Consider the following 55,725-nt stretch of genomic DNA (forward strand, 5'->3'; position numbering starts at 1 on the left):
CCCTGGCAGATCAGCGCCAACGAGAAGTACGCGCCGAAGCTGCCGCTGAAGTTCACGTACCTGCCGGTCGCGAAGGAGGGCGACTCGACCTACACCTGGTCGGGCGGCCAGTGCCTCGTGATCCCGAAGGGCGCGAACATCACCAAGACCCTCTGGGAGTTCATGAAGTTCTACGCGGGCTACCAGGGGCAGAGCATCGTGGTGCCGCAGTTCGGCAACCTGCCCACGAACATCAAGGCCATCCAGGAGAAGAAGTACAACCCCAAGGCCGAGATCTTCCGCAAGATGCTGCCGAACTCCACCTCTCGCCCGCCGCTGCCGGTGGGCTCGGCGATGTGGGACACCCTGACCCGCACGAAGAGCTCGGTGGCGCTGGGCTCCTCGACGCCGAAGCAGGCGGTGGAGTCCAACCAGCAGCTCGTCGCTCCGAAGATGGAGCTGTTCCCGGACTACAAGATGCCTGATACGTACGGCAAGCCCAGCCCGGTCCCCGGCAGCTGACCGGTTCGCTGTCCCGGGGCGCGCACGCTCCCCGGGATAGGGGCCACCGGCACCTCTCCATCCGCCGCTGCCGCATCCCGCCCTGTGCCGCCCGTATCCCCGTCCCTGCTCCGCCCCGAAAGGAGGTCCCGTGCTCGATCGACGACAGCTCCTCACCGGTGCAGGCGTCGCCCTCGCGGCGGGCCTGGGCACAACCTCCTGCGCGGGAAGCGGACCGACCGGTCCGCGCACCGTCCGCTACTGGGGGATGGGTGCCGCTGACACGGACAAGGACGAGGCGGCGCGAGACGCCTTCCTCGCCACCGACGCAGGCAAGGGCGCGCAGGTCAGCATCGACCAGGTGCCCTCGAGCGGCTCGTCGGACATGAGCCAGATCATCACCGCCGTGCGCGGCGGGACGGCTCCCGACGTGTGGTGGATGGACCGCTTCAACGCGGTGCAGAACGCCTCCATCGGACTGCTCGAGCCGGTGGACACCCTCATCGAGAAGTACGAGGACGTCTCCCCGGAGGAGTTCAAGTCCCAGTGGATCCAGTTCGCCATCGACGAGCTCACCTACGACGGGAAGCTCTACGGGCTGCCCACCTCCACCGACGCCCGCGGCCTGCTCTTCAACGAGAACGTGCTCAAGGACGCCGGCGTCGACCTCGACATGTTCGACCCCGAGCAGCACGTCCTCACCTGGGCGGAGCTGCGCGAGGCCGCGCGGCGGATCACCCACCAGGATGCCCGCGGCAACTACGACCGCCTCGGCTTCGCGCCGTGGGCCGACCAGGGCATGCCCTACACCTGGGCGTTCGGCTTGGACGCGCAGGTCTACGACAACGACTCGGGGGAGGTGGTGCTGAACTCCCCGCAGTGGAAGTCCGTGTTCGACCTCTACGCGGACTGGGCCGAGGAGTTCCCCTACTCCCGGGTCGATGCGTTCTTCGCGACGTACCAGCCGCCCAACGCCCCGCCCACCCAGAACGCCGTGTTCGGCGAGCATCTCGCGATCACCACGGGCGGGCCCTGGCAGATCTCGGGGAACAAGAAGTACGCCCCGAAGCTGCCGTTGAAGTGGACCTGGCTGCCCGTCGAGAAGGACGGCGACCCCACCTACACGTGGTCCGGCGGCTTCTCGCTGGTCCTGCCCAAGGGGTCGAACATGTCCCGCACCACCTGGGAGTTCATGAAGCATTTCACGGGCGTCGCGGGCCAGTCGATCGTCGTGCCGAAGCTCGGGAGCCTGCCCACGCACCTGCGGGCGATCACCGAGAAGAAGTACGACCCCGACGCCGAGCTGTTCCGGCAGATGCTGCCGAATTCCACCTCGCGCCCGCCGATCCCCGTCGGCTCGGCCGCCTCCGACACCCTCGACCGGTCGAAGACGTCGGTCGCCATCGGCTCGAAGTCCGCTCAGCAGGCCATCGACGACAACCAGGCCATGGTCGTCCCGAAGATGGACCTGTTCCCCGGCTACAAGATGCCCGACACCTACGGGAAACCCCAGCAGATCCCGGGCGGGGACCAGTGATATCTACCCGTCGGCCGCACCGCGAGAACCGGACCCCGGATCCCGGTCCCGTCGGCCGCACCTCCGACCCCCGGCCCTGAGGCCGGACCACAGACCCCGGCCCCCACAGCCGGACCACAGACCCCCGGCCCCGTCGGCCGGTCAGGAAAGCACCAACCCCACGAGACGGAAGCAGGAAACTTCTCCATGACCTCCCCCTCCACCGCGGCAGCGCCCCTGCGCATCGCCGTGCTCTCCGCATGGCACGTGCACGCCGAGGAGTACGGTCGGGCGGCGATCGAGCACCCGGACACGGAGCTCGTCGCCGTCTGGGACGACGACGCCGCGCGCGGCCAGGAGCTCGCCGAGCGCCTGGGCGTGCCCTTCGAGGACGACCTCGACGCCCTGCTGGCCCGCGAGGACCTCGACGGCGTCACCAACACCACCGCCACCACCGTGCACGACGAGATCCTCGGCAAGGTCATCGCCGCGGGCAAGCACGTGTTCACCGAGAAGCTGCTCTCGCCCAGCGTCGAGGGCTGCGACACCCTCATCGACGCGGCCGGCGAGGCGGGCGTGGCCCTCACCGTGTCCCTCCCGCGCCTCTCCCACGGCTACACCGTGGCCCTGCGCAAGATCCTCGAGGACGGCACCCTGGGCCGCATCACCTACGCCCGCGTGCGCCTCGCGCACGACGGCTCGACGCGCGACTGGCTGCCTGCACGCTTCTACGACCCGGCTGAGGCGATCGGCGGCGCGTTCTCCGACCTCGCCGCCCACCCTGTCTACCTCACGCAGCTGATCCTGGGTGAGGACGCCTCGAGCGTCCGCTCGAGCTATACGGACATCACCGGGCGCGGCGTCGAGGACAACGCCTCGGTCACGATCACCACGCCCGACGGCGCCATCGGCGTCATCGAGACCGGCTTCGTGACCCCTGCCAGCGGCTTCACCATCGAGGTCCATGGCACCGAGGGCTCGCTGCTCTACGGCTTCGGCGGCGAGAAGATGCTGCTGACCACCCGTGAGGGCACCACCGAGGTCGAGGTCCCCAGCGACATCGATGCGCCGTTCTGGCAGTGGGTCCAGGCGATCCGCACCGGCGAGCCCACGCTCGAGAACCTCGCCCGTGCCCGCGCTCTCACCGCCCTGGTCGTCGCCGCGAACGCCGACGCCGGGATCTGACCGGGCACCAGGCACGGTCCGCCGAAGCTTGCACCTGCTGCCGGACCCGCCCCACCCCACCCCTGACATACCCCTGACATCCGCTCACGAAGGAGCACCCCCATGACCGTCACCCTTCCCGTCCGCATCGGCCTGATCGGCGGAGGCGGCATCGCCAACGCCCACCTCAAGGGCTACTCCACGATCCCGGACCGCGCTCGCGTGGTCGCGATCGCCGACGCGAACCCCGAGACCCTCGCCCTGCGCACCGAGGAGATCGGCGCCACGGGCTACTCGGACTTCACCGAGCTCGTGCAGGACCCCGACGTCGACGCCGTCGACATCTGCCTGCCCCACCACCTGCACAAGCCTGCGATCGTCGCGGCCGCCAACGCCGGCAAGCACATCCTGTGCGAGAAGCCCCTGTGCCTCACCGCCGAGGAGGCCGCAGAGGTCCGCGCGGCCGTCGACGCCGCCGGCGTCACCCTCATGTGCGCGCACAACCAGCTGTTCATGCCGGCCGTCGCCAAGGCCAAGGAGGTCATCGACTCCGGTGCCCTGGGCGACGTCTACGAGGTGCGCACCACCGACTCGTTCTTCAACGACTTCGACCCGGAGAACATGGGGTGGCGCGCCCACACCGCCACCAGCGGCGGCGGCGAGTACATCGACACCGGCTACCACCCGACCTACCTCCTGATGCACCTCTCGGGCGGCCGCCCGAAGGAGGTCTTCTCGATGATGTCGACCCACCGCCTGAAGTTCATGGAGGGCGAGGACTCGGCCCAGGTCCTGGTGCGCTTCGACAACGGCAGCGTGGGTCAGCTCGTCACCTCCTGGGCCTACCAGGCGGCGCCCGGCACCGACCGCTTCTCCGTGGTGGGCGAGAAGGGCTCGCTGAGCTCCGACGGCTCCACCCTGCGCGTGAAGCTGCGTGCGGAGGACGAGGAGCAGGTGTTCGCGGCCGAGCCCATCGACACCTTCGCTGCGGAGATCGCCGACTTCGTGACCTGCCTGGAGACCGGCAAGCGTCCGCTCAACACCGAGGAGGAGGGCATCGCCGTGCTCGGCATCATCCTCGCCGCCTACGAGAGCGCCCGCACCGGTGTCGCCGCGGAGGTCATGAGCGCCTGAGCCCTCGGGCTGAGAACAGGCATCCGCCGCTCCACGGCGGATCAGAGGGAGGTCGGGCGTCGCACAGCGTGCGTCACCCGGCCTCCCTCTGCACCCGTGACCGATGGGGGATCCGCTGTACCCGCGGTCGCTCACACCTGCATGACGCCCCCGGGGCTCGTCAGGCGCGCACGACACGCAGGTGCAAGGGCAGCGCGTCGGCGAGGGCGGTGATCCGCGGGTCGGTGATCTTCGCCCCGTCGACCGTGGGCAGCGCGAGATAGCCACGGCGGATGTGCACGTCCAGTGCGCCCGCGTCCGACATGTCAGAGGGCGCATCCGTCGGCAGGGTCTCCATCCGCCATCGACGCGGGTGCGCCCGCAGCTCCCTCGTCCCCTCACGCGTGACGGGGTCGGCGAGCAGCGCGGCCCACAGCTCGCCGTCGGTCATCTGGGTTAGATCTGCCGCGTCGAACGACGCTCCGGTATCGAGAGCGGTGATGACCAGGTGCTTCAGCACGGCGATCGGGACGACGTTGGAGGGCGCGCGCTGGTGGCGGGCCTCCGCGACGATGAGGTCCACGAGCTCGTCGGCCGTCTGCTCGTCGGTGTCCACGGCGCCGTCGACCAGGCGCATCCGCCCGAGCATCTCGCGCGGGGGCGTCGTGGTGCGTCCGTGCACCTGGCCGCTGCGCAGGAACGAGTCGAGGTGGTCGAGCGTGAGGGCGCCGGAGGAGTTGGTCAGGGGAGAGGGTCGCTCGCCCTCGTCGATCGCGATGATCTCCTCGGCCTCCACGCCGTGCCGCCGCAGCACCGGATCGAGCTCGGCGATCCGCTCGCGGCCGATCGTGTGATGGTCGAGCCCACCGAGTCCCTCGAGGGTGTGGCTGAAGGGCAGATGCCCGATGTCGTGCAGGATCGCCGTCGCGCGAGCCGCGCGATCATCCGGCGCGAAGTGCGCCGTGAGCGCGAGGACCCCCAGGGAGTGCTCGATGCGCGAATAGCTCTGGGTGGTGGTGAACGAGGCGATGCCGGCGTGGGCGACGAAGGCCAGGCGCCGCACCCACCAGGTGTCCAGCAGCTCGAGCTCCAGAGGGGTCAGCTCGACCTCGAGGCGCCAGACGGGATCGAACCAGCGTCCGTCCAGCCCCAGGGTGTCGGCGTCGATCCCGCGCACGTCGTGTCCTTCCGTCATCGTCGCCATCGGCCGACGGCTCCGGCTCGTCAGTCTTGCGCAGCCGACCGGCTCATCGCTGCAGATCGCCGCGGGGCACTCGATCGCGGTCGTAGGTGATCTCCGTGTAGCCGTGCGGCGCGGGCCGCCCGTCCTCGTCGACGTTGACGAACACGAGCTCGTCGATCGTGAGGATGCTCTGCTGGGTGAACAGGTTCCGGGCCTCGGCGCGCATCGTCAGGGAGGTGCGCCCGAACTTGGTCGCGACCAGGCCGATCTCGACGATGTCGCCCTCGCGGGCCGAGGAGACGAACACGATCTCCGACATATATTTCGTGACCACGCGCTGGTGGCCCAGCTGGATGATCGCGTAGACGGCCGCCTCCTCGTCGATCCAGCGCAGCAGGCTGCCTCCGAAGAGAGTGGCGTTGGCGTTGAGGTCCTCGGGGCGCACCCACTTGCGGGTGCGGAAGGACATGACCGGCTCGGACGGGGAAGTCTCCATGTCTGGACATCGTAGAGATCGCCGCACGTCCGCATGAAGCCCGTGTGGCGCAGCCTGTACTGGGCGGCGCAGCGGGACCGGGGCAGGCGGCACGGCGGGATGCAGGATGGCAGGATCGAGCGCATGGTCAGTGAGGACCGCGAAGTCGGCGAGGACGGCGAAGACAGCGAAGGTCGCGAAGCCGGTGGGGATGGGAGACACGGGGCCGGGCGCCTGTGCTGGGACGTCGACGTCGCGATCCGGCGCGCTGCGGAGCCCCCGGCCCTGGCTCCTTCGCGGGCGCGGATGCTCGTCCTCTCGCCCGACGTCTCGGCGATCGTGATGGTCCTGCGCACTCGACCCGGCCGCGATCCCTATGGCGTGCTCCCCGGCGGCGGCCTCGAACCGGACGACGCCGATCCGCTGGCCGGCGCGCTGCGCGAGCTCACCGAGGAGACAGGACTGGGAGGCGCCGACGTGGAGCTCGTGACCAGCAAGGTCGTCGTCGAGGGTGAGCAGTGGATCTTCCTCGGACGCGCCCACCGCCGGCTCCCTCTGCGCCTGGGATGGCCCGAGACGGATCGGGACGCCGAGGTCCACGGCACCTACGAGCCCGTGTGGCTGAGCCCGCGCGTTGCGCTCGAGCAGCTCCGTGGAGGGGTGCATCCGCGCTGGATCACGGGGATGATCGCAGGAGGACGCTGAACCGCGAGGAGGCGGCATGCGCATCACCGACCATCCATACCGAGAGAGCGACGACGGCGCACCGCGCCCGACCCGCAGGACTGCGGCAGCGTTCTCGCTCTTCGCGTTCGGAGGGCTCGTCGCCTGCACCGATACCGGGACGTCACCGCAGGGGAGCGAGTCCGAGGACCGTGCGACCGACAGCAGCGGATCTTCGTCGGCCGGAGGCGGATCGCCATCGGACGAGGGCGGACCCTCGTCGCGCAGCGCCGAGGACGTCGAGGTCCTCGCCGAGGGCCTCGAGGCGCCCTGGTCCATCGCGTTCCACGGGCAGACTCCGCTGATCAGCGAGCGCGACAGCGCCCGCATCCTCGAACGGGCACCGGACGGGTCCCTGCGCACCGTCGCGACGATCCCCGGCTTCGCCCCGCAGGGCGAAGCCGGACTGCTGGGCATCGCCGTGCGCGACGGAGCGCTGTTCGCGCACTCCACCTCCGCGGACGGCAACCGGATCCAGCGCTTCGAGATCACGGGCGCACCCGGTTCGCTGGGACTCGGCGAGGCGACGACCCTGCTCGACGGGATCCCGTCGGCCGCGAACCACAACGGTGGGCGCCTCGCCTTCGGGCCGGACGGGAAGCTCTACGCGACGGCCGGCGACGCCGGGGACAGGGACGCCGCGCAGGACGTGGACGCGCTCGCCGGGAAGATCCTGCGGCTCGAGCCCGACGGGTCCGTGCCCGGGGACAACCCCTTCCCGGCCTCGCCCGTGTTCAGTTTCGGGCATCGCAACCCGCAGGGCATCGCCTGGGACGAGGACGGCACGATGTACGCGAGCGAGTTCGGCCAGGACACCTGGGACGAGCTCAACGTCATCGAGGCCGGGAAGACCTTCGGGTGGCCCACGGCCGAGGGCATCGCCCACGAGGACGGCCTTGTCGACCCCCAGCAGCAGTGGCACCCCTCGGACGCCAGCCCGAGCGGCATCGCGATCTCGCACGGCACGATCCACATCGCCGCCTTGCGCGGCGAGCGCCTCATCGACGTGCCTCTGAGCGACCTCTCGACCTCGACGCCGCGACTGGTCGGTGCACATGGCCGGCTGCGCGACGCGGTCATCGCCCCGGACGGCTCCCTGTGGGTGCTCACGAACAACACCGACGGTCGCGGCTCGCCTTCTGACGGCGACGACCGTCTGCTGCGGGTGAGCACCGGATGAGGCGCCGGGCTCTCGCGGAGTGGCTGAGGGTGGAGGGGACCCGGGCCGACGCGCAAGGGCACGGTTCCGGATGAGTCGGGACGCTCCCGGCCGGCGATCTCCAGCGGGGGCGTGCACTTCGCGTAGTCATACGTCGGGTCACGACGAATAGAGCACGCGACCCGACCTATGACTACGCGTGGTGCACGGGGCCCCGGAGCATCCAGCGCAGCGCATCGGGGAGCACCACCCCGCCGTGGTTCGGGCTGTGCCCGCCGTCGCCGAGCTCGATCCGCAGGTCGTAGCCGGCCTCCGCGAGGGATGCCGCGGTGCGCAGGTTCTCGGCGAGCCAGTTCATCTGTGGCTGGTCGTGGTTCAGGTCCCGCTGGCCGATCTGCAGGAAGAACCGCAGAGGTCGCGGGGGAGTCGACGCGATCAGCGCCGGATAGGGGTTGCCCTCCGGCATCTGTGCGACGCTCGAGAGGCAGCAGATCGCGCCGCCGAACGCGTCGGGCCTGTGCCAGGCGGCCGTGAAGGAGCAGTCGCCGCCGCTGCTGCCGCCGCACAGGATCGTGCTACGAGGGTCGTCGAGAATCGTCCTGCGCGCCCTCACCAGGGGGAGCACCTCCTCGAGGAGGAAGCGGGCGTAGGTGTCGTCGGCCGCGTCGTACTCGAGGTTGCGCTGCCTGGGCGCAGGCTCCGCACTCTGCTCCGAACCGGGCTCAGCGCTGGTGCGCCGTGTGCCGGGCTCGACGAAGACGCCGATGGTCGGCGGGATGGCGCCGGAGGCGGTCAGGTTGTCCAGGACGATGCCGCCGCGCACCTCGCCCTCGGGGTCGAGGTACCAGCCGCCGTCCTGGAAGACGACCACACCGGTGGGGTCACCGGGGGCGATGCCCGGGGGCGTGTGGATCCAGATCCGTCGGTGCGTACCGGGGAACAGTGCGCTGTCCTCGAGCGCGATCTCCTCGGTCGTGCCGGGGGACACGCCCGGGGCGCGCGCGGAATCGGGCCCGTGCGCGTAGACGACATCCTCGAGATCGAGGGGCAGGGCGCGGAACGGGACGATCGTGCTCACGCGGCTGACGCTAGGGCGCAGGGCACGAGCCGGCAACGCATTTCCCGGGCGGTCGAGTCTCAAGCCGGGCGTCCTGACCATGTGCTCCCGCCGGTGTGAAGGGCGGATTCAGCGTTCGCGCGCACCGGCCGAAAAGTCGGTCTCCAGCGGGGGCGTGCACTTCGCGTAGTCATACGTCGGGTCACGACGAATAGAGCACGCGACCCGACCTATGACTACGCGTGGTGCACGGGGTCTGTCGAGACCGTGCGGTCGAAGTGGTCGGAACGGCAGACGGCCAGATCTCCGGCTCGGCTTCGCCCGCAGGCCCGGACCGATCCGTCAGATCGCGCCCTGCGCCTCGGTGCCGGAGGGCAGCGGAGTCATGCGGGTGACCAGGGTGGGCTTCTCGATGAGGTCGGCGATGTCCCCGTTGAGGATGCCGACGGCCTCGCCTGCTCCATGGGTGTCGAGGTCCTGGACGGTCGTCCACTTCTCGATCATGGTGATGGTGCCGTCCTCGGCGTCGTGGATCGAGTAGAGCTCGCAGCCGGGCTCCTCGTGGACGGCGGCGATGCCTCGCTGCATGGCCTGCACGAGCTCCTGCTTCTTCCCTGCCTGGGGGTAGAACACGGCGGTGACGATGACGGTCATCGGGACAGCTCCTTCGCGTCGGTCCGGCGGCCTCCCGCCGGTGGCTCGAACGTATCAATCCAGCTCAGCGGCATCGAGCGCACCCCAGGATGTGGACCGTGCGATGCTGGGACAACCACTGGGCGGACCACTCGCGCCAGATCGCACCGAGCAGAGCCGCCCGGTCCTGCAGGCCGCCGAGCAACCGGTCCGCGCTGCGTCGGAGGAGACCACGATGAGCACCCTGGACGACGTCCGCCGCCTCGCGACCGCCCTGCCCCAGGTCGAGGAGTCGACTTCCTACGGCTCCCCGGCCTTCCGCGTGGCCGGGAAGGTGTTCGCGACCGTCCGCGGCCCGCGCCGCGCCGAGATCGTGGACCGGCTCGTCGGCCCCGACGCCGAGATCCTCGTGGCCTGGTGCCATGACGTCGGTGAGCGCGAGGCGCTCATCGCCGCCCGCCCCGACCGCTTCTTCACCACCGACCACTACCGCGACCACCCGAGCGTGCTGGTCTGCCTGGAGACCGTCGAGGACGAGGAACTCCGCGAACTGCTTGAGGACGCGTGGGACGCCCGCGCCCCGCAGTCCCTGCACCCGGGGGAGTGAAGCGGTCCCCGCCTCTCGCGCCTCTTCCGCCTCTCGCGGTCCGAGAACGGCCCTCGCCATTCCCGGCGGACCGTCGTTGGATGGTTACGCTGGCCGATGGCCCCGCGGCCGCACATCATCCCCGACAGCGATGGAGCATCCGGACATGAGCACACGGCGGAACCAGGGATCCACGAGCGCCGGATCCGCGCAGGCCCTCGATGCCTTCGCCCAGATCATGGGGTCCTCGCACGTGCTCACCTCGAAGCGCGCGACCGCCCCCTACGCCACCGGCGACCGCTTCGGCTCCGGCGACGTCCTGGCCGTGCTGCGCCCGGGCTCCCTCGTGGACATGTGGCGCGCCCTCCAGGTGTGCGTCGACCACGACCTCATCGTTATCACCCAGGCGGCCAACACCGGCCTGACCGGCGGCTCCGGCCCCGGGGACCAGGACTACGACCGCGACATCGTCATCATCTCGACGCTGCGGATCGACCAGATCCATCTCATCAACGACGCCCGCGAGGCGATCTGCCTGGCCGGCGCCACCCTCTTCGAGCTCGAGGAGACCCTGGCCGAGCACGGACGCGAGCCGCACTCGGTGATCGGCTCGAGCTCGATCGGCGCGTCCGTCGTCGGCGGGATCGCGAACAACTCCGGAGGCAGCCAGATCCGCAAGGGCCCCGCGTTCACCGAGCACGCGCTGTTCGCCCGGGTCGACGAGGACGGCACGATCCACCTGGTCAACCACCTGGGCATCGACCTCGGCACCGACCCCACGCACATCCTCGACAAGGTCCAGCGCGGCGACTGGGATCCGGCCGACGTGACCCCTCCGCCGGAGGACTCGACCGGCACCGACTACGCCGACCACGTCCGCGAGATCGTCGACACCCCCGCCCGGTACAACGCGAACCCGAAGTTCCTGTTCGAGGCCTCGGGCTGCGCCGGCAAGCTCATGGTGTTCGCGGTGCGCACCCGCACGTTCCCGCTCGAGAGGGACAAGGCGACCTTCTACATCGGCACCGACCGGCCCTCCGATCTGGAGGCGCTACGCCGCGCGTTCCTCGCCTCCGACGGTCCGCTGCCGATCTCGGGGGAGTACATGAGCTCCCACGCCTTTGACCTCGCCGCCGAGTACGGCAAGGACACCTACGTCTCTCTCAAGCACGCCGGAAGCCGCACGCTGGTGCGCATGTTCGCCCTCAAGAGCTGGGCGAACGGAGTCTTCGAGAAGCTCCCCGGCTTCGGGCCCTCGGTCGCCGACGAGATCTCCCAGAAGCTCTTCGGCCTGATCCCCGAGAAGCTCCCGAAGCGCCTGCTCGACTTCCGCGACCGGTTCGAGCATCACCTGCTGCTCGTCGTCAGCGGCAGCGAGCGCGAGGCCACGCAGCGTCTGCTGGCCGACTTCTTCGCCGCGCCCGACCACGAGGGCGAGTTCTTCGAATGCGACGCCGACGAGGCCCAGAGCGCCACCCTCATCCGCTTCGGCGTGGCCAGCGCCGCCGGTCGGTACTTCACGATGCACCGCGAGGAGGCGTCGGCCATGGTGACCTTCGACGTCGCGCTGCGCCGGGACGACGAGGACTGGCTCGAGGTGCTCCCCGCGGACATCGCCGACCAGCTGCTGGAGAGCGTCTACTTCGGACACTTCTTCTGCCACGTGATGCACCAGGACCACGTGGCGAAGGCGGGCGTGGACCCCGTCGCCCTCAAGAAGCGCATGAGGACGCTGCTCGAGGATCGCGGCGCCGCCGTCCCCGCCGAGCACAACTACGGGCGCATCTACCCCGCGCCCGAGCCGATGGTCGCGCACTTCCGCGAGATGGACCCGCGCAACATGTTCAACGCCGGCGTCGGGGAGACCACGGCGCACAGGGACTGGGAGCCGGCCCCCGCCCAGGGGTGACGGCCCGCCCCGCTCACCCCTGCTCGATCGCGGCCAGGTGCTCGGGCCGCACCGCGTCGACGTGCGGTGCCGCCTCCTCGTGGTGCTCGACCCAGCGCGCCACGTACGGGCACACGGGCACGATCCGCCGTCCCCCGCGCACCGTCTGCTCGAGGGCCGTGCGGGTGAGGGTCGAGGCGAGCCCCCGGCCCTCGTACTCGTCGAAGACGACGGTGTGGAAGAAGATGCGCTGCGGGGAGTCGGCGCCGTCGACGTCGCGGTACTTCGAGAATCCGGCGTGGTGCTCGCCGACGAACACGTCGAACCGCCCCTTCTCGGGGTTGTCGCGGATGAAGGCGCGATCGGGCGTGTCGTCCTCCTCCGGCGCGGGCGCTGCCGCGTCACGGGCATCTGCCTGCGGCGCGTCGGCCCGCGATACTTCGGCCTGCGGCGCGGTGGGCTCCTCGGGGGTCTGGCTCTCGCTCATCGGGGGTCTCCTTCGTGCGGGTCTGCGGATGGCTCGACGGATGGCCCGCCGGGCGGAGCGGAGGGCTGGCCGGCGGGCCGCCCGGAGGGCTGGCCGATGGGCCGGTCGTCGGGCGCGCCATCGGGCTGAGCGGCCGGAGCGTCCGACCTGCGGGGCCGACGGCGCGGAGCGATGCGGGCGTTCGGAAGCGTCGGCGCGGGCAGGGGAGCGGGCGTGTCCGCGGGGAACGGACCGAAGCGGAGACCGGTCGACGCAGGCGCCGACGGCATCCCGCCCGACGGAGCCTCCGTGTCCTCCCGACCGATCTCGCGCTGCCACTGCGCGCGGAACGCGACGATCTCCTCGTGGGTGCGGCCCACGAAGTTCCACCACATGACGATCTCCTCGGCGAACGGCGGTCCGCCGACGAGGATCAGGCGCGTCGGCTGCTGACCGGCGTCGATTCTCTGCGCGCCGGCGCCCTCGGGGATGTGCGCGAGGTGGTCGCTCGGGATGTCGAGGGCGGCATCGGCGCAGTGCAGGCGCGCGGCGCCCGTGTCCACGAGCAGCCCGTGCTCGAAGGTCGGATCCAGGGCGAGGTCGAGGTGTGCGCCGGCCGGGAGCAGGATCTCGGCGGCGAGAGCGGGGGTGCGGGTCTCGATGGGGGAGGCGAGACACTCGGCGTGGGGCCCGCCCGCGCCTGTCGGCCCCGCGCCCGCGAGCGGCCCGAGATAGGTCCGCACCGCAGCGCCGCCCACCTCGACGAGCGGGGCGACGTGGTGCTGGGAGGCGGGCATGCCGCCGCGCTCGGCGTCGGGCAGCGCGTACCAGAGCTGGACGCCGTGCAGCACGCTCGTGCGCGCGGTCGAGAACTCGGAATGGGAGACGCCGCGGCCCGCGATCATCAGGTTCACCTCGCCCGGGCGCACCGTGTTCGCGAAACCCGTGGAGTCCACGTGGTCGATCTGCCCCTCGAACAGCAGCGTGACCGTCGCGAGGCCCGTGTGCGGATGACGGGGAACCGCCATGCCGCCGGTCGCGGCGACGTCGTCCGGGCCGAAGTGGTCGACGAAGCACCAGGGGCCGATGAGCGAGCGCGCCCGCTGCGGCAGAGTGCGCCGCACGGTCATCGCGCGCGGACCACCCAACGGCACCTCGCGCGGGGTGAGCACGCTCGGCCGGGCGCCCGAGCCCGGGGCCGGGTCGGCGGCGCACAGCAGCTCGCGCGGATGCTTCTCCGTCGTCGACATCGTCGCCTCCCTCTGCCCGTGGGCGCGCTGCGGGACCAGCCTATGCGCGAGCCGCCGCTTTCGGACGCCGACCGGGTCCCGGGTCCGGACGTCGACCGGTTCCCGGGTTCGGACTCCCGGCCGTCGGACCGGCCCGGAGCCGTGTTGCCGGTCGCGGGGCCCGACGGTAGATTCGACGATCAGCCGAGTGAGCCACGGCACCCTCCGCGACGAACCCTCCGAGGAGCGAGATGACTGCCCCATCCGTCGGCCGCCTGCGCGCCGGCAGCACGAACCCTCTGCGCGCCGGCATCATCGGCACCGGCGGGATCTCCCGCGCGCACGCCCCCGGCTGGATCGACGCCGGCGCCGAGCTGCACGCCTTCAGCCTCGAGGGGGCCGACGCCTTCGCCCAGGAGTTCGGCGCGATCGTCCACGAGGACCTCGAGGATCTCCTGGCCGCGGTCGACGTCGTCGACGTCTGCACCCCCACCCCGAGCCACCCGGAGATCGTGCACAGCGCCCTGGACGCCGGCCGCGACGTGGTCTGCGAGAAGCCGCTCGCACTGCGCGCCGAGGATGCCCGTTCGCTGGTCGAGCACGCCGAGCGCGCGGGACGGCTGCTGTTCCCCGCGCACGTGGTGCGCTTCTTCCCGCAGTACGCGGCCGCCGAGCGGGCCATCGAGCGCGGCGCGATCGGCACGCCCGCGGTGCTGCGCTTCGAGCGCACCGGCGCGATGCCGAAGCAGCCCTGGTTCGCCGACGAAACGCGCTCCGGCGGCATCGTCATGGACCAGATGATCCACGACATCGACCAGGCCATCTGGATGGCCGGCCCCGTGACCAGCGTGTTCGCCCAGCAGAACCGGCGCGGCGAAGGCGGCTCCCTGCGCACGGCCCACGTGGTGCTCACCCACGCGGGCGGCGTGATCAGCCACTGCCGCGGCCTCTGGGGCGCACCCGGGACCCGCTTCCACTTCACGTTCTCCCTCGCCGGCGACGCCGGACGCCTCGAGTACGACTCCGCGAGCGGCGACGGCGTCGCCTGGGACGAGGTCGCCTCCTCCCGCGGCGGCTCGGACGGCGGCTACCTGCCCGACGTCTCCGGCATCGCCAGCCCCTACGCCCTCGAGATCAGCGACGCCGTCGCGGCCCTCGAGACCGGCTCCACCCCCCGAGTGACCGGGGCCGACGGCGTCACGGCGGTCGAGATCGCCCTCGCCGCCCTCGAATCCATCGCGACCGGACGGAGGATCGCATGCTGACCGCGCCCCGGCCCCTGCGCATCGCCCTGCTCAGCTGCGCGCACACCCACGCCGCCGGCTACGCGGCGCTCCTGGATGCCCGCGGCGACGTCGACCTCGTCGTCTCCGACCCCGACGGCTTCGGCGACGTGCACGTCTCCGAACGCTCGCGACTCGTCGGCAGCCACGAGGAGGCCCTCGACGCGTGGGCCGACGGCTCGGGAGCGGCCGACGGGGCGGCAGCATCCGACGGGCGGGGCGGCGTGTCCGGCCCCGACGCCGTCGTCGTCACCAGCGCGAACGCGCATCACCGCGACCTCGTCCTCGAGGCCGCCCGACGCGGCGCCCACGTGCTGTGCGAGAAGCCGCTCGCGACCACCGTCGCCGACGCCGAGCAGATGGTCGCCGCCTGCCGCGAAGCCGGCGTGCTGCTCATGACCGCCTTCCCCGTGCACTTCGCCCCGCAGGTCGCCGCGCTGCGCGAGGCCGTCGCGCACGGCAGCCTGGGCGAGGTCGTCGGCGTGACCGGCACCAACAACGGCAAGCTGCCCACGGGGCGCGACTGGTTCACCGACGTCGGCCTCTCCGGCGGCGGCGCCCTCGTCGACCACACGGTGCACATCGCCCAGATCCTCGACTCCGTGTTCGGCGAACCGGAGTCCGTCCACGCGGTCACCAACCGGATCCTGTACGCCGACCGGGCGGGGGAGGGCGCGGAGACGGGAGGCCTCGTCACGCTCACCTACCCCGACGGTCTGGTCGCGACCATCGACTGCTCCTGGTCGCAGCCGGCCGAGGCCCCCACTTGGGGCGGCGTCACCCTCCAGGCCGTGGGCACCGAGGGGCAGCTCGTGATCGACCCGTTCTCGCAGCACGTCGGCGGATTCGGGCAGTGGCTGCCCTACGGCGCCGACCTCGACGCGCTCATGCTCGAGGCGTTCCTCGGAGGCGTGCGCGCCCGCGCGGACGGCACAGGCGCGCGCCCGGACGGAGCCGCCGGCCCGGACGCCCCCGCCCTCCTCGAGCCCAGCGGCGAAACGGGACTGCGCACCGTGCGGGTCGTCGCCGCCGCGCAGGAGTCGGTGGCCACCGGCCAGCCCGTGGCGCTCGCCGCTCTCCGCGGCGCCTGACGCACCCTCGGACCTCGGCTGACGTAGCCTCGGGACGGACCCGTCGACGGCGCCCCGGGCCACCTGCCCACGGGCGCCGTCGTCACCGCCGACCCCCGTGGAGGACACCCCCTTGGCACACGTACCCGCCGAGCTCTCGCGCTCATGGCTGCTGGTCTCCGGACGCCGCGCCGACCAGTTCGACACCGCCTCGCGATCCCGCGCCGACCAGGTCGTGCTCGACATCGAGGACGCGGTCGACCCGCAGCACAAGGCCGAGGCGCGGGCCGACGTGCTCCGCTGGCTCCAGGACGGCGCCGCCTGGGTCCGGATCAACGACCGTGCGAGCGCGTTCTGGGGCGATGACGTCGACGGGCTCGCCGGACTGCCCGGGCTCGAGGGCGTCGTGCTCGCCAAGACCGAGTCGGCCGAGCAGGTCACCGAGACCTTCGAACGGCTCGGCGGCTCCACCCCCGTGGTCGCGCTCGTCGAATCGGCGCTCGGCATCGAGGAGGCGGTCCCGATCGCGCGCGCCCGCGGCGCGTTCCGGCTCGCCTTCGGCAGCGGCGACTACCGCCGCGACACCGGCACCAGCGCCGACGACCTCGCGATGGCATACCCCCGCTCCCGCCTCGTGGTCGCGAGCCGCATCGGCGACCTCCCCGGGCCGATCGACGGGCCGACGGTCGGCTCGAGCCACCCGATCCTGCGCGAGCAGGCGACGACCGCGGTCTCCCTGGGCATGACGGGCAAGCTCTGCCTGGAGCCCGACCAGCTCAGCGTCATCAACGAGACCATCAGCCCCACCCCCTCCGACGTGGAGTGGGCGCGCAGCTTCCTCGCCGACTTCGCCGAGCGCGGGGGCGTGATCCGCGACGGCAGCGACCTGCCCCGCCTGGGCCGTGCCCGTAGGATCGAGCACCTCGCGAGCGCCTTCGGCATCGGCCCCGCCTGAGGGCCTGCGCACTGACCTCCGTGTGGGGTCGCGGTGCGTGCCGGGGCATCCCGAGCCGGTGCGCGAGAGCTCGGGCCGCACGCGTCGTCCGGAGTCACCCCGGGTCGGACACGTCCTGCTCCACCCACTCCGGCTCCACGAGCGTGACGCGCGGCGAGGCGCCCTCCTCGCGCAGCAGCCGGACGAGCTCGCGCACCGCGAGCTCGCTGATCTCCACGCGCCGTGGGTCGATCCGGGGGATCTGCGCGAGCAGGGGGCTGATCTGGGCGAGGTCCTCGTCCGTGAGGGCGAGCAGCAGCAGGTGGGGGTCGTCCAGAGCCCCGCTCGCGGCGGTCGCGAAGAGCACCTCGGTGACGCCGTTCAGGCCGAACACGGCCGTGCGCCGCCCGCCGCGGGCGAGCTCGCGGGCGCGGGCGGGGACGTCGGGCAGCTCGCCGGCGTCCAGGACGACCTCGAGGCCCGCGCCGTCCGCCCGCGCCTTCGTCTGTGCCTGCTCCTCGATGCCGAGCAGGAAGCGAGAGACGTCGTTGCGGTGGCGTCTGTGCCCCGGCTCCCCGAACAGCAGCAGACGCTCGCATCCCTCGTCGGCCGCACGATCCACGACCATCCGGCCCAGACGCTCGAAGTCGAGGTCCACCACGCTCCCGTTGGGGAAGCCCACGGGCTTCCCGATCAGTACGAAGGGCAGGCCCGCCTCGATCACGGCCGCCACGCGCTCGTCGTGGCGTCCGAGCTCCATCAGGATGAGCGCCTCGCACACCCCTGTGCGCACCACACGGTGGATCCCGCGCGCACCCTCCTGGGCGGTGACCAGCAGGATGTCGTAGCCGAAGCGCTGTGCCTCGCGGGCGATCGCGCCCACGAAGCGCATCAGAACCGCATCGTTGCCGTAGGCCTCGGGCACCATCAGCCCGAGCACCCCGCTGCGGCGCGAGCGCAGGGCGCGGGCACCGGAGTTCGGGTGGTAGCCGAGCTTCTCGATGGCCTCCTCGACCCGTCGGCGCGTGGCGGCAGAGATCGGGCGGGAACCGGTGAGCACATAGCTGACGGTGCTCTGGGAGACGCCCGCCAGGCGTGCGACGTCCTGGCTCGTCGGCGCACTCCTCCTCACCGCCGCACCCCCTCCGCTCATGCCTCACACGGCTCCACCACCTGCGCTCCCAGTGTTCCACGACTCCAGTGCGCTGCTGCGGCCGTCGGCACGATCCAGGTCTCGCGCCGCCGTGAGCGCCTCGTCCATGACCTCGGCGAGAGCAACGGTGCGGCCGTCCCCGGCGGAGCGGACAGCCGCCTCGACGATCGCCTGGGTCCAGACGTTCTCGTGCACCTCCGACTCGGGCGTCGTGCCCTCGCGCAGCGCCGCGCAGAACGCGGCGAGCGAGGAGTCGAGCTCCCACAGGGCGTCGGCCGCAGGGACCCGACCGGGGATCTCGCGGCCGTCCTCCCGCGTGGCCGACGGAGGGTTCTCGCCGTCCCAGGCGACGGTGCCGTGCGGGCAGCTGAGCGACCACTCGCCGTTCCAGCTGGTCTCTCGGCCCGGCGAGCACCACGAGCCCGCGTAGGTGTGCACGGCGCCGGAGTCGAAGCGGATCGTGACCGTTGCCGCCGCATCTCCGTCGTACCAGCTCCACGGCGGGTTGCTGGAGACAGCGGTGACGGACTCGGGGGTGCCGGCGACGAGCACGCGGGCCGCGTCGAAGGCATGGATGGCCATGTCCACGATCAGCGGCTGCGCCATCTCCTCGCGGAAGCCCCCGAAGCGCGGGGCGCGCGAGAAGCGGGTGGCGACGATGCCCGCGCCGCCCAGCTCACCCGCGAGCCGGGCGGCCTCCCGCAGGTGCGGGTTGTGGCGGCGCGACTGGGAGACCATGAACAGCCTGCCCGTGGACTCGGCGTGCCCGGCGAGCGAGAGCGCCTGCGCGAGGGTCGCCGCGCACGGCTTCTCGCCGAGCACCGGGTACCCGGCGTGCAGCGCATCCGCCGTCACGGCGTGGTGGGCGGCGGGGATCGTCACGTCGATGATCGCCCGCGCCCCGGCCGCGCGGGCGACCTCGAGGGCGTCGGTGCCGGTGCGGACGGCGTCCCGCTCGTCGGCCGGCACGAGCTCCGCGACGGCGCCGGCGGCCGCCCCGTCGATCACGTCGGCCACGCCCACCAGGCGCGCATCGCGCGAGCGCAGCACGGTGGAGATCCATGCCCTGCCCATCCCGCCGGCGCCGACGACGACCACGGGCAGCCTTCCCGTGCCCTGTGCTCGGGGCTCCGTCTGCGCCATCACGCGCCCTTCCCCGCCGCCTCGGCGTCGCCCACGCCCTGGCCGCCGTCGCCGGTGAGGAACCAGTCGGTGGGGTAGCGGTCCAGGAAGGGCACCTCGCGGTCCGCGGTCGCGGGCCGCGCCCAGTCCACGCCGTTGGCGATCACGCGGCGCACATGGGGGTGCTGGTAGACCGGGTAGTCCTGGTCGCCGGGGGAGAAGTAGAAGATCTTGCCCTTGCCGCGGCGGAAGCAGCAGCCGGAGCGGAACACCTCGCCCCCGCTGAAGGAGGAGACGAACACGAGCTCGTCGGGCACGGGGATGTCGAAGTGCTCGCCGTACATCTCCTGCTCGTCGATGACGATCGGGTGCGGGACGCCGGCGGCGATCGGGTGCGAGGGGTTCACGGTCCACACCAGCTCGCGGTCGCGCTCGTTGCGCCAGCGCAGGGTGCATGTCGTGCCCATCAGGCGCGTGAACGGCTTGGACCAGTGCCCGGAGTGCAGTACCACGAGTCCCATGCCGGCGAGCACGTGGCGCTGGACCCGCTCGGCGACCTCGTCGCTGACCTCGTCGTGCGCCATGTGGCCCCACCAGGTGAGCACGTCGGTCGCGGCGAGCACCTCCTCGCTGAGCCCGTGCTCGGGATCGTCCAGCAGGGCGATCCGGGTGGTCACGGACCCGCCGAGGTTCTCAGCGACGGCGTCGCGGATGGCGGCGTGCATGCCCTCGGGGTAGTTCTCGCGCACGCGGGCGTCGCGCTGCTCGTGGCGGTTCTCGCCCCAGACGGTCACGCGCAGCGGGCGGGCGGCGGACGTCGGGGAAGCGGGGGCGGTGGTAGTCATCGGTGTCCTCTCGGGGTGGGGTCGTGGTGATGCGGGGCGCGGGGCGCCAGGCGCTGCGGATTGGGGCGCGGGGCGCGGTGGGGTCACTTCACGGCGCCTCCTGTGGCGCCCGCGGCGATGTACTTCTGGGCCGCGATCATCAGCACCACGGCGGGGACGGAGGACATCACGGCCGTCGCCATCACGGCGCTCCAGTCGGTGTCGTTGGTGCCGATGTAGGTGTAGAGCCCCAGCGTGACCGGGCGGATGGTCTCGCCGGTGGTCAGCGTCAGCGCCATCAGGAAGTCGCTCCACGCGAAGAGGAACGAGAAGATCCCGGCCGTGATCAGAGAGTTCCGGCTCACGGGCAGCACGATCGAGACGAAGGCGCGCAGGTGCCCGCAGCCGTCCACGCGCGCCGCCTCGACGATCGAGGTCGGGAAGGTCTCGAGGTAGGCGCGCATGATGAGGATCGAGAAGGGGATGCCCTGGGTCGCGTCGGCCAGGATCAGGCCGGGGATCGAGTTGATCAGTCCAAGCGGCGTGTACGCGGTGTAGAGGGCGTTCGCGATCACGATCCCAGGGATCATCTGGCTGATGAGCACCAGGAACACGAGCACCGCGGTGCCGCGGATGCGGAACTGGGCGAGGGCGTAGGCGCACGGGGCGGCGATGACCAGCGAGAGGATCGCCGCGCCCACGGCGACCACGAGCGAGGTCAGCAGGTTCTGCCCCTGGTCCGCGAAGGCGCGGGCGTATCCGCCGACGTCGGGGTGCAGGGGCAGCAGGCCAGTATTCAGGCTGTTGCCCTGCGGGGCGAGAGAGGCGTTGACCATCCAGTAGACGGGGAACAGCATGATCGCGACGAGCACGATGCCGATGCCGGTGTGGACCAGGCCGCGCGGGGCGCGGGCGCCCCGTCGCGCCGGGGCGGGGGAGGTGCGGGGTGCGGTGGAAGCGGTCATGGCGGTCATCCGTTCTTCGCGGCGCGCGCGTTCGCCCGCAGGTAGACGACGGAGAAGAGCAGGGCGATGAGGATCAGGACGTTGCTGAGCGCGGCGCCCTGGCCGAAGTCGAACTCGAGGAAGCTGAGCTCGTAGCTGCGGGTCGCGAGGGTCTGCGTCGCGTTCGCGGGGCCGCCGCCGGTGAGGCCGATGATCAGGTCGAGGACCTTGATCGTGTAGATGACGCCCAGCAGCAGCACGACGCTGACCACGGGCCGCAGCAGCGGCAGCGTGATGTGGCGGAAGGCCTTCCAGCCGGTCGCGCCGTCGAGCTGGCCGGCTTCGTAGAGCTCCTCCGGGATCGCCTGCAGCCCGCTGTACAGCAGCGCCACGTTGAAGGGGATCCCCAGCCAGATGTTCACCATGATCACGGCGACCAGCGCCGTGTCGGAGCTGGTCAGCCAGCCGATGGGCGCGGAGATCAGGCCGATGGACTCGAGGAAGCGGTTCAGCACGCCGCTGTCCTGCTCGAGGATCCACCGCCACACCGCCGCGGAGACGATCATCGGCAGCAGCCACGGCAGCAGCAGGAGCGATCGCAGCACGCCGGAGAGCGGGAAGTGCTTGCGGAAGTAGAGCGAGAGGCCCAGTCCGATGACGAACTGGCCGATGATCGAGCCCACGGTGAACAGGCCCGTGTTCGCGAGGGCCTTGAGGAAGATCGGGTTCGACAGTGCGGTCGCGTAGTTGTCGAGGCCGACGAACGGGGCGCTGCCGTTGAAGAACGTCGAGAAGTCGTAGGCCTGGAAGCTCATGACGACGTTCTTCACGATCGGGTACCCGTAGAACAGGAGCAGGTAGAGGACCGCCGGTGCGATGAACGCGTAGCGCACGAGGAAGCCCTCGCCGCCCCGTCGTCGACGTCGCCCGGGGCGCGCGGGCGACGCGCCGTCGGCGGTGGAGGCGCGGGGCGCGGGCCGGTTCCCGCGGGGGCCGACGGAGGTGAGTCCGTCGGCGCTGGAAGCGGTGGATGTACTGGTCATGGCGTGGCTCCTCGTCTCAGCTCACGGTCCGGGCGGCCTCGTCGAAGGCTTTCGCCGGATCGGTGTCGTCGACCAGGACCTCCTGGTTCGCGGTATAGATCGCCTTGGCGGTGCGCGGCCACTCGGGCCCGAGCTCGCCGGTGCGGGCGCGGGCGGTGGAGACCTGCTCGACGAAGGTCGCGAGGTCGGGGTGCTCGCCCGCGAACTGCTCGGCGGTCGCGGCGTGGCCGGGGATGGTGCTGCGGGCGGTGCCCATGCGCAGCTGGTTCTCGGGGGCGACGAAGGCCCGGAGGAGCTTCGCCGCGTTGCGCTGCTTCTCCTCGTCGCCGGTCGCGGGGACCGTCCAGACCTCGCCGCCGAGCGGCGCGATCGACTCGGCGCCGGAGCGGGGGACCGGGAGCGTGACCACGTCCCACTCCAGATCGGGGGTGTCGGCCTGCAGCCCCGCGATGTTCCAGGGACCGTTGACGACCATCGCCGCCTTCCCCGCCTTGAACTGGTCCATCGCATCGCCCTGTCCCCAGTTGACGACCGACCGGGACGCGGAGCCGTCCTGCAGGAGCTGGGACCAGAACTCCGCGGCGCCCGCCACCTCGGGGGTCGCCAGGTCCTTCTCGTCGCCGCCGTTGGACCACATGAACGGCATGAACTGGAAGGTTCCTTCGTAGGTGGCGATCGCCGAGAAGGCGATCCCGTAGGTGCCGTCGCCGGTGAGGGCGCGCGCCGCCTCCCGGGTCTCCTCCCAGGTGGTGGGCGGGTCGATCCCGGCCTTCTCGAGCATCGGCACGTTGAAGAACAGGGCGATCGTGTTGACCGTGGGGGCGATCCCGTACAGCGTCCCGTCGAGCATCCCCAGATCGGCGATCGACGGGGTGAATCCCTCGGTCGAGAACCCGTACTGCTCGAGCGGCGCGAGGGCGCCGGAGGCGGCGAGCTGCGGCAGGTCCGGGTTGTCGAGCATGAGGATGTCCGGGAGCGTCTTCGAGGACCCCATCTGCAGGACCTTGGGGATGAGCTGGTCGCCGGGGACCTTCTCGCGGCTGAAGGTGAGCCCCAGGTCCTTCGCGCTCTTCGTGAAGGTCTCCTCGATGACGACGTCGTCGGCCGGGGTGTTGTAGTAGTCGACGATCCGCAGGGAGGTCGGATCCGAGGAGGACGAGGATCCGCAGCCCGCGAGGCCGAGAGCCGCGGGGGCGAGAAGGGCGCCGAGGGCGCGACGGGAGAGTCGAAGGGGCGCGATGCGCTCGGAGCGTGGTCCCGGTTTCGCGATCGAGGTCATGGTGGGGTCTCTCGTTCTCCAAGGCATCATCGATACGAATCGACAATGACGATCGACGGCGGCGGCGAGCAGTGTGGAGTGACGTGTCACGCGAGCGGCGACGGTGCGCACTCGGATGACTGCCGACAATCATGCAGTTCTCAGCGTGGTTTGGCAAGGGGGCATCGGAGATCTGGAGTGGTCGGGGTGCGAGGGGGAGTGCCCGCCCGTGCCGCGCGGGCCACTGTGGGCAGCGCGCATATCGATTCGAATCGGCTGATCCCGGGCCGGCCATGTCGGGCGACGCGCGTATGAACAGACGGAGGCCGGGCGCGATCGTGACGGGGCGGGCCTCGCGGGCCCCCTTAGAGTGATCCTCGCCGTGAGGTGCCCAGCGGAGGCCCGCGGCGCACGCGCTGCCCAGCAGCGCCGTGCGGGGTCGACGAGAACGAGGTGCGTGTGGGTCGAGACAGTGGGTCCCGAGCACTCGCGCTGTCCCCGGGGCGGCCGCTCGGCCTCGGGATCGACGATCGCGTCGACGAGTTCGCCCGTCTCCTGCGCGAGGCGCCCCTGGACGACATCGGGGCGGAGGGGCGCGAGTGGCTGCGCTCCCGATACGAGGAGATCGTGCCGCTGGTGCTGCCCGCGGCGCTGCGTTCGGTGGAGCACGGCGTGCCGGTGGACCCCGAGGCCCTGACGGCTCTGCGGCGCGCAGCGGCACGGAGTGCCCGGGACCCGGGGTGCGAGGTGGGGGTCGTCCTGCGCGGCGCCCTTCCCGCGCTGAGGGTGTTCTCCCTCGTGGTGCGGTCCGTCTCGAGCGCGGCGGATCAGCCCACGCTCCTGGCGATGAGCCGTGCGTCCTTCGTCGCCCACGAGCTCGGGACCTGCTGGGCGGAGGCATGGTGGGCGCGGCGATCCGCGCACGCTCCGACCCCGGAGATCGTCGATTACGGGACGGCGGACGAGGTCGAGCTCGTGAGCGGCTCCTCGGACCTCGACGAGAGCGACGAGAAGATCCTCTCGCTCGCTGCGCGCGGACTGTCCACCGAGCGGATCTCGCGGGCCACGGCCTACAGCAGGCAGGCGGTGGCCTGGCACCTGGGGCGGCTCATGAAGGCGTGCAGGACGCCGAACCGCACAGCGCTCGTCGCGTTCGCCTTCGCCAAGGGGTGGCTGAGGCATCGGCCGGCCCCGGGAGTGGCCCGGGTCCTTCCTCGCTCCGACGGAGCAGAGCGGGGCCCCGGAGAGGAGAGCTCCGGGACCCCGCCTGCGGATCCGCGCCGAGGCGCGAGGGGATCCGAGCAGCGGATCAGCCGTCGTTGATGCTCATGGTGTGCTCGTCCACGCGGTTCACGTCGCCCTGGGCGCCCCAGTTCAGCCAGCCGCCGTCACCGTTGTTGGTGATCTTCCCGGGGCCCTTGAACCAGTAGATGACGTAGTTGCCGTCCTTGATGTCGATGTTCTCGGCATTGGCGATATCGCCCTCGACGTTGATGTCCTGGTCCTTGTTGACCACGGCGACCGTCAGGCGATCGGGGTTCGCGTCGTTGTAGTAGCCGACGTCGAGAGCGGCCCGCAGGGCCCCGCTGCGGTCGTCCTCGTTGTTGACCGCGTCCTTGATGGCGTTGCCGATCGCGACGGGGTCGAGGCTGACATCGGCGCCTGCGCTCACCTCCGCGGACGCGCCCGCGTTCGGGGCGGGTGCGGCCTGCGCCGCCTGGGCGGGGAGTACGGCGCCGGTGAGGACGGCCCCGGCCATCGCCGTGCCGGCGAGCAGCTTCACGGTCTTCGAGCGGAATGCGTTCATGGTGCTCTCCTTCTCAGGGACGTGGCCTCGGCGTCGTCGACGGCGGAGGCCGGTGTGTGCTGTCACGGAACAGCCTGAGCGGAGCCGCACGTCCGGGTCCACGTGCGGGGCCCAATCTTGGGCGATCGTCTGACGGACGTCGGGCGCTGTCCGACATCGGGGGATTCCCCCGGCGGGGCGCTGGGTACGCTCCGCCGGCACACCCCGGCCCCCTCAGCCCGGAGCGACGCTCGATCTCCCCTCCGCGCCCTCGTCGACGGTCGGCTCCCCGCCCTCGGCGCCCCGTGACCGTGTGCTGCGCGCCAGCACCACCATGAGCAGTGCGGAGAGCAGCATGAAGAAGCCGACCAGGAACATGGGCGCTTCGTAGCCGCCGGTCCAGTCGTGGACCGCGCCGGTGATGTACGGGGCGCTGAAGCCGCCGAGGTTGCCGAGCGTGTTGATGAGCGCGACGCCCGCAGCCGCCGCGGCGCCGGTGAGGAACTGGGTGGGCAGCGTCCAGAAGTTCGGCAGCGCCGCGAAGATCGCGCAGGCGGTGACGGTGATGACGGCGATCGTCAGCGCCGGCGACCCCGCGTACAGCGCGAGCGGGATCGACACGCCGCCCACCAGGGCGGGCACGGCGATGTGCCAGGACTTCAGGCCGTTCCGGCTCGCGTGGCGCGACCAGAAGTACATGACGACGGCGGCGGGAAGATAGGGGATCGCCGTGATGAGGCCCTTGGCGAGCACCCCGAAGGACTGGCCCGACTGGTCCTGGAAGCCCTCGATGATCGTGGGCAGGAAGAACGCGAGGGCGTAGAGGCCGTAGATGAAGCCGAAGTAGATGATCGACAGCATCCACACGCGTCCGCTGCGGAAGGCGAAGCGCGCCGGGACGTGCCCCGTGCCCTCGCTCTTCGCGCTCGATTCGGCGCGCAGGGAGTCCGTGAGCCACTCCTGCTCGGCGCGGGTCAGCCACGTCGCGTCGGCCGGCCTGTCCTTGAGGTAGAAGAGCGCGGCGATGCCGATGATGATCGCGGGCAGGCCCACGCCCAGGAACATCACGCGCCACCCGGCGAGGCCGAACAGCCCGTGCTGCTGGATCAGCAGGCCCGCGAGCGGGGCGCCGATCACCGTGGTGAGCGGCTGCGCGAGGTAGAAGAGCATGAGGATGCGCCCGCGGTACGCCGAGGGCACCCACAGGCTCAGGAGCAGGATCGCGCCGGGGAAGAAGCCGGCCTCGGCGACGCCCAGCAGGAAACGCAGCACCGTGAGCGAGGTGAAGCCCTGCACCCAGGTGAAGGCGACCGCGACGACGCCCCAGCTGATCATGATGCGGGCCAGCCAGATGCGAGCCCCGAAGCGGTGGAGCGCCAGGTTGGAGGGGATCTCCAGCAGGATGTAGCCGATGAAGAACACCCCGGAGGCGAAGCCGAACTGCGCCGCGGAGAGCGCGAGGTCGTCGTTCATGCCGTTGGGGGAGGCGAAGCCGATGGCCGTGCGGTCCAGGTAGTTGATGAAGAACATCAGCGCGACGAACGGGACCAGGCGCACCGAGACCTTGCGGATCGCCGATCGGGCGACGGCCGAGTCGGCGACGGACGGGGAAGCGGGCGCTCCGGGCGATGCCCCGGAGGAGGATGCGGTCACGGTGACTCCTGTGTCGGTGTGAGCGTCGGCGCGGACGGGCCGCGATGCCTGACGTCGGTCCGCTATAGTGTGGCAAACCGGTTGACCAATCGCAAGGTCGGTCGACGGGTGGGGCGTCGCCTCGAACCGCCTGCCCGCTTTTCCTATAGGATTATTCGACACGGGTCCTGGTACCCGTCCCTGACCACGCCCACGCAGCCGTGAGAGCGGCCCTTCCTGGAGGATCCACGATGACGTATCTCTTCGACGAGCCGAGCGAGTTCGCGGCGGACGCGGTGGCGGGGCTGGTGGCTTCGCAGCCGGGATTGATGCAGGTCCATGGGGGAGTGGTCCGGTCCGCGCCGACGCCGGCGGGTCAGCCGGCGCTGGTGATCGGCGGCGGCTCGGGGCACTACCCGGCGTTCGCGGGCTGGGTGGGTCCGGGGATGGCGCATGGTGCGCCGTGCGGGAACGTGTTCGCCTCGCCGTCGGCCTCGCAGGTGTACTCGATCGCGCGGAACGCGGAGAATGGCGGCGGGGTGATCCTGGGCTTCGGGAACTATGCCGGGGACGTGCTGCATTTCGGGCTGGCGGCGGAGAAGCTGCGCGCGGACGGGATCGATGTGCGGATCGTGAAGGTCAGCGATGACATCGCCTCGAACACCCCGCAGAACCATCGGGACCGTCGCGGCATCGCCGGTGACCTGCCGGTCTTCAAGATCGTGGGCGCGGCGATCGAGGCGGGCGCGGATCTGGAGGCGGCCGAGCAGGTCGCGATCCGTGCGAACGATGCGACCCGCTCGTTCGGGGTCGCGTTCGCCGGCTGCACCCTGCCGGGCGCGGACGCGCCCCTGTTCCACGTCGAGGACGGCCAGATGGCCGTCGGCCTAGGGATCCATGGCGAGCCGGGGGTGCGGGACGTGCCGCTGGGCAGTGCGCGCGAGGTCGCGGCGATGCTGGTCGACGGCGTCCTCGCCGAAGAGCCGGACCGTGTCGCAGACGGCGACGGCGGGTATCGGGGCCGGGCGGCGGTCATCGTCAACGGGCTCGGGACGGTGAAGTACGAAGAGCTGTGTGTGGTCTATGGGCATGTGGCGCGGATGCTCACGCAGCGGGGGATCACGCCGGTGCGTCCGGAGGTCGGCGAGCACGTGACGAGTCTGGACATGGCCGGCCTGTCGCTGACGGTCGTGTTCCTGGATCAGGAGCTCGAGGAGTTCTGGCTGGCGCCCGTGGACACGCCCGCGTTCCACCGCGGCGCGATGCCCGCGCGGGATGCGGCCGACAGTGCCGGCGCTTCCGGTGTGGGCGCGGCCGACGGTGTCTCTGTCGGCGCGGCCGACGGTGCCGCGTCGGTGGGTGCAGTGCGGTGGGAGCCGGGGGTGGATCCGATCCCGCAGGCGAGCGAGGAGTCCCGGGCTGCGGGGCGCAGGATCAGCGGTGTGCTGGACCTGTTCGAGGCCGTGTGCGCGCGGGAGGAGGCCGAGCTGGGGCGGATCGATGCGATCGCCGGGGATGGCGACCACGGTCAGGGCATGGTCTTCGGGTCCAAGGGGGCGGCGGAGGCTGCACGTAGCGCGGTGGCTGATGGTGCGGGTGCGCGCACGGTCCTGGTGCATGCGGGCGAGGCGTGGTCCGAGGCGGCCGGCGGCACGTCGGGCGCGCTGTGGGGTGCGGCGCTGATCGCGGCCGGCGGCACCGTGTCCGACGGTGCGGGCGTGCAGGGGTCGCAGGTCGTGGATGCGCTGGTCGCGGGCGTGGACACGGTCGGGCGTCTGGGTGGGGCGGTCGAGGGCGACAAGACGATGATGGACGCTGCCCTGCCCTTCCGTCGGGTCCTGCTCGAGACGTTCGACGGGACGGATGCGGCGGCGGCGATCTCGTCGGCGGCTGCGGCGGCGCGTGAGGCGGCGGAGGCGACCGCGTCGATCACCGCGACCAAGGGCCGTGCCCGCGTGCTCGGCGAGAAGTCTGTGGGCACCCCGGACCCCGGTGCCCTGTCCTTCTCCATCCTCATGGACGAGCTCGGAGCGCACCTGCGCTGACGGAGGGGCGCGGGACGGTCGGACGTCCGCGCGCGTGGCACCGGTCGCTGTCTCGGACATGCGGTGCGACGGGTACCGGTCCGAGGCCCCCGGTCCGATCACTCCTCGGCGGCGTCGGCCATCGCTCCCGAGCGCTCGCGCACGCCCTCGAGGTGGCGCCGCAGCGCCTCGAGCGCACCGTCATGGTTGTGCTCGGCGATCCGGGCCAGGATCGCCTCGTGCTCGGTGATGGCCTCGGCGGCATCGATCTGCTCGGGGCCCTCCGACCAGGTCTGGCGCATGCGATGGCCATGAGTGTTCAGGACTTCGCGCATCGACCCGAGATAGTGGTTGCCGGCGTGCGTGAACAGGGCCTCGTGGAAGGCGGCGTCGGCGTCGAAGTACTCGTGCAGCAACGAGTAGTCGGGCTCGCCGGCGACGGCGATCCGGTCGGCGATCGCGGTGTGCGCGGCATGGGCGGCGCGCAGGTCCTCCAGCAGCGCCTCCCAGTCGTGGAAGGCGCGGGTGAAGGCGGCGGTCTCGAGGATGAGGCGCGCGTCGATGAGCTCGTCGATCTGCTCGGCGCTCAGCGGCGGTGCGACCACGAAGCCCTTGAGGGCCTTGTACTCGATGAGCCCGGAGCGCTCGAGCGCGACCAGTGCCTCGCGCACCGGCGTGGGGGAGACCTCGAGCTCGCGGGCGAGGCCGTCGATGCTCAGCCGCGACCCGGGGCGCCAATTGCCCTGTACGAGACGGTTCTGGATGCCCTCCTGCACGTCCGCCCGCAGCACCTGCCGCTTGCTCGCCATGGGGTCTCCTGCTCGGTCGGGTGCACGCGTCGCATTCCGGATCCTAGAGGATCGGTGATGCGACGCGTGCAGGAATCTGCGGGCCGCCGGTGCGAGGTGACGAGCAGGGCGCGCCGATCCGCGGGCGACGGATCAGCCGTTCCGGGGTGCGACCGTTTCGCCGCGTCGGCCGACCGTCTCGACCTGCTCGGGGTTCCGGCCCGCCCAGACGCGCATGCCGATGGCGGTGCCGATCGCGCCGAGGATCAGCACGGCGCCCAGGAAGTACATGCCGTTGGCGGCCTTGCCCGTGGCCTCGGAGACCGCGCCGACCACGTACGGGCCGACGAACCCGCCGATGTTGCCGAAGGAGTTCACGAACGCGATGCCGATCGCCGCGGTCGCGCCCACGAGGTAGCGGGTGGGCAGCGCCCAGAACACGCCGGCCACCGAGTACAGGAAGAACGCGGCCATGGACATCGCCGCCAGCTGCAGGAGTCCGGCCGGCGCGAGCGCCGACAGCAGGATGCCCACCGCGCTGCCGATGTAGATGACGATCAGCGGGATCCAGTTCTCCCGCATCCGTGAGGCGAGGCGCGAGGTCACGAAGATGCCGATCACGCCGAACACGTACGGGATCGCGGAGAGCCAGCCGGTGGCGACGTCCGATCCGCTGAACGCGCTCACCACCGTGGGCACCCAGAAGCTCAGCCCGTAGATCCCGACCGTCGAGGGGAAGAACAGCAGCGCGAACACCCACACGTACTTCGAGCCGAGCGCCTTCCAGGGGTTCGCGTGGGACTGCTGGCCCAGCTCCGCACGGTCCTTCTCCAGCTGGTCCTCGATCCAGTCGGCCTCGGACGCTGTGATCCACGGGGCGGAGCGCGGGGTGTCCCGCAGCCACTTCAGGGTGGGCACCGCGGCGATCATGGCAGCCAGGCCCGAGAGCACGAACAGCCAGTGCCAGCCGCGCAGTCCCAGCCAGTCCAGCCCCAGGATGGACCCGGCGAGCGGGCTCATGACCAGGAACGCGATCGGGGCGGCGAGCACGAACGTCCCGGTCGCCTTCGTGCGGTGGCGCTGAGGGAACCAGAAGGTGAGGTAGTAGAGCACGCCCGGGTAGAAGCCGGCCTCGGCGACGCCCAGCAGGAAGCGCAGCACGTAGAAGACCTCGGTCGACGGCGTCAGCGCTGTGAGCGCCGTGATCAGGCCCCAGGTGAACAGGATCCGCGCGAACCAGATGCGGGGTCCCACCTTGGGCAGCAGGTAGTTGGAGGGCACCTCGAACAGGAAGTAGGCCAGGAAGAACAGTCCGGCGCCGAGCCCGAAGGCGGCGTCGCTCAGGCCGATGTCCGTGGACATCTGCAGCTTCGCGTAACCGATCACGGAGCGGTCGATGTACGCGATGGTGTACAGCACCATCACGAAGGGGACGATGTGCCAGGTGATCTTCTTGATCAGGGCGCGCTCGTCGACGGCAGGGGTCGAGTCCACGATGACTCCTCGGATGCGGGCCCCGGGGCGGGGCCGTGTCGGATGGTGGGCAGGGTGAGCGAGGTGCCCGTCCCACAGGGACGGGCACCGTGCGGTGCGAAGGGGGAGGGGTTACTCAGGCCGACGTGCGCTTCGTCCCGCGCGGTGCGGGGCCCAGCTCGCGGAGCACCTCGCGCATGCGGGCATAGGCCTTGTTGCGGTAGGCGATGAGCTCGGCCGTCGTCGCCTCGTCGTAGTCCTCGACGAGGCCGTGACCGTTCTTCAGGCCCTTGCGGTCCTCGGCGACCGCGTCCTTCAGCAGCTCCGGGGTCGCCAGACGCTCACCGTAGGCCTCCTCGAAGGTGCGGAAGCAGTTCGCGTAGACGTCCAGGCCCGCCTGGTCGGCGATCGCGAAGGGACCGAAGAAGCCCAGGCGGAAGCCGAAGGTGGTGCGCACGATCGTGTCCACGTCGTCCACCGTCGCCACGCCCTCCTCGACCACGCTCGTGGCCTCCTTGAGCAGCGCGTACTGCAGGCGGTTCAGGACCATCCCGGGGGTATCGGCGACCTGCGCGCCCTCGCAGTCGGCGCGGGCCAGCAGGTCCTTGATCGCGTCGATCGCCTCCTGGGTGGTGGCTTCCCCGGCGACCAGCTCCACGCCGGGGATGAACGGCATCGGGTTGGAGAAGTGCACGGTCAGGAAGCGCTCGGGACCGGTGACGGCGGGCGCCAGCACGTGCACGGGGATCGTCGAGGTGTTCGTGCCGATGATCGCGTCGGGCCGGGCCGCGGCGGAGATGCGGCCCAGCACCTCCTTCTTCACGGCGGGATCCTCGAAGACGACCTCCTCGATGAAATCGGCGTCGGCCACGGCCTCCTCGATGGTCTTCCCGGCGCTCAGGTGCGCGGCGACCGAGTCGGCGCTGCCGGCGGGCACGAGGCCCTGGTCCTCGCTCGCGCGGGCCTCACCGAGGATCCGCTCGAGGGCGGCGTCGGCGGCCTCGACGCTCACGTCGGCGATCTGCACGGGAAGGCCGGCCATGGCCAGCACCTGGGCGATGCCTCCGCCCATGTAGCCGGCTCCGACGACGGTCACGGTGCTGATGGTCATGAGAAGACTCCTTCGTCCGGGGTTCGCGGGTTCGCGGGGTGCGAGGCGTGCGTGCGCGTGAAGCGAGTGTGCGCGGGCGCGACGGTCCGCGACTCGTCCTGCGCGCGGGGCCTCCGGAGGCATCCGGAGTCGCCTGCGACGCGATGCCTCAACCCTATAGATCCTATTGGATATGCGCCAGTGTGTTCCGGAGCTCCAGTCGACGCGGTGGGCGACGGAGCGCGAAGCGATGGATGTGCGGGGCGATCGTGTAGGAAGACGCTGCGTCGGAAGGTGAGTCGGCAGCGGCGCCGGGGGCTGAGCCGACAGCTGGACCGGAGGTGCGCAGCGCCGAGTCCCGTAGGGTTCACGCATCAGTCAGCGCGTGGCCCACGGAGGTGCCGATGCTCTCCCTTTCCGGAAGCGGTCTGCTGCGGGACGTCCATTCCGAGCCCACCGACGACCCCGAGATGGTGGGAGTCAGCATCCTGCTCGACGCGCACGACGTCGGCTTACCGGACGCGGGGACGGCGACTGTTCTCCTGCACTGGTTCTGCGGTGAGGAGGAGTCGGCCGTCTGGCTCGAGCTCGCGCGCTGGGATCCTCCGCCGCGGGTCTGGTTCTCCGGCATGGGACCGCTGATCGAGGGGGAGCACGTGAGCGTTCCCCGTGTGGACGGTGCGCTCTTCGATCTCGTGGCGCGGATGGTCGCGCTCGATGCGATGGTGGTGCGGAGGGGCGAGGCGACGGGTGGCGCGTGAGGGGAGCGCTCCGCGGACGGTCGGTGCAGTTCAGCCCCGGTCGCGGGATCCGATCAGCAGCCCGAGAACTGCGGGGATGACGAACGTGAGAAGCCACGCTCCGAATGCCGCAGCGATGATGGGGATGAGCTCGGCGCGGCTCTCATCGGGCACATCTCCACCCACGACGAAGTAGATGATCAGGATCAGCACGCCGAGCGCGAAGAGGAGAACCCTCAGCGTGTGTACCAGGGTCCGTATCGGGCGGGTCGCGAGCCTGACGAGGAACCCGAAGACTGCACCTGCAGCCAGCAGGGCGATGACGATCCACATGCCTTCACCCTAGGAGAGTGCTCGCCCGAGGCGGTGGGCCTTCCGAGCTGTGTGCCCGCTCGGATGTTCCGTCGGCCGTTCCTGGCTTCAGCCCTCCGGTTCCCGATGCAGCCCCACCCGGTGCCACGCCTCGGGGTAGTCGACGAACCCGCGGTCCAGCGCCCCGATGCTGGTCGCGCCGAGCTGGCCCATGGCGAGCGCGAGCTCCTCGTCGAGGATGTCGATGACCCGGGTGACACCGCGCTCGCCGGCGGCGGCGTTCGCGTAGCCCCAGGCGCGGCCCACGGAGACGAGGTCCGCGCCGACGGCGAGAGCCTTGGCGATGTCGTCTCCCGTGCGCACGCCGGAGTCGAAGACGACGGTCATGTCCTCGCCCACGGCGTCCACGATGCTCGGCAGCACGCTGATCGTGGAGGGGGACGAGTCGAGCTGGCGCCCGCCATGGTTGGAGACGTAGATGCCCTGCGCGCCGACCTTGCTCGCCCGCAGAGCGTCCTCCGGCGTCAGGATCCCCTTGATGTACAGCGGCCCGTCCCACTGGCGGCGCACGTCCTCGATGTTCTCCCAGGTCAGCGTAAGGTTCGCGAGGTACTTCGCGACGAACTCCTGGTGCGAGACGGCGTTGTCGCCCTGGATCTCGCCCACCAGGTTGCGGAAGCCGATGGCCGGCGGACGCATGACCGCGAGCGTCCAGTCCAGGTGCCGCACCGCCTCCAGGGCGTTGCGCGCGGTGACCTTGGGCGGGATCGACATGCCGTTGCGGTGGTCGCGGTAGCGCTTGCCGTTCAGGGGGACGTCGACCGTGACCACCATGGCCTCGGCGCCGATGGCCTTCGCGCGCTGGATCAGGTTGGTGACGATCCGCTCGCTCTTGTACATGTACAGCTGGTACCAGAGCGGCCCGGTCGCGACGTCGGCGATCTCCTCCATCGACCAGTTCGAGGCGGTGGAGATCGTGAACGGGATCCCCGCCTTCCCGGCCGCCCGCACGGCGGGCAGCTCGCCGGTGCCGCCGATCATGCGCTGCAGACCCAGGGGACCCAGCACGTAGGGGCGGGCGAGCGCCATCCCGTCGACCTCGGTGGAGATGTCGACGTGCGAGATGTCGGTCAGCCACCGGGGCCGGAACCTCACCCGGCGCAGGTCCTCCTCGTTCACGGATTTCGTGATCTCGTGGTTCGAGGCCCCGTCGATGATGTCGAAGGCCATCTTCGGCAGGCGTCGTCTCGCGAGGTCGCGGAAGTCCTCGACCGACGGGGCGGACTCGACGGGATCGACGCGCAGACCGCCCGCGGCGATCATCTTCGCGAACTCGACGGCTCCGGACAGCGGATTCTCGGGCATGTCTCCTCCTCGGATCGGGCGGCGGGGTCGGACTACGGGATCGGACGGTCGGTCAGGCGGCTGAACAGGCGGCTGAACAGGCGGTCGGTCAGGACGGGCGGGGGTCGTTCACCAGGTGCGCGGGCGCGCGGCCCTCGGCCACGGCGATCACCTCGCCGAGGGCCTCGGCGCCGGTGGCGGCCGTGAAGTCCGCGGTCCAGCACAGCGAGTGCGGCGTCAGCAGCACGTTGTCGAGCTCGAGCAGCGGACTCGTCGTCGGCAGCGGCTCGGTCTCGAAGACGTCGAGGGCGGCGCCGGCGATGGTGCCCTCGCGCAGCGCCTCGACGAGCGCCTCCTCGTCGACGACCGCGCCGCGGGCGACGTTGATGAGGTGCCCGTCGGCCCCGAGGTCCTCGAGCTCGCGCGCGCTGATGAGGTGCCGGGTCTGCGCGTTCGAGGAGACGGTTAGGATCGCGAAGTCGCTGCGGCGCAGCAGCTCCGGCAGATCCACCTGCTCGACGCCCTGCTCGGCGCAGAACTCGGGGCGGGGCGTGCGGTTGTACGCGATCACCTCGAGGCCCAGCCCGCGCAGCAGGCGCACGGTCTCGCGGCCGATGCCGCCGAGGCCGATCACGCCGATCGTGGCGCTCGCGAGTCCGCGCCCGCGCAGTCCGGCCCGCTGGTCCCAGCGGCCCGTGCGCACCAGCTGCGACTTCGGGACGAGCTGGTGGGCGAGGGCGAACAGGAGGGTCAGTGCGGCGTGGGCCATCGGCACGCGCAGGCCCGTGGGCGCGTTGGTCACCGGGATCCCGCGGGCCGCGCAGGCGGCGAGGTCGACCTGGTCGAAGCCCGCCCCGAAGCGCGCGACGTGCTTGATCGTCGTCTCCTCACCCAGCTGCTCTGCGCCGAAGGGGGATTCGCCCATCAGCAGCACCGCGTCGAACCCGTGCAGCGCCTCGGCCGTGAGCTCCTGCCGGGTCACGTCGATCGGCGACCACTCGATGCCGTGCTCGGCGAGCGAGCCCAGGCCGATGTCGCCGTGGATGGTGCGGCCGGACGCGTCGATGCCCTCGGCGGCGACGGCGAGGCGCCAGGGTGTGCTGCTCATGGGAGCCTCCTGGTGGGAGTGGTGGGAGTGGTGGGGTTGGTAGGAGCGGCAGGTGCGGGGGCGGTCATGCGGCCGCCGCCTCCGAGGCCTCGGCCGCCGCGCGCTGCGGGATCGGACGCCGGATCAGCAGCCCGAAGAACAGGGCGCCGCAGGCCGCGATGACCCCGGCGAGCACGAACGAGGGCGAGTAGCTGCCGGTCGCGTCGAAGACTATGCCGGTGATCACCGGGGCGAGCGCGCCGCCGAAGTAGCCGCCGAAGTTCATGATGCCCCCGAACCGGGCCGCGTAGGCGTCGGGCACGATGTCCGAGGTCACGGCCCAGGCCTGCGCCTGCACGAGCGCGATGAGTCCCAGCGCGAGGCTGAGCACGACCAGGGCGAGGGCGAGCGTGTGCACCAGCGGCACCAGGCACAGGAGCACGCCGGTCGCGATCGAGGCGATCACCAGCACGACCCGCTTCGAGGCGAGCGGGCTGCGGCCGCGTCGGGCGAGGACCAGGGTGATGCGGCCGCCGAAGATCGCGCCGAGCGCGGCGACGACGTAGGGGATCGCCGCGACACCGCCGGTCCCGGCGATGGAGACGCCCAGGGAGTTCTGGAGGAACAGCGGCAGGAAGGTGATGAAGATGTTCCAGATCCAGATCGAGGTGAAGAAGCCGAGCATCATGCCCCAGGTCTGGCGGAACGTGAACAGCTTGAGCCAGGGGATCTTCGGAGCGTCGGCCGGTTCGACGGCGTCCCGGCCCGCGAGGATGTGCCGGTACTCCTCGTCGGAGAGGCGCTTGGCGTCCTCGGGGGAGCGGTAGAACGCCCAGAAGGCGGCGGCGAGCACGATGCCCGCGACGCCCAGGGCCAGGAACATCGCGCGCCAGCCGAAGGCGAGCATGAGCACCGTGAGCACGGGCGGGGCGATCGCCGAGCCCCACTTCGAGCCCGAGTCCCAGATCCCGGCCGCCTGCCCGCGCTCGGAGCGCGGGAACCAGTGAGTGGAGATCTTCGAGCAGTTAGGGGAGTTCGGGGACTCGCCGATGCCCAGCAGCACGCGGAACAGCAGGAAGTGGCCCAGCGTGTGGCCGGCGGCCATGAGCGCGGAGGCGATCGACCAGAGGCCCACGGCCAGGAAGTACATGCGCCGCGGGCCGACCTTGTCGATGAGGTATCCCACCGGCAGCTGGCAGATCGCGTAGGTCCAGGAGAACACGCTGCCCATCAGCCCGATGTCGGTCTGGGTGAGCCCCAGCTCGTCGATCATGTGGGGCGCGGCGATGGAGACCGACGCGCGGTCCATGTAGTTGAGGACCCCGGCCAGCAGCAGCCAGATCAGCACGACGTAGCGGAGGTTGCGGACTTTCCGGTGGTCCCGCGCGCGGCGGGCGTCCTCGGCGTCGAGGCTCATGGTGACCTTCTCGGGGAGGTGAGGGGAGGGGAGCGGCGGTGCTCGGGTGGGGGAGGGGCCGACGGGCCCGTCGGCCGACGGATCCCGGCGGCCTCAGGCGGCGCCCGGACCCGTCCGGACAACGCGGTCGCGTCGTTCGAACAGGGCGGTGCCGGCGACCAGGAGGGCGCCGACGAAGGGGGCGATCGCGAGCATCACGAGGCCGGCGGCCTCGCTGTCGAACGCGGTCACCATCCACGAGCGCAGGTTCGGGGCGATGAAGCCGCCCAGGTTCCCGAGCCCGTTGATGAGGCCGACGCCCGCCGCCATGGCGGCGCCGGAGAGGTAGCCGGTGGGGATGTTCCAGAAGATCGGCTGCGCGGAGACGAAGCCGATCGCCGCGAGGCACAGCGCGGCCATCGCCAGCACGGGCTGGCTGAGGAAGGCGCTCGCTGCCAGTCCCACGCCCGAGAGGGCGAGCATGAGCGTCGCGGTCGAGCGGTAGGCGGCGCGCCGGTCCGCCAATCGGCCGACGAACAGGTTCACGACCAGCGCGCACAGCCACGGGATCGCGACCAGCAGTCCCACCAGGAATCCGACCTCGCGGCCGGTGATGCTCGCGACCTGCGCGGGCAGGAAGAACGTGAGGCCGTACACGGCGACCTGAATGGTGAGGTAGATGAGGGCGAAGTAGAGCACCCGCGAGGTCAGCAGCGCCCGCCACCAGGAGAACTTCGCGACCTGCTCCTTGGTCTGCGCCTCGGCGGCGAGGACCCCCTCGAGGGCGTCGCGCTCGCCGGCGCTGAGCCAGCGGGCGCGGGCGGGGCGGTCGGTGAGCGCGAAGATCGCGACCACGCCGACGATCACCGCGAGCAGGCCCTCGAGCAGGAACATCCACTGGAAGCCGTGCAGCCCGAGCACGCCGTCGAGCTCGAGGAGCCCGCCGGACAGGGGTCCGCCGACGACGTTCGCGATCGGCAGTCCCAGGTAGAACAGGGCCGTGGCCTGGCCGCGCGTGCGCCGCGGGAACCAGTAGGTGAGGTACAGGATCACGCCGGGGAAGAAGCCCGCCTCGGCGACGCCCAGGAGGAACCGCAGGACGTAGAACATGACCGGCCCGGTCGTGAACATGAACAGGCCGGCGACCACACCCCACGAGACCATGATCCGCGCCATCCACCAGCGCGCCCCGACCCGGTGCATGATCAGGTTCGAGGGCACCTCGAAGACCGCGTAGCCGATGAAGAACAGCCCCGCGCCGAAGGCGTAGGCCGCGGCCCCGAGGCCGGCGTGGACCTCGAGGGACTCCTCGGCGAAGCCGATGTTCGAGCGGTCGATGAACGCGATCACGAACATGAGCATGAGGAAGGGCAGCAGCCGCCAGCGGGCCTTGCGGGTGGCCGAGGCGACCTCGGGGGAGAAGGCGAGCTCCTCCGCCTCGTCGACGGTGCGCACGGACCGGGCGGTGTGCTCGGGATGGGCGGGGCGCGCAGCCCGGGTCGCGGACCGGGCGTCGGTCGTCGCGGTGGTGGGCTGCTCCGGACCGTTGCCGGAGGGGGATGACGTCGTCGTCACGGAATGCTCCTCAGGACGTGCAGGAGGGGTCGGCCGGGCACGCGCAGGGCATGCGGCGGGTGCTGCGGGAGTCGCGCGGGCCCGGCCGACGGGCAGGGTCAGACCATGTGCTTGCCGCCGTCGACGAAGACGGCGTCCCCGTTGACGAAGCTGGAGTCCTCGCTGACCAGGAACTTGATGAGGCACGCGACCTCCTGCGGCTGACCGACGCGCTGCAGCGGGATGTCGGAGGACATCCCGGCCTTGCGCTCGTCGGTGAGGGTGCCGCCCATGATGTCGGTGTCGATGGGGCCGGGCACGATCGCGTTGCAGGTGATGCCGTGCTTCCCGAGCTCGCGGGCGCCGCCGCGGGTCAGGCCCAGCACGGCGGCCTTCGCTGCGGCGTAGCCGGTCTTGGAGAAGGTGCCGCCGCCGTCGTAGGCGGTGATCGAGGAGGTGTTGACGATGCGTCCGCCGTGGCCGCCGTCGATCATGCGGGTCGCCGCGGCCTGCATCATGAACAGGGTGCCCTTGGCGTTGACGTCCATGACGCGGTCCCAGATCTCGGCGTCGAGCTCGAAGATCGTGTGGGGGCTGGGGATGCCGGCGAGGTTCACCTCGGCGAGCACGGGCGACAGCTCGCGGTCGATGATCGCGAAGGCGGCCTCGACGGACTCCTTGTCGGAGATGTCGACGCCGACGCCGACCACAGTGCGGCCGGACTCGGAGGCGAGCTCGGTCGCGAACTCCTTCACGGCGGCCTCGTCGATGTCGAGGACTGCCACGTCCCAGCCGACGTCGGTGAGGGCGCGGGCGACGTGGCGGCCGATGCCGCGCGGGGCGCCCGCCCCGGTGACGACGGCGGTGCGGTTCTCGGGGAACGTGCTGGTCATTGCTGCTCCTTCGCAGAGGTGGGGTGGTGCGGGGTGACGCTGGGGCGGGCGTGCTCAGGCGAGCGCGGAGGCGAGCACCTGGCGGATGTACTGGATGTTCTCGGCGATCACGCCCAGGGAGTCCGAGCCGTAGTGCTCGCAGCAGAAGGGTCCGGTGTACCCGAGCTCCAGGGCCCGGCGGATGACCTGCCGGTAGTTCACGTAGCCGTACTTCAGCGGCATGGGCGCCGAGGTGTAGGCGCCGGTCGCCGGGTCGAAGTCCCGCGTGTAGTTCTTGATGTGCCAGAAGTTCGCGTGGGGCAGCACCGTCTCGTACATGTCGCTCGGGTGCGGCATCGGGCGGTGCAGGCGCACCAGGTTGCCGAGGTCCGGGTTCAGGCCGACGGCCTCGTGGTCCACGTCCTTCAGGAACGCGACGGCGTCCTCGGGGGTGCCGACGTAGGTGTCCTCGTACATCTCGAGGCTGAGCTGGAGGCCGTTCGCCTTCGCGTGATCGCCCAGCTCGCGGGTGCGCTCGATGGCGAGATCGCGCAGCGCCGGGTCGTCGTGGTGGCCGTCCTCGAGCCAGAACCAGACGGCGTCGGCCTGGGCGGGGGTGAGGGTCTGCATGAAGCCGATGTTCACGACGCTCGCCCCGAAGCTCGGTGCGATGTCCAGCAGTCGGTGAGCCTCGGCGAGGAAGTCCTCGCCCTTCTCGCGGTCGACGACGGAGCTGCGGGTCATGGAGATCGAGGGGATGGTGAGGCCCGCGTCCTCCAGGGTGCTGCGGAACTCCTCGACCCGTGCGTCGCTCAGACGGGCGAGGGGCACCCAGGCGTCGGTCGGGTCGATCTGGGAGATGCCGAGGTCGCGGGCCTGGCGCATCTGGGAGGCCCACACGCTCGCGGGCGCGTCCTTGATGTGGCCGCCGTCGGGCGCGGTGGCGCCGAACGAGAGCATGTTGGCGGCGATCGGCCAGGACTCGGCAGTGAGCATCTTCGGTCTCCTTCGCGACGACTGTTCCTATAGGATTTCTGCAACGAGGGTCGATGTCAAGCGGGCTTGCGGAGTGCGCGTGGGTGCCACCTATAGGATCGCCCACCGTGGTCAGGGTCGTGTGCCGGGCTCAAGCTCGTCCGCCGCGCTCGGGGAGTGGGGCGCGTGGTCCCGGCACGGGTGCGTGCCTTCGGCCTGCTCCGGCTCCGGCTCCCGCTCCGGCGAGGGGTAAGGGGTGAGCGGTGAGGGGCGGGGGTCCTGGAGGCTGCGAGTTGCGGTGGAAGAGCGACGGAATGTCGTGCAGGCCGACGGACTCGCGGCGAGCGGATGGGATCGAAAACCCACCGCAACTCGTCACGCCCCGACACCTCGACCGGCATGCTGCCGCGAATCCGCCCTTCACCGAGTCCGCGCATCGGGCGTCGGCGGCGATCCGTCCCGCCGATCGGGAAGAATCGGCTCGACCGGCGAGAGTCTGCGTTCCCGCGGGAACGCCTCCCGGTAGCGTTCCCGTGCGGCCGACCGTTCCCGAAGGTCGACGGCGGTCCTCGTCTCCGGGGTCCGTGCGATCCGCTCACGTCGCGAGCCGCCGGACCGTCAGGGCTCTGCGCCACCACCGCTCTGCACCACCACGAACAGCGAGGAACCACCCCCATGCAGCCCCTCTGGATCGGCACCAGCTGGAAGATGAACAAGACCCTCGCCGAGGCGCGCGAGTGGGCGTCGGCGCTCGTCGGACACCTGGACGGCCGCGCCCCCGAGGGCGTGCAGCCTTTCGTGATCCCTTCCTTCACCGCCACGACGACCGTCGCGCAGATCCTCGGCGAGGACTCGCCCGTACTGCTGGGCGTGCAGAACGCGCACTGGGAGGACGCCGGCGCATGGACCGGCGAGGTCTCCGTGCCGCAGGCGAAGGACGCGGGCGCGCAGATCGTCGAGATCGGCCACTCCGAGCGCCGCGAGCACTTCGGCGAGACCGTCGAGACCACGCGCCTCAAGGTCGCAGCCTCGCTGCGGCACGGGCTCACGCCCCTGCTGTGCATCGGCGAGAGCGCCGAGGTGAAGGACGCCGGGGGCTCCTCCGCCTTCATCCTCGAGCAGGCGCGCGGCGCCCTCGAGGGACTCACCGAGGAGCAGCTCGCCGACGTCGTCATCGCCTACGAGCCCATCTGGGCGATCGGGGAGAAGGGGCGCCCGGCCACCGTCGAGGAGCTCGTGGAGCCCTTCGCGGCCCTCGGCGCCGAGTACACGGGGCGCGTGAAGGGTCTGCTGTACGGCGGCTCGGTGAACCTCGAGAACGCGGCCGATCTGCTCGGGATCGAGCACGTCACCGGACTGTTCGTCGGTCGCACCGCGTGGAAGGTCGAGGGGTACCTCGAGCTGCTGCGCATCGGGACGGAGCACGCGAGGGGGTGACCCCGCCGGGTCCGGGGCCTGGCTCGCGGGTTCGGGAGGCACTACTCTGACCGTGAGTGGTGAACCGGTTGGTCGCATCGGGTGCTGACGCCCGAGCCGCCGACCGGCCGCCCGCCCGCACCCCCGACGATGGAGGACCGATGACACCCAGCACCCCGCGCCTCGACGGCAGGACCGCCCTGGTCACGGGCGCCGGCTCCGGGATCGGCCGCGCGATCGCCGACCGCTTCGCAGCGGAGGGTGCGCGCGTGGTCTACTCCGACATCGACGAGCAGACGGCCCGCGAGGCGGCCGACGCGTCCGGCTCCCAGGCCGTGCGCATGGATGTCTCGGACGAGCAGAGCGTGGAGGCCGCGTACGCGGATCTCACCGCGCGCGGCGCCTCGCCCGACGTCATCGTCGCGAACGCCGGCGTGCAGCTGTTCGGCCAGGACGCGAAGACCGCCGACGTGCCGCTCGAGGCCTGGAACAGGACCCTCGCGGTGAACCTCACGGGCACCTTCCTCACCGTCAAGCACGGCGTGCGCGCGCTGCTCGCGAGCGGCGGCGGCTCCATCATCTGCACCGGCAGCCCCACGGGCCTGAACGGAGAGGGCGCCGACTTCGCCGCCTACAGCTCCACGAAGGGCGGCATCCACTCCCTCGTGCGCGCGACCGCGATGGCGTACGCGGGCGACAACATCCGCGTGAACACCGTCGTCCCCGGGTATACCGAGACCTCGCTGGTCACCACCATCTCCGAGGATCCCGGCGCCCGCGAGGGCATCGTCGGCCGCACGCCGCTCGGCCGTGCGGGCACCCCCGACGACGTCACCGGCATCATGGTCTACCTCGCGAGCGATGAGTCCAGCTTCGCCACCGGAGCGATCTTCCGCGTGGACGGCGGCATGACCTCGCTGTGACCGGCGCGGGTGCGGACTGACGTCGTGGTGGCCGTGACGGCCTGATGTCCACGGGCCCGCCGGATCTCCCGCTCGGGCCTCGCGCGCTCCCTGCGCTCAGCGGAAGGGCCGCCCTCGAGAGTTCCCTCGAGGGCGGCCCTTCTCGTCGGTCGATCCGGCCGGGTCAGCGCTTCACGGCGTCGATCTTCAGCATCTTGGCGATGACGGAGTCGAGCTCGGAGTCCTTCCAGATCTTCTGCCAGTCCTCGCGGATGATCGACTCGCGGCCGTAGTCCATCGCCAGCAGGCAGGCGTCGGAGAACGGGTTCGAGCCGCGCAGGGCGTTGGTGAGCGAGATGAAGATGTGCCCGTAGAAGATCGCCTTCACGGCGTCCTCCGGGATGCCCTGCTCGGTGATCGCGTAGTCCATGGAGTCCTTGAGGAACTGGCCGATCATGCAGCCGGTGGTCTCCACGAGCGTGGGCTCGAGCTGGGCGAGCTGCTTGACCGTCACCCAGTGCACGTCGATCACGGGGGCGTAGATCGCGCGGATGACATCCTCGACGCGCTTCTTCGCGGCGGCGCGCTCGCAGTCGGCCCCGGCCGAGGCGTCCTCCTCGCCCTCGAGAGCGGCGACGACCTCCTGCGGGGCGGCGATGCCGCCGAAGGTGTCCGCCCACTCCTCGGCGCTGGTGCGCTCGAGGAACACCGAGGGGTGCGCCGGGTGTGCGCACGCCTGCAGCACGCCGTCCTGGGTGGCGAGCAGGCCCGCGTAGGCGGCGGCGGGGTCCAGCGTGAGCAGCACCGAGCCGGACTTCATCTTCGGCACGACCTGCTCGGAGACCTTCCCGAGGACCACGTCGGGCACGGCGAGGATGACGACGTCGCACACGCCGGCGACCTCGTCGATGTCGCTCACGGTGCGGCCCAGCGCCTCGACGCGCTCGATGCCCGCGGGGGAGGACTCGCAGTAGTGGATCGTCGCGTCGGTGAGGTTGAGGTTGTTGGACACGCGCGTGCCCATCTTCCCGGCGGCGCCGACGACGGCGACGGTGAGGCTCTGATCGAGCTCGACGCTCTTGCCCTTCAGCGGGTTCAGCTCGCGGCTGTCGGTGGTGGTCATGGGGTCCTCCTGGTCGGTGGTGGATGAGTCGGGGGTCGAGGGGTCGAGGGGTCGAGTGGTCGATGGGATCGAGGCTGCGGGTCGACGGTGCGGGCCGACGGGTCAGCGGCGTGCGCGCAGGGCGGCGAGCGTCGCCTCGGTCCAGTCGCGCTCGAGGGCGATCGTGGTGGCGGCATCGCCCTGCCAGGGCAGCCAGTGCTCGGCGATCGCGGCGGGGCGTCGGCCCTCGCGGTAGACGGCGTCGAGCTCGTGGTCGAGGTCCAGCAGACCCTCGCCCATGCGGGCGCCGGAGAAGGTAAAGCCCACCCAGCCCTCCTGGCGGGCGAAGCGGAAGTCCTTGACGTGCAGGTCGAGGGTGAAGGGGGCGACGGCGTCGATGACATCGTCCGGATGCTCGAGCGCGGAGACGCAGTTGCCGGGATCCAGGCAGATCCCCACGAGCGGGGAGTCCAGGGCGCGCACGATCCGCAGCAGGTCCTCCGTGGGCAGCTGCTCGTAGGTCTCGAGCGCGAGGGCGATGCCGGCGGACTCGAGCAGGGGGAGTGTGGTGCGCAGGGCGAGGACCGCCTGCTCGATGCCCTCGGAGACCTCATGGGTCTGGATCATCGAGCGCAGCACGCGGGCATCGAGGGCGCGAGCGATCGCGACGTACCGGGCGAGGTGGTCGGGGGAGATCGTGCGGGTGCCGAGCTCGAGGCGCAGGCCGTGCCGTGCGGCGCGCTCGCGCAGGGCTGCCAGCTCGTCGGCGTCGGCGCCCTCGATGCGGGCGTCGTCGCAGATCTGGAAGACGTCGCAGTCCAGTTGCGCGGCACGGTCGATCATGTCCGCGATGCCGAGGCGATCGGGGTTGCGCTCGCTGCCCTCCCAGAACAGGGCGTAGCTGCCGATGCCGATGTCCATCCGGTGCTCAGAACTGCTGGCCTGGGCCACTCGCGTCACCTCTCGCCTCACCTCGTCGTGGCGCGGGGGAGGGTGCACCGCCCGCGGTCGTGATGGGTCCAGGGTAGGCGCGGGAGCGCATATTGGTCAACCGGTTGAGCGACGGCGAAAAAGGGGGGGCGGTGTCGAACGATGGCAGAATACTTCCGATAGCGGTAGCATTCTGCCATGTTGACCGTGTCGGACTTCGCGCGGCGCGCGGGCATCTCCTCGCGTGCCGTACGACAGCGCATCCAGGCAGGCACCTTGGAGGCGCAGAGAGCAGGCCGGGCGTGGCTGCTCCCCGAGAGTGCGCTTCCTGCAGCGGCTCGTCGTCCGGGGCGCAGGCTCAGTGTGCAGTCCTTCGACCAGCTCGCCGCGTACATGGACCTCGATGACGGCGCCTTGGCCGCTGATGAGAGGCGTCGAGCCCGGGAGCGAGCGACGATGCTGCGGGAGCGGGGTCTGGACCGGGTGGTCGAGTTCGCTCGCCGGTCGGGCCTCGTGGTGCGGCATCTCTTCGCGAGCGACGATGACCTTGCCGAGCTCCGGGCGGAGGGTCGACTCGTCCCGACGGGGGTGTCCCATCCGGACGCCGAGGTGTACGGGCCTGTGATCGATGCCTATGTCTCCTCGGTCGACTGCCGGGACATCGAGCTGTTCCACCTGCTCGAGCCAGTCGATCGCTCACGCTCGAACGTCATTCTGAGGGTGCAGGACCCACCGCCCGTGGTGCGAAGGCTCCACGTGATCGCAGACCTTCTCGACGACCGCACGGAACGCAGTCGACTCGAAGCGGAGCGACTGTTCGCGGAGCTGATGAGGGGAAGGGATGGCTGACCGCCCGGCAGCACACGTACTGACTGCGGACCCCCGGGAGAGGGCCTCGTGGCGAGGGCTTGCCGACGTGTCGGAGCGGATGCCCGCAGGATGGTCGCTCGCCGGTGGAAGCCTCGTCCGTCTGCATGTGGCCGAGCGAGGAGGTGACGCCGGCCGAGCCACACGTGACATCGACGTGATCCTGGATGTTCGCTCGGATCCGAGGTCCATCGCGCGGATCGTCGATGCCATGCAGACTGTGGGCTTTCTGCCGGACGGACTGAATCCGGCGGGGCACGATCATCGATGGGTGCGCGGAGATGCGCAGATCGATGTTCTCGCTCCCGCGTTCCTGGGGTCCCACCTGCTCGATCGCAGCCACAGGGGGCTGGGACGGCTTCTGCCCACGCGTGGCGCTCAGTTCGGGCTGAATCGCACGGAGCGAGTGCACGTCCGTGTCGACGACTTCGACCTCATGGTCAATCGACCCGATCTCGTCGGAGCTCTCTACGAGAAGTGCTCCGCGCTGCTCGTGTCGCTCGACAGGGGAAAGGGGAGGCACCTCGAGGACATCTCTCTCCTCTCGGAGCTGCTCACCCCACAGGACAGACGCGAGCTGATCGGGCTGCGAAGACGCGAGAGGCTACGAGTGATCCGAGGGCTCCGTCGCACGCAGGAAGGCATCGATCTCGATCCGCGCCGCCGGCGACGCGTGGGCCAGCTGGAGCAGCTCCTGCTGTCCACTCTCGAGCGACCGATGATCTGAGCGTCTCCCGAAATCGTTCGAGCTGTTGAGACCGCGCGCCGAGCTCAGTCCTCGGTGGCCTCGAGGATCCGGTCGCGAGCGGTCGCCATGTGCGCGACCATCGCCGAGGCCGCGCGCTCGCCGTTGCCCTCCTCGAGGGCGGCGAGGATCTTCGCGTGCTCCGCGTGGGCGGCCTCCATGTCCTCGCGGTCGCGCACGGCGCGGTCGTTGTAGACGCGCAGCAGGCTGCGGGTGACCTGCAGCAGGTCGGTGAGCATGGCGTTGTCAGCCGCCGTGGCGAGCACCTCGTGGAAGGCGGCGTCGGCCGCGACGAAGGCCTTGAGGTCCTCGTGGCTCTCGGCCATGGTCGCCGTGGTGCCGCGCAGCGTCTCGAGCTGCTCCGCCGAGATCCTGTCGGCCGCCAGACGCGCCGTATAGCTCTCGAGCCCCGCACGGAGCTCGTTGAGCTGGTCCGTGTTCTGCTTGCCGATCATGAGGCCCCAGCGCAGGGTCTGCGGGAGCAGGTCGCTCGCGGATCCGCGCAGGTAGGTGCCCGATCCCGGCCGCACGTCGACGATCCCCAGGATCTCGAGGGCCGCGAGGGCCTCGCGCACCGCCGAGCGGCCCACGCCGAGGGATGTCGCGAGCTGGCGCTCCGGGGGCAGGCGCGTGCCGGGGGCGACGTCACCGCCGGTCAGGAGCTCCAGCAGCCGACGTGCGACCTCGGAGACAGGGGTGCCGGCGGGCACTGCTGCCAGCGACGATGCGATCGCGTCGGAGGCGCTGTCGGAGAAGGCGGGCATGAGGTGAAGGTATCAAGCCGTCGGCCCAGGACCGGTCCCATCCGCGCGGGGCTGCGCGGGGTTCGGCACCCCGAGCAGCGCCTCAGCGGCGGTCGCGGCCTCGATGCGGAGCACGGTTCCCGCGGGCACGCGCAGAGGCCCGCCGGTGCCCGCGTCCTCCGCCGCCACCCAGTCCTCGAGGCGGGCGTTCACCAGCAGCACCTCGTCCTCGCACGCGATCAGGGCGGTGCCGGGGCCGCCCGGGCCGCGTACCACGCGCACCTCCCTTCCCGACCAGGCCGCGAGGGCGACCAGGAGCTCGCCCAGCGGGGTCAGAGGAGACTCCGGACTGTCCGTGAGCACGCCGCGCGCACCGGCGAGCTCGCCCAGGGTGACCGTCTCGACGCCGGCGTGCGCGGCCTCCGCGAGGGCGGCGGCGGCCCAGGCGGCCGCCCAGACGGTGCACTGTCGGGGATCCGTGCTGCCGGGCACGAGGTGCGCGCCCCAGCCGGTCTCGTCGGCGCGGTCGACGAGCTCCGCCTGCGTCGCGACCGCGTTCACCCGGGGGCGCAGCGTGAGCGGACCGAGGTGCAACCGCGCCGTCGGCCGCAGCATCCGCGCCGAGGCGAGCACATCCCCGAGCGCGGCCACGCTCTCGACCACGTGCCAGCTCTCGCGCATGTGCATCTGCGGGGTCGAGGGGAAGGAGAGGAGCGCTGCGTCGGGGATCGCGTGGATCTCGCGGTTCAGCTCCGTGAAGTGGGTGCGCGAGCCCGCCACGAGCTCCGCGTCGCGTCCCCGGCAGGCGGTGCGCAGGCGCTCCCAGAGCTCGGCCGTCGTCACGTGCCGCGCCTCGTCGACGATGCCGATCCGCCGCACGGGCAGGCCCGCCGCGTCGGCCGCGGCGAGGATCGCGGGGATGTCCGTGCGCTCGGAGGCGATGATCCGCAGGTCGACGGGCAGGCCCGTCGCGGCGGCCTCTCGGGAGGCCGCGGCCAGCACCTGCTCGGGGCCGAACCGCTCGCTGACCTCGACCATCAGGTGGTCGAAGCCGACGTCGGCCGAGATCGGCAGCGGACCGCCGCTGCGCACCGCCGCCGCCTCCGTGGTGGCCCCCAGACCCAGGCGCGGGAAGGTGCACGGGGTGGCCGCCGCGAGCAGATCCGCCAGGCGCGCCGGCGCGGACGGGCGACGAGCGGGCTGCGTCGGTGCGGTCGGTGTCAGCGAGGACTGCGCCGAGGCGGCCTGGCCCGGCGCGGCCTGCGGCGCAGCGGCCGCAGGCTCCGGGACCAGGGTGATCTCCTGGGTCACGCTCTCGCCGGCGGCGACCTCGTAGGGGAAGGGCAGGGCGAGCGGCCGCGAGTAGATCTTGAAGCTCGCGTCGGTCCAGTTCCGCTGGTCCTCCATCTCGAACACGTCGCCGAGCAGCTCGAGGCGCGCCCGCTCCCCGGCGTGGTCGAGGTCGAGGGCTCGGATGTCGAACAGCGGCTGCCACGGGGAGACCTGCCGGGGGAAGCGGACGTCGCGGCGGTCGCCGTGCACCGTGGTCACGACCACGTCGTCGCCCGCCATCGCCCGCGGGAGCATCGCCGTGAGGCCCACGCGGTTCGTGGTCAGCGCGGCATCGGGGGTGATCGTGAAGCGCAGGCTCAGGCGCTCGCGCGTCACCGTCAGCACCGAGAGCGCGCTCGCCGCGCCGCCCGCGCCGACGTACCGCACGCGCAGGGTGCGGGTCATATGCGGGGCGACATCGGGGGAGAGCGCTCCGTCGGACCCGGGGTCCGACCACTCCTCCTCGAGAACCTGCGGGGCCACGGTGTCCCAGTCGCGGTCGCGCAGCGCGGGCCGCACGGACTCGAGCAGCACCGTGCCGCGCCAGGCGATCTCGCTGATCTCGTCGCCCTCGCAGCGCAGGGACCAGGGCCCGAGGCGGTGCGTCGTGCGGGCATCGGCGATCGTCCCTCCGCTGGGGGCGCTGGGGGCGCTGGGGGCGCTGGGGGCGCTGGGTGCGGAGGGCGCGTCGACCATGGGGTCTGCTCCGTCGGTCATGTCGTCTCTCCCTCGGGTCAGCGGGCGATCGCCTCGAGCTCCTGGCCTGGCGCGACCCGGGGCAGGAACAGCGTCGACACGGCCTGAGCGGCGCCGAGGACCACGGCGATGATGATCCACGTGCTGTTCAGCGAGGTGGTCGCGGTGAGCATCGCCCACAGCAGACTGCCCAGCATGAAGCCTCCCACGAGCATGCCGCTCATCCAGCTCACGCCGAGCGCGCGCACGCGGGTCGGGTAGACCTCGGCCTGGTAGGTGTAGCCGACGCCCGACCAGGTGCCGTTGGTGGCCTGGAACAGCAGGAAGATCGCGACCAGCAGCACGCTCGAGCGATCCGAGACCAGGATGATCAGCGCGAGCGGGGCGATCGCCGCCGCCGAGCCGATGAGCACGGAGCGTCGGCCGAAGCGCTCGCCCAGGAGCCCGCCCACCAGGTAGAACACGACGCCGGCGGCGCCGCCGACGAGCAGCAGCGCGGCGACGGCGGAGGACGCCCAGCCCTTCACCTCGGCCATCCAGTAGGCGAGGTAGATGTTCGTGGCGACATAGGACATGCCGTACAGCAGCCAGGTGATCGAGAGGCTCACGGCCGTGCGCCGCACGCCGCCGGCGGCCGAGAACAGCTGGCGGAACGTGCCCTTCTCGAGCTGGGGGACGTCCACGGGCATCACTCGCTGCAGGCGCGCGACCTCCGCCTCGTCCCCGCGGCCGAGCGCTGCGCGCAGAGAGCGGATGTGCAGGTAGCGGGGCGATTCGCGGACCTTCGCGCGGGCGATCGCGACGAGCACGAGAGGCAGCACGCCGAAGAGGAACACGGCTCGCCAGCCCAGGCCCGAGACCAGCAGGTACATCCCCGAGGCCATGAACACGCCCACGGTGTACCCGGACTGGACGATCGAGTAGAGCATGCCGCGTCGCCGCGCGGGCACCTGCTCGTTCACGAGCGTCACGGAGACCGCGAGCTCTGCGTTGGCGAAGCCGGAGGCCAGCGCGCGCACCAGCACCAGGCTCCAGAACCCCTGCACGAAGAACGTCAGACCCGTGAACACGCCGGCCGCGATCAGGCACAGCATCCAGGCGAAGCGTCTGCCGCGGGCGTCCATCACGCGGCCCATCCACAGCGCGATCGCAAACTCCGCGGCGTACACGAGCATGCCCATCACGCCGAGCGCCGAGGCGGAGATGCCCAGCTCGGAGGTGATGTCCGCGATGGTCAGGTTGAACAGGTTGGTGTCGTAGGCCGCGAGCGCCCAGCCCAGCAGCGCGACGATCACGAGGTAGATCGTGTACCGGCGGCCGGGTTCGGTGTCGAGGGAGCCGGGGCCGACGGCAGGCGAGCGGACGGGGGAGTCGCCCACCGGCGCGCGGGAGGCGATGGCCGGATCGGGCTGCGGGATGCGTGAGTCCACGATGACTCCTCGTCGAGTGGGTGTGCGGCGGCGGGCGCGCGGGTCGGGGCCTCGGCGCGGCGGGTTGCGGGGGGCTTCGGGGCCGCAGGGGCGCTGAGGTCGCGGGCCCGCGGCTCAGGCCAGACCGTAGACCACAACCGGTTGACCGGGCAATGGTGGGGTGGCGGAGTGCTGAGCGGCGCAGGGGTCAGCGCCCCAGCCGCCGGTACTCCCGCGGAGCCATGCCGCACGCGGCCGTGACGTGGCTGTAGAAGCTGCTGAGCGAGCCGAATCCGCTGGCCGAGGCGATCTCCGCCGTGGTGAGGTCGCTCGTGATCAGCAGACGCTGCGCCTCGGCGACCCGGCACATGGTGAGGTACTCGCCGATGGTCACGTCCACCGCCTGGCGGAACACCGTCATCGCGTGCGAGGGCGCGAGGTGGACCGCGCTCGCGACGTCGGCCACGGCGAGCTCCTCCGTGAAGCCGTCCATCACCACCTGCGCCATCGTGCGCACGTGCTGCAGGCGCTCGGCGGTCAGACCGCGCCTCCCGCCGTCCGACGGGCCGGCCGGGGAGGCGTGCTCGGTCTCCGTCTGCAGGATCCGCAGCAGCGCGGCGCGGATCTCGAGCAGGGCGAACTCCTCACGGGTGCGGTCGCCGATCTCCTCGAGCCAGAGGCTCGTCATCCCCGCGAAGCGCGCCACCAGATCGGGTGCCTCGATCACCAGCGGCCGGACGCGCAGCAGGGCCGCCACCGCGTCCTCGGGAAGACCCCAGCGCATCGCCGTCCCGAGCGGGACGTGCACCCAGCACACGTCGCCGGGTCGGGAGTCCACGAGGCCGTGCGGCTGGGTCGCCCAGAACATCGCGATCCGGCCCTCGCGGACGATGAGCGGAGCGCCCGCATGGAGGTACCGGAGCTCCCCGCGCACCACCACATTGATCTCGATGTCGTTGTGCCGGTGCATCGTCTCCATGACGGGCGGGTCGCCGCGGCGGCACCACAGCCCCTGGTCCGCGGCGACGACCTCGGACCTCGAGCCGGGGGAGCCTGCCATGGCATCACAGTAGGCGTCGCGCGCGCCGGGCCAGGGGCCGCGCGCGCTGGTGCAGGGGCCGCCCGCATCGGTCCAGGGGCTGTGCGGAGGCGGTCGCGCGCGGGCCGCACGCCTGCCCGGACGCCCCGGGGGCGTAACGTCGAGGCCCCAACGGGCAGAAGGATCGAGGCGACATCATGCGCAGCAGCGTCATGAGCATCCGCACCATCACCCGCAGCGCCTGCGCGCTCTCGGCGACCACGCTCCTCGCGCTCGAGGCGGCGAGCTGCGGGAACGGGTCCGACGACGGGTCCGCGGACACGGCGCAGGGCGGCGATTCCGCGGCGAGCGACGGCGGGGGATCGAACCAGGAGCCGGCCGACGGCGCCTCCGACGGCGGAGGCGCATCCGACTCCGGCGCGTCCTCCGACGAGGCGTCGGACGGATCCTCGTCCGCGAGCTCCGACTCCTCGACGCCCTCGGACGACTCCTCGAGCAAGGGATCCTCGGGCAAGGGGTCGTCGGGCAAGGGGTCGTCGGACAAGGGGTCGTCGGACGACGACTCCTCGGTCGCCTCCAAGGGGGCGGGCTCCGGGACCGCATCCGGCAAGGCCGACGGCGGCGGCAGCAACGACACGGTCTCCGACTGCACCGCCTCGAACCTCGACATCTCCGTCAGCCAGGGCGACCCCGCGGCCGGGAGCGTCATGTACACCATCTCGTTCACGAACACCGGCGACGATCCGTGCCGCATCGGCGGGTATCCGGGCGTCTCCGCCGTCGGCGGCGGGAACGGCACCCAGCTCGGGAAGGCCGCGCAGCGCGGACAGGCCGGCAAGGCCGCCGTCCTGATCCCCAACGGCCACGCCGAGGCGTCGCTGAAGGCGGTCGACGTGGGCGACGGCGGCGGCCCCCTCGGCGACGAGTGCAAGGCGACCGACGCCGACGGCTGGCGCATCTACGCGCCGGGCTCGAAGAAGGCGGCGTACGTCGAGCAGGACGGCCTGCACGGCTGCGCGGGCGACGTCGACTGGCTGACAGTCGACGGGGTGCACGGGATGAAGTGACCGGTCCGCCGCGTCGCTGAGCGGCGGCGCCCGCGGATCCGGGCCGGCGACCGGGGATCCGGGCTGGCGACCGGGGATCCGGGACTGCACCTGCGGAAGCGGGCCGACGGCCACGGATAAGGATCAGCATCGAAGGATCCTGGAAGAACGGCGCACGATCCCGCGAGACCTCCCCCGTGGTGCGTCCATAGCGTGGGCCCATGACCACGAAGACGTTCGTCGCATCCCCCAAGATCACCATCATCGGCGCCGGCGGGTACGTGTTCCCGTTCCGTCTGATCGGCGACATCCTCAGCTTCCCCGCCCTGCGCGACGCGACGCTGTGCCTCATGGACGTGCGGCCCGAGAAGCTCGGCCCCGTCGCCCAGGCCGCCCGCGACCTCGTGGCCCATCACGGCTTCGCCACGCGGGTCGAGGAGACGACCGACCGGCGCGCGGCCCTCGAGGGCGCCGACGTCGTCGTCATCACCTTCCAGGTGGGCGGGATCCCGTCCTACCGGCACGACGTCGAGATCCCGCGGAAGTACGGCATCGACCAGGCCGTCGGCGACACCGTCGGCCCCGGCGGGATGTTCCGCTTCCTGCGCTCTGTCTCCGCATACGCCGAGATCGCGGCGGACGCCCGCGAGGTGTGCCCCGACGCCGCCTTCATCAACTACGCGAACCCCATGGCCATGGCGACCGCGTACCTCAATGCCCAGGGCCTGCGCACCGTGGGGCTCTGCCACAGCGTCCAGGGGACCACGCGGATGCTCGCCCGCACCCTCGAGGTCCCCTACGACGAGGTCTCCTACCGCTGCGCGGGCATCAACCACCAGGCGTGGGTGCTCGAGCTGTTCCGCGGCCAGGAGGACCTCTACCCGCGGCTGCGCGAGGTGATGGCGCAGCGGCACCGGCCCGGCCGGGCCGCAGCCGACCTCGCTGGGGACGACGGCGACCACTCCGAGGCGGCCGAGGCGGCCAGCACCTACGAGGGCGGCAACGAACAGGTGCGCACCTCGATCATGAACACCTTCGGGTACTTCCAGACCGAGTCGAGCCACCACGCCTCGGAGTACGTGCCCTACTTCCGCAAGGATCCGGAGACCACGAAGGAGTACATCCCCGAGCGCTGGGACTACTTCGAGATCTGCGCCGCGCACGACGACCAGGGCGACATCGACGCCCAGCTCGAGCGGTTGAAGGCCGAGCTCGCGCCGAGCGTCGAGTACGGCGCACAGATCGTAAACTCCCTGGTCACGGGAACGCCTAGCGTCGTGCACGGGAACGTGCCCAACCGCGGCGCCCTGATCACGAACCTCCCGGCCGACGCCTGCGTCGAGGTGCCCTGCCTCGTCGACGCCCGCGGGGTGCAGCCGACCGCGATCGGCGACCTCCCGCCCCAGCTCGCGGCCCTGAACCGCACCAACGTCAACGTGCAGACCCTCGCCGTGCGCGCCGCGCTGACGGGGGACGTCGAGAACGTGTTCCAGGCCGTGGCGCTCGACCCCCTGACGTCGGCCCAGCTGACGCTCGAGCAGTCCCGCGCCATGACGACCGAGCTGCTCGAAGCGCACCGCGACCTGCTCCCGGAGGGGCTGCGCCCTTCGGCGCAGCCGGGTGGCGCCGAGGGCTGACGGCGCGCCGCCTCAGCGGATCACGTGACGTCGCGACCCGCCCACCGCCAGTTGTGCGGGGCCTCGCGGGGCCGGTAGGCGCCGACGGGGAGGTCGTCGGCCACGCGCATCATCCACAGCGCGAGCCGTCGCAGCAGGCCCTCCCGGACCTCGGCGAGCGCGGGCTCGTCGATGAGGTCGTGGATCTCAGCGGGGTCCTCCTGCAGGTCGTGGAGGGAGAAGGTGCCGAGGTCGTCGGCGATCAGCTTGTACCGGCCGTCCACGACCATCCGCATCTCGCCGCTCTGGGTGACGGAGTTCAGCTCGTCGAAGGAGCGCCCCTCGTAGGGGAAGTGCAGGGGCGGCCGGTCGCCCTCCCCGTACGAGACGCCCCCGTACCCGTGCTCCGCGTACATCGTGGAGAACTCCTCGGCCGGCGCCTCCTCGCCCTTGAGCAGCGGGAGCAGGGACCTGCCCTGCACACCCGGCGGGAACGCAGCCCCGACCAGCTCGCAGAGCGTGGGAAGCACGTCCACGATCGAGACCGGCTCCGCTCGTCGCTGGGAGCTGATGCCGGGGCCGGCGACGCCCAGCGGGATGCGCACCAGCGCCTCCGGCAGGCCTGCGCCCTTGCGCTGCAGGCCGTACTCGCCGACGAGGTCCCCGTGGTCGCTGAGCACGATCACGACGGTCTCCTCCAGGGCGGACCCCAGACGGTCCAGCAGCCGGCCGATCTGGTCGTCGATGAGCCGCAGCATCCCCAGGTAGTTCGCCCGCAGCCGTCTCCATTCGGCGTCGAAGCCGGGGCGCTTCTCCTCGATCAGCGAATGCAGCCAGCGGAACCTCCACCCCATCCGGTCCAGGACCTCGGGACCGACCATCCGGTCGGGGACCTCGGCGGGGTCGAACATGCTGAAGTACGGCTCGGGCACCTGGTAGGGGTTATGGGGTTCGGGGAACGAGACCCACAGCAGGAACGGGTCCTCGCCGGTCATCGCATCGAGATCCCGCATGGCCCCGTCGATGATCCGGACGGGCAGTTGCACCTCCGGTGCGAAGGGCGCCGGCTCGTGGGCGACCGAGTGGTCCAGTTCGTGCAGCCAGGCGTCGAAGGCCTCCTGCTCGGCGCTGTCCGCGGGGCCGCCCTCGTGCATGAACGGCCCGTGGTAGGCGTCGAAGTCCTCGGGGCGTGCGTGCATGTGGGGCTTGCCCGCGAAGTGCAGGCGATAGCCGCGCCCACGCAGCACGTCCAGCAGGTCCGAGGAATAGACGGCGTGCTGGGGCGTGGAGTTCTGGCGCACCCGGTGCGCCGAGGGGAAACGGCCGGTGAGCAGGCTCGTGCGGGCCGGGACGCACGCGGGCGCGCTCGTGTACGCCCGCTCGAAGCGCGTGCCGTCCTCGAGCAGCGCATCCACGCGGGGCATCGAGTCCGGGCCGCCCGCACCGGCGGTGAAGCCGGTGCGCTGCTGGTCCGTCATCAGGATCAGGATGTTCGGGCGGCCAGGG

The 55,725-nt window shown here is 71.3% G+C and carries 51 protein-coding genes (2 of these 51 running past the window's edge); 20 read left to right on the forward strand and 31 right to left on the reverse strand.

Translation table 11 applies throughout. The features are described 5' to 3' along the window. The 4 genes from Bra3105_RS11500 to Bra3105_RS11515 all read left to right on the forward strand — a co-directional run. Positions 1 to 501, forward strand: the end of a protein-coding gene (locus Bra3105_RS11500; RefSeq protein WP_228356825.1) for a twin-arginine translocation signal domain-containing protein. It extends 876 nt beyond the left edge of the window; the window shows 501 of its 1,377 coding nt (coding positions 877-1,377); its start codon lies off the left edge, out of view; it ends in the stop codon at positions 499 to 501. 130 nt (positions 502 to 631) lie between these two features. After that, positions 632 to 2,017 carry an extracellular solute-binding protein gene (locus Bra3105_RS11505; RefSeq protein ID WP_228356826.1) on the forward strand — a complete coding sequence of 462 codons (1,386 nt, stop codon included), beginning with the start codon at positions 632 to 634 and terminating at the stop codon, positions 2,015 to 2,017. A 186-nt stretch (positions 2,018 to 2,203) separates the two neighbouring features. Continuing rightward, positions 2,204 to 3,181, forward strand: coding sequence for a Gfo/Idh/MocA family protein (locus Bra3105_RS11510; protein ID WP_228356827.1), 978 nt, complete (start codon positions 2,204 to 2,206; stop codon positions 3,179 to 3,181). Positions 3,182 to 3,283: 102 nt separating this feature from the next. Then, entirely contained in the window at positions 3,284 to 4,294 is a 1,011-nt protein-coding gene (locus Bra3105_RS11515; RefSeq protein ID WP_228356828.1) for a Gfo/Idh/MocA family protein, read from the forward strand. Positions 4,295 to 4,454: 160 nt separating this feature from the next. Here the strand turns inward: Bra3105_RS11515 and Bra3105_RS11520 are convergent, their stop codons facing one another. Continuing rightward, positions 4,455 to 5,450 carry an HD domain-containing protein gene (locus Bra3105_RS11520; RefSeq protein WP_228356829.1) on the reverse strand — a complete coding sequence of 332 codons (996 nt, stop codon included), beginning with the start codon at positions 5,448 to 5,450 and terminating at the stop codon, positions 4,455 to 4,457. Between the two features lie 70 nt (positions 5,451 to 5,520). Then, on the reverse strand, positions 5,521 to 5,952 hold the full coding sequence (locus Bra3105_RS11525) for an acyl-CoA thioesterase (protein WP_228356830.1): 432 nt from the start codon (positions 5,950 to 5,952) through the stop codon (positions 5,521 to 5,523). A 123-nt stretch (positions 5,953 to 6,075) separates the two neighbouring features. Here Bra3105_RS11525 and Bra3105_RS11530 point away from each other — a divergent pair, with 123 nt between their 5' ends. Both Bra3105_RS11530 and Bra3105_RS11535 read left to right on the forward strand, forming a co-directional pair. Next, on the forward strand, positions 6,076 to 6,636 hold the full coding sequence (locus tag Bra3105_RS11530; protein ID WP_228356831.1) for an NUDIX domain-containing protein: 561 nt from the start codon (positions 6,076 to 6,078) through the stop codon (positions 6,634 to 6,636). 16 nt (positions 6,637 to 6,652) lie between these two features. Further along, positions 6,653 to 7,834, forward strand: coding sequence for a PQQ-dependent sugar dehydrogenase (locus Bra3105_RS11535; protein ID WP_228356832.1), 1,182 nt, complete (start codon positions 6,653 to 6,655; stop codon positions 7,832 to 7,834). Between the two features lie 172 nt (positions 7,835 to 8,006). On the opposite strand, the gene Bra3105_RS11540 is transcribed toward Bra3105_RS11535, so the two are convergent. Both Bra3105_RS11540 and Bra3105_RS11545 read right to left on the reverse strand, forming a co-directional pair. Continuing rightward, positions 8,007 to 8,891, reverse strand: coding sequence for an alpha/beta hydrolase (locus tag Bra3105_RS11540; RefSeq protein WP_228356833.1), 885 nt, complete (start codon positions 8,889 to 8,891; stop codon positions 8,007 to 8,009). A gap of 321 nt (positions 8,892 to 9,212) precedes the next feature. Next, positions 9,213 to 9,524: a putative quinol monooxygenase gene (locus Bra3105_RS11545; protein ID WP_228356834.1), complete on the reverse strand. Its 312-nt coding sequence runs from the start codon at positions 9,522 to 9,524 to the stop codon at positions 9,213 to 9,215. 214 nt (positions 9,525 to 9,738) lie between these two features. On the opposite strand from Bra3105_RS11545, the gene Bra3105_RS11550 reads away from it, so the two are divergent. Beyond that, the gene (locus Bra3105_RS11550; RefSeq protein WP_228356835.1) at positions 9,739 to 10,110 is read left to right on the forward strand and encodes an MmcQ/YjbR family DNA-binding protein; all 372 of its coding nucleotides are present in this window, start codon (positions 9,739 to 9,741) and stop codon (positions 10,108 to 10,110) included. 145 nt (positions 10,111 to 10,255) lie between these two features. After that, a complete protein-coding gene (dld, locus tag Bra3105_RS11555) occupies positions 10,256 to 11,998 on the forward strand; it encodes a D-lactate dehydrogenase (protein WP_228356836.1) in 1,743 nt (580 codons plus the stop codon). 13 nt (positions 11,999 to 12,011) lie between these two features. Here the strand turns inward: dld and Bra3105_RS11560 are convergent, their stop codons facing one another. Beyond that, positions 12,012 to 12,464 (reverse strand): GNAT family N-acetyltransferase, encoded by a 453-nt coding sequence (locus Bra3105_RS11560; RefSeq protein WP_228356837.1) that lies wholly within the window; start codon positions 12,462 to 12,464, stop codon positions 12,012 to 12,014. Continuing rightward, positions 12,461 to 13,693, reverse strand: coding sequence for a pirin family protein (locus Bra3105_RS11565; RefSeq protein WP_228356838.1), 1,233 nt, complete (start codon positions 13,691 to 13,693; stop codon positions 12,461 to 12,463). Before Bra3105_RS11565 ends, Bra3105_RS11560 begins: the two co-directional genes overlap by 4 nt. Positions 13,694 to 13,923: 230 nt before the next feature. Here Bra3105_RS11565 and Bra3105_RS11570 point away from each other — a divergent pair, with 230 nt between their 5' ends. The 3 genes from Bra3105_RS11570 to Bra3105_RS11580 all read left to right on the forward strand — a co-directional run bounded on the left by Bra3105_RS11570 (position 13,924) and on the right by Bra3105_RS11580 (position 16,980). Further along, on the forward strand, positions 13,924 to 14,937 hold the full coding sequence (locus tag Bra3105_RS11570) for a Gfo/Idh/MocA family protein (RefSeq protein ID WP_228356839.1): 1,014 nt from the start codon (positions 13,924 to 13,926) through the stop codon (positions 14,935 to 14,937). After that, positions 14,931 to 16,046 (forward strand): Gfo/Idh/MocA family protein, encoded by a 1,116-nt coding sequence (locus Bra3105_RS11575; RefSeq protein WP_228356840.1) that lies wholly within the window; start codon positions 14,931 to 14,933, stop codon positions 16,044 to 16,046. The genes Bra3105_RS11570 and Bra3105_RS11575 overlap by 7 nt, the downstream gene beginning before the upstream one ends. A 112-nt stretch (positions 16,047 to 16,158) precedes the next feature. Further along, positions 16,159 to 16,980: an HpcH/HpaI aldolase/citrate lyase family protein gene (locus Bra3105_RS11580; RefSeq protein WP_228356841.1), complete on the forward strand. Its 822-nt coding sequence runs from the start codon at positions 16,159 to 16,161 to the stop codon at positions 16,978 to 16,980. Between the two features lie 94 nt (positions 16,981 to 17,074). On the opposite strand, the gene Bra3105_RS11585 is transcribed toward Bra3105_RS11580, so the two are convergent. From Bra3105_RS11585 to Bra3105_RS11610, 6 genes are all read right to left on the reverse strand, one after another. Then, complete coding sequence (locus Bra3105_RS11585) at positions 17,075 to 18,091, reverse strand: LacI family DNA-binding transcriptional regulator (protein WP_228356842.1); 1,017 nt, start codon at positions 18,089 to 18,091, stop codon at positions 17,075 to 17,077. 24 nt (positions 18,092 to 18,115) lie between these two features. Next, positions 18,116 to 19,255 (reverse strand): Gfo/Idh/MocA family protein, encoded by a 1,140-nt coding sequence (locus Bra3105_RS11590; RefSeq protein ID WP_228356843.1) that lies wholly within the window; start codon positions 19,253 to 19,255, stop codon positions 18,116 to 18,118. Then, positions 19,255 to 20,079, reverse strand: a complete 825-nt coding sequence (locus tag Bra3105_RS11595; RefSeq protein ID WP_228356844.1) for a ThuA domain-containing protein — start codon at positions 20,077 to 20,079, stop codon at positions 19,255 to 19,257. The genes Bra3105_RS11590 and Bra3105_RS11595 overlap by 1 nt, the downstream gene beginning before the upstream one ends. A gap of 83 nt (positions 20,080 to 20,162) precedes the next feature. Next, positions 20,163 to 21,023 (reverse strand): carbohydrate ABC transporter permease, encoded by an 861-nt coding sequence (locus tag Bra3105_RS11600; protein WP_228356845.1) that lies wholly within the window; start codon positions 21,021 to 21,023, stop codon positions 20,163 to 20,165. Positions 21,024 to 21,028: 5 nt separating this feature from the next. Further along, positions 21,029 to 22,045, reverse strand: a complete 1,017-nt coding sequence (locus tag Bra3105_RS11605) for a carbohydrate ABC transporter permease (protein WP_228356846.1) — start codon at positions 22,043 to 22,045, stop codon at positions 21,029 to 21,031. 16 nt (positions 22,046 to 22,061) lie between these two features. Beyond that, positions 22,062 to 23,324 carry an extracellular solute-binding protein gene (locus tag Bra3105_RS11610; protein WP_228356847.1) on the reverse strand — a complete coding sequence of 421 codons (1,263 nt, stop codon included), beginning with the start codon at positions 23,322 to 23,324 and terminating at the stop codon, positions 22,062 to 22,064. A 438-nt stretch (positions 23,325 to 23,762) separates the two neighbouring features. Between Bra3105_RS11610 and Bra3105_RS11615 the strand changes: the two genes are divergently transcribed. Further along, the gene (locus Bra3105_RS11615) at positions 23,763 to 24,626 is read left to right on the forward strand and encodes a helix-turn-helix transcriptional regulator (protein ID WP_228356848.1); all 864 of its coding nucleotides are present in this window, start codon (positions 23,763 to 23,765) and stop codon (positions 24,624 to 24,626) included. Here the strand turns inward: Bra3105_RS11615 and Bra3105_RS11620 are convergent. Then, positions 24,613 to 25,110, reverse strand: coding sequence for a hypothetical protein (locus Bra3105_RS11620; protein ID WP_228356849.1), 498 nt, complete (start codon positions 25,108 to 25,110; stop codon positions 24,613 to 24,615). The two genes, Bra3105_RS11615 and Bra3105_RS11620, sit on opposite strands and share 14 nt — an antisense overlap. Positions 25,111 to 25,323: 213 nt before the next feature. Beyond that, positions 25,324 to 26,742, reverse strand: a complete 1,419-nt coding sequence (locus Bra3105_RS11625; RefSeq protein WP_407650878.1) for an MFS transporter — start codon at positions 26,740 to 26,742, stop codon at positions 25,324 to 25,326. 230 nt (positions 26,743 to 26,972) lie between these two features. Here Bra3105_RS11625 and Bra3105_RS11630 point away from each other — a divergent pair, with 230 nt between their 5' ends. Further along, complete coding sequence (locus Bra3105_RS11630; protein WP_228356850.1) at positions 26,973 to 28,766, forward strand: dihydroxyacetone kinase family protein; 1,794 nt, start codon at positions 26,973 to 26,975, stop codon at positions 28,764 to 28,766. 98 nt (positions 28,767 to 28,864) lie between these two features. On the opposite strand, the gene Bra3105_RS11635 is transcribed toward Bra3105_RS11630, so the two are convergent. The 3 genes from Bra3105_RS11635 to Bra3105_RS11645 form a co-directional block, all read right to left on the reverse strand. Next, positions 28,865 to 29,554, reverse strand: coding sequence for a GntR family transcriptional regulator (locus Bra3105_RS11635; protein WP_228356851.1), 690 nt, complete (start codon positions 29,552 to 29,554; stop codon positions 28,865 to 28,867). Between the two features lie 132 nt (positions 29,555 to 29,686). Next, the gene (locus Bra3105_RS11640) at positions 29,687 to 31,027 is read right to left on the reverse strand and encodes an MFS transporter (RefSeq protein WP_228356852.1); all 1,341 of its coding nucleotides are present in this window, start codon (positions 31,025 to 31,027) and stop codon (positions 29,687 to 29,689) included. Positions 31,028 to 31,142: 115 nt separating this feature from the next. Next, the gene (locus Bra3105_RS11645) at positions 31,143 to 32,117 is read right to left on the reverse strand and encodes a 3-hydroxyacyl-CoA dehydrogenase family protein (RefSeq protein WP_228356853.1); all 975 of its coding nucleotides are present in this window, start codon (positions 32,115 to 32,117) and stop codon (positions 31,143 to 31,145) included. A 383-nt stretch (positions 32,118 to 32,500) separates the two neighbouring features. Between Bra3105_RS11645 and Bra3105_RS11650 the strand changes: the two genes are divergently transcribed. Further along, on the forward strand, positions 32,501 to 32,857 hold the full coding sequence (locus Bra3105_RS11650; RefSeq protein ID WP_228356854.1) for a hypothetical protein: 357 nt from the start codon (positions 32,501 to 32,503) through the stop codon (positions 32,855 to 32,857). 30 nt (positions 32,858 to 32,887) lie between these two features. Here Bra3105_RS11650 and Bra3105_RS11655 read toward each other — a convergent pair whose 3' ends face one another. The 7 genes from Bra3105_RS11655 to Bra3105_RS11685 all read right to left on the reverse strand — a co-directional run bounded on the left by Bra3105_RS11655 (position 32,888) and on the right by Bra3105_RS11685 (position 40,397). After that, complete coding sequence (locus Bra3105_RS11655; RefSeq protein ID WP_228356855.1) at positions 32,888 to 33,169, reverse strand: hypothetical protein; 282 nt, start codon at positions 33,167 to 33,169, stop codon at positions 32,888 to 32,890. 87 nt (positions 33,170 to 33,256) lie between these two features. Continuing rightward, a complete protein-coding gene (locus Bra3105_RS11660; protein WP_228356856.1) occupies positions 33,257 to 34,513 on the reverse strand; it encodes an alpha-hydroxy acid oxidase in 1,257 nt (418 codons plus the stop codon). Between the two features lie 88 nt (positions 34,514 to 34,601). After that, positions 34,602 to 35,600: a 2-hydroxyacid dehydrogenase gene (locus Bra3105_RS11665; protein WP_228356857.1), complete on the reverse strand. Its 999-nt coding sequence runs from the start codon at positions 35,598 to 35,600 to the stop codon at positions 34,602 to 34,604. 64 nt (positions 35,601 to 35,664) lie between these two features. Next, positions 35,665 to 36,996 carry an MFS transporter gene (locus Bra3105_RS11670; protein ID WP_228356858.1) on the reverse strand — a complete coding sequence of 444 codons (1,332 nt, stop codon included), beginning with the start codon at positions 36,994 to 36,996 and terminating at the stop codon, positions 35,665 to 35,667. A 93-nt stretch (positions 36,997 to 37,089) separates the two neighbouring features. Beyond that, positions 37,090 to 38,550 (reverse strand): MFS transporter, encoded by a 1,461-nt coding sequence (locus tag Bra3105_RS11675; RefSeq protein ID WP_228356859.1) that lies wholly within the window; start codon positions 38,548 to 38,550, stop codon positions 37,090 to 37,092. 98 nt (positions 38,551 to 38,648) lie between these two features. Next, positions 38,649 to 39,422 carry an SDR family NAD(P)-dependent oxidoreductase gene (locus tag Bra3105_RS11680; RefSeq protein WP_228356860.1) on the reverse strand — a complete coding sequence of 258 codons (774 nt, stop codon included), beginning with the start codon at positions 39,420 to 39,422 and terminating at the stop codon, positions 38,649 to 38,651. Between the two features lie 54 nt (positions 39,423 to 39,476). Beyond that, the gene (locus tag Bra3105_RS11685) at positions 39,477 to 40,397 is read right to left on the reverse strand and encodes a sugar phosphate isomerase/epimerase family protein (protein ID WP_228356862.1); all 921 of its coding nucleotides are present in this window, start codon (positions 40,395 to 40,397) and stop codon (positions 39,477 to 39,479) included. Positions 40,398 to 41,051: 654 nt separating this feature from the next. On the opposite strand from Bra3105_RS11685, the gene Bra3105_RS11690 reads away from it, so the two are divergent. Beyond that, positions 41,052 to 41,813, forward strand: a complete 762-nt coding sequence (locus tag Bra3105_RS11690; protein WP_228356863.1) for a triose-phosphate isomerase — start codon at positions 41,052 to 41,054, stop codon at positions 41,811 to 41,813. A 140-nt stretch (positions 41,814 to 41,953) separates the two neighbouring features. Continuing rightward, positions 41,954 to 42,715, forward strand: a complete 762-nt coding sequence (locus Bra3105_RS11695) for an SDR family NAD(P)-dependent oxidoreductase (protein ID WP_228356864.1) — start codon at positions 41,954 to 41,956, stop codon at positions 42,713 to 42,715. Positions 42,716 to 42,878: 163 nt separating this feature from the next. On the opposite strand, the gene Bra3105_RS11700 is transcribed toward Bra3105_RS11695, so the two are convergent. After that, positions 42,879 to 43,817: a phosphogluconate dehydrogenase C-terminal domain-containing protein gene (locus Bra3105_RS11700; RefSeq protein WP_228356865.1), complete on the reverse strand. Its 939-nt coding sequence runs from the start codon at positions 43,815 to 43,817 to the stop codon at positions 42,879 to 42,881. Positions 43,818 to 43,919: 102 nt separating this feature from the next. Continuing rightward, positions 43,920 to 44,747 (reverse strand): sugar phosphate isomerase/epimerase family protein, encoded by an 828-nt coding sequence (locus tag Bra3105_RS11705; RefSeq protein WP_228356866.1) that lies wholly within the window; start codon positions 44,745 to 44,747, stop codon positions 43,920 to 43,922. A gap of 177 nt (positions 44,748 to 44,924) precedes the next feature. Between Bra3105_RS11705 and Bra3105_RS11710 the strand changes: the two genes are divergently transcribed. Then, complete coding sequence (locus Bra3105_RS11710; RefSeq protein ID WP_228356867.1) at positions 44,925 to 45,575, forward strand: helix-turn-helix domain-containing protein; 651 nt, start codon at positions 44,925 to 44,927, stop codon at positions 45,573 to 45,575. Continuing rightward, entirely contained in the window at positions 45,568 to 46,320 is a 753-nt protein-coding gene (locus Bra3105_RS11715) for a hypothetical protein (protein ID WP_228356868.1), read from the forward strand. The genes Bra3105_RS11710 and Bra3105_RS11715 overlap by 8 nt, the downstream gene beginning before the upstream one ends. A 44-nt stretch (positions 46,321 to 46,364) precedes the next feature. Here Bra3105_RS11715 and Bra3105_RS11720 read toward each other — a convergent pair whose 3' ends face one another. From Bra3105_RS11720 to Bra3105_RS11735, 4 genes are all read right to left on the reverse strand, one after another. Further along, a complete protein-coding gene (locus tag Bra3105_RS11720) occupies positions 46,365 to 47,102 on the reverse strand; it encodes a FadR/GntR family transcriptional regulator (protein WP_228356869.1) in 738 nt (245 codons plus the stop codon). A 12-nt stretch (positions 47,103 to 47,114) separates the two neighbouring features. Next, positions 47,115 to 49,130: a D-apionate lactonase family protein gene (locus Bra3105_RS11725; protein ID WP_228356870.1), complete on the reverse strand. Its 2,016-nt coding sequence runs from the start codon at positions 49,128 to 49,130 to the stop codon at positions 47,115 to 47,117. A 17-nt stretch (positions 49,131 to 49,147) separates the two neighbouring features. Continuing rightward, positions 49,148 to 50,539, reverse strand: a complete 1,392-nt coding sequence (locus tag Bra3105_RS11730; RefSeq protein ID WP_228356871.1) for an MFS transporter — start codon at positions 50,537 to 50,539, stop codon at positions 49,148 to 49,150. Between the two features lie 187 nt (positions 50,540 to 50,726). Then, the gene (locus Bra3105_RS11735) at positions 50,727 to 51,578 is read right to left on the reverse strand and encodes a helix-turn-helix domain-containing protein (RefSeq protein ID WP_228356872.1); all 852 of its coding nucleotides are present in this window, start codon (positions 51,576 to 51,578) and stop codon (positions 50,727 to 50,729) included. Between the two features lie 176 nt (positions 51,579 to 51,754). On the opposite strand from Bra3105_RS11735, the gene Bra3105_RS11740 reads away from it, so the two are divergent. After that, the gene (locus tag Bra3105_RS11740; RefSeq protein WP_228356875.1) at positions 51,755 to 52,624 is read left to right on the forward strand and encodes a DUF4232 domain-containing protein; all 870 of its coding nucleotides are present in this window, start codon (positions 51,755 to 51,757) and stop codon (positions 52,622 to 52,624) included. Positions 52,625 to 52,824: 200 nt separating this feature from the next. Beyond that, positions 52,825 to 54,240 (forward strand): alpha-galactosidase, encoded by a 1,416-nt coding sequence (gene melA / locus Bra3105_RS11745; protein WP_228356877.1) that lies wholly within the window; start codon positions 52,825 to 52,827, stop codon positions 54,238 to 54,240. A gap of 20 nt (positions 54,241 to 54,260) precedes the next feature. Here the strand turns inward: melA and Bra3105_RS11750 are convergent, their stop codons facing one another. Then, positions 54,261 to 55,725, reverse strand: the 3' portion of a protein-coding gene (locus Bra3105_RS11750) for a sulfatase-like hydrolase/transferase (protein ID WP_228356880.1). The gene runs 23 nt beyond the window's last position; only the last 1,465 of its 1,488 coding nucleotides appear in the window; its start codon lies beyond the right edge, outside the window — the gene reads right to left on this strand; it ends in the stop codon at positions 54,261 to 54,263.

Origin of the sequence: Brachybacterium halotolerans subsp. kimchii (assembly GCF_020792675.1) — a bacterium.
Lineage (GTDB): Bacteria > Actinomycetota > Actinomycetes > Actinomycetales > Dermabacteraceae > Brachybacterium > Brachybacterium halotolerans.

Excerpts from the sequence above, each read along its gene's own strand:
- Bra3105_RS11670 (WP_228356858.1), bottom strand. The coding sequence starts at position 36,996 with ATGAGCCTCGACGCCGAGGACGCCCGCCGCGCGCGGGACCACCGGAAA.
- Bra3105_RS11735 (WP_228356872.1), bottom strand. The coding sequence starts at position 51,578 with ATGGCAGGCTCCCCCGGCTCGAGGTCCGAGGTCGTCGCCGCGGACCAG.
- Bra3105_RS11655 (WP_228356855.1), bottom strand. The coding sequence starts at position 33,169 with ATGTGGATCGTCATCGCCCTGCTGGCTGCAGGTGCAGTCTTCGGGTTC.
- melA (WP_228356877.1), top strand. The coding sequence starts at position 52,825 with ATGACCACGAAGACGTTCGTCGCATCCCCCAAGATCACCATCATCGGC.
- Bra3105_RS11550 (WP_228356835.1), top strand. The coding sequence starts at position 9,739 with ATGAGCACCCTGGACGACGTCCGCCGCCTCGCGACCGCCCTGCCCCAG.
- Bra3105_RS11560 (WP_228356837.1), bottom strand. The coding sequence starts at position 12,464 with ATGAGCGAGAGCCAGACCCCCGAGGAGCCCACCGCGCCGCAGGCCGAA.
- Bra3105_RS11710 (WP_228356867.1), top strand. The coding sequence starts at position 44,925 with ATGTTGACCGTGTCGGACTTCGCGCGGCGCGCGGGCATCTCCTCGCGT.
- Bra3105_RS11605 (WP_228356846.1), bottom strand. The coding sequence starts at position 22,045 with ATGACCAGTACATCCACCGCTTCCAGCGCCGACGGACTCACCTCCGTC.
- Bra3105_RS11595 (WP_228356844.1), bottom strand. The coding sequence starts at position 20,079 with ATGACTACCACCGCCCCCGCTTCCCCGACGTCCGCCGCCCGCCCGCTG.
- Bra3105_RS11570 (WP_228356839.1), top strand. The coding sequence starts at position 13,924 with ATGACTGCCCCATCCGTCGGCCGCCTGCGCGCCGGCAGCACGAACCCT.
- Bra3105_RS11535 (WP_228356832.1), top strand. The coding sequence starts at position 6,653 with ATGCGCATCACCGACCATCCATACCGAGAGAGCGACGACGGCGCACCG.
- Bra3105_RS11660 (WP_228356856.1), bottom strand. The coding sequence starts at position 34,513 with ATGCCCGAGAATCCGCTGTCCGGAGCCGTCGAGTTCGCGAAGATGATC.
- Bra3105_RS11620 (WP_228356849.1), bottom strand. The coding sequence starts at position 25,110 with ATGAACGCATTCCGCTCGAAGACCGTGAAGCTGCTCGCCGGCACGGCG.
- Bra3105_RS11600 (WP_228356845.1), bottom strand. The coding sequence starts at position 21,023 with ATGACCGCTTCCACCGCACCCCGCACCTCCCCCGCCCCGGCGCGACGG.
- Bra3105_RS11720 (WP_228356869.1), bottom strand. The coding sequence starts at position 47,102 with ATGCCCGCCTTCTCCGACAGCGCCTCCGACGCGATCGCATCGTCGCTG.
- Bra3105_RS11690 (WP_228356863.1), top strand. The coding sequence starts at position 41,052 with ATGCAGCCCCTCTGGATCGGCACCAGCTGGAAGATGAACAAGACCCTC.
- Bra3105_RS11680 (WP_228356860.1), bottom strand. The coding sequence starts at position 39,422 with ATGACCAGCACGTTCCCCGAGAACCGCACCGCCGTCGTCACCGGGGCG.
- Bra3105_RS11565 (WP_228356838.1), bottom strand. The coding sequence starts at position 13,693 with ATGTCGACGACGGAGAAGCATCCGCGCGAGCTGCTGTGCGCCGCCGAC.
- Bra3105_RS11650 (WP_228356854.1), top strand. The coding sequence starts at position 32,501 with ATGCTCTCCCTTTCCGGAAGCGGTCTGCTGCGGGACGTCCATTCCGAG.
- Bra3105_RS11725 (WP_228356870.1), bottom strand. The coding sequence starts at position 49,130 with ATGACCGACGGAGCAGACCCCATGGTCGACGCGCCCTCCGCACCCAGC.
- Bra3105_RS11610 (WP_228356847.1), bottom strand. The coding sequence starts at position 23,324 with ATGACCTCGATCGCGAAACCGGGACCACGCTCCGAGCGCATCGCGCCC.
- Bra3105_RS11525 (WP_228356830.1), bottom strand. The coding sequence starts at position 5,952 with ATGGAGACTTCCCCGTCCGAGCCGGTCATGTCCTTCCGCACCCGCAAG.
- Bra3105_RS11530 (WP_228356831.1), top strand. The coding sequence starts at position 6,076 with ATGGTCAGTGAGGACCGCGAAGTCGGCGAGGACGGCGAAGACAGCGAA.
- Bra3105_RS11635 (WP_228356851.1), bottom strand. The coding sequence starts at position 29,554 with ATGGCGAGCAAGCGGCAGGTGCTGCGGGCGGACGTGCAGGAGGGCATC.
- Bra3105_RS11740 (WP_228356875.1), top strand. The coding sequence starts at position 51,755 with ATGCGCAGCAGCGTCATGAGCATCCGCACCATCACCCGCAGCGCCTGC.
- Bra3105_RS11515 (WP_228356828.1), top strand. The coding sequence starts at position 3,284 with ATGACCGTCACCCTTCCCGTCCGCATCGGCCTGATCGGCGGAGGCGGC.
- Bra3105_RS11630 (WP_228356850.1), top strand. The coding sequence starts at position 26,973 with ATGACGTATCTCTTCGACGAGCCGAGCGAGTTCGCGGCGGACGCGGTG.
- dld (WP_228356836.1), top strand. The coding sequence starts at position 10,256 with ATGAGCACACGGCGGAACCAGGGATCCACGAGCGCCGGATCCGCGCAG.
- Bra3105_RS11695 (WP_228356864.1), top strand. The coding sequence starts at position 41,954 with ATGACACCCAGCACCCCGCGCCTCGACGGCAGGACCGCCCTGGTCACG.
- Bra3105_RS11665 (WP_228356857.1), bottom strand. The coding sequence starts at position 35,600 with ATGAGCAGCACACCCTGGCGCCTCGCCGTCGCCGCCGAGGGCATCGAC.
- Bra3105_RS11590 (WP_228356843.1), bottom strand. The coding sequence starts at position 19,255 with ATGGCGCAGACGGAGCCCCGAGCACAGGGCACGGGAAGGCTGCCCGTG.
- Bra3105_RS11575 (WP_228356840.1), top strand. The coding sequence starts at position 14,931 with ATGCTGACCGCGCCCCGGCCCCTGCGCATCGCCCTGCTCAGCTGCGCG.
- Bra3105_RS11645 (WP_228356853.1), bottom strand. The coding sequence starts at position 32,117 with ATGACCATCAGCACCGTGACCGTCGTCGGAGCCGGCTACATGGGCGGA.
- Bra3105_RS11510 (WP_228356827.1), top strand. The coding sequence starts at position 2,204 with ATGACCTCCCCCTCCACCGCGGCAGCGCCCCTGCGCATCGCCGTGCTC.
- Bra3105_RS11715 (WP_228356868.1), top strand. The coding sequence starts at position 45,568 with ATGGCTGACCGCCCGGCAGCACACGTACTGACTGCGGACCCCCGGGAG.
- Bra3105_RS11700 (WP_228356865.1), bottom strand. The coding sequence starts at position 43,817 with ATGACCACCACCGACAGCCGCGAGCTGAACCCGCTGAAGGGCAAGAGC.
- Bra3105_RS11685 (WP_228356862.1), bottom strand. The coding sequence starts at position 40,397 with ATGCTCACTGCCGAGTCCTGGCCGATCGCCGCCAACATGCTCTCGTTC.
- Bra3105_RS11545 (WP_228356834.1), bottom strand. The coding sequence starts at position 9,524 with ATGACCGTCATCGTCACCGCCGTGTTCTACCCCCAGGCAGGGAAGAAG.